Annotated in this window: 42 protein-coding genes, 1 rRNA gene and 1 pseudogene; 6 read left to right on the top strand and 38 right to left on the bottom strand. The window is 40.4% G+C overall.

Translation table 11 applies throughout. The features are described from left to right. The 25 genes and pseudogenes from AC1TO8_RS16185 to AC1TO8_RS16065 all read right to left on the bottom strand — a co-directional run. A 16S ribosomal RNA gene (locus tag AC1TO8_RS16185) occupies window positions 1–107 on the bottom strand; the annotation flags it as partial. Window positions 108–715: 608 nt separating this feature from the next. Then, the gene (gene ligA / locus AC1TO8_RS16180; protein ID WP_482056653.1) at window positions 716–2,743 is read right to left on the bottom strand and encodes an NAD-dependent DNA ligase LigA; all 2,028 of its coding nucleotides are present in this window, start codon (window positions 2,741–2,743) and stop codon (window positions 716–718) included. A 64-nt stretch (window positions 2,744–2,807) separates the two neighbouring features. After that, the gene (gene pcrA / locus AC1TO8_RS16175; RefSeq protein WP_482056652.1) at window positions 2,808–5,123 is read right to left on the bottom strand and encodes a DNA helicase PcrA; all 2,316 of its coding nucleotides are present in this window, start codon (window positions 5,121–5,123) and stop codon (window positions 2,808–2,810) included. A gap of 302 nt (window positions 5,124–5,425) precedes the next feature. Further along, a complete protein-coding gene (gene pcrB / locus AC1TO8_RS16170; RefSeq protein WP_482056669.1) occupies window positions 5,426–6,103 on the bottom strand; it encodes a heptaprenylglyceryl phosphate synthase in 678 nt (225 codons plus the stop codon). A 502-nt stretch (window positions 6,104–6,605) separates the two neighbouring features. Continuing rightward, window positions 6,606–6,830: pseudogene (locus AC1TO8_RS16165) on the bottom strand (VOC family protein); the annotation flags it as partial. Window positions 6,831–6,854: 24 nt separating this feature from the next. Beyond that, window positions 6,855–7,040, bottom strand: a complete 186-nt coding sequence (locus AC1TO8_RS16160) for a hypothetical protein (protein WP_482056651.1) — start codon at window positions 7,038–7,040, stop codon at window positions 6,855–6,857. A gap of 6 nt (window positions 7,041–7,046) precedes the next feature. Then, window positions 7,047–7,397 carry a hypothetical protein gene (locus AC1TO8_RS16155; protein WP_482056650.1) on the bottom strand — a complete coding sequence of 117 codons (351 nt, stop codon included), beginning with the start codon at window positions 7,395–7,397 and terminating at the stop codon, window positions 7,047–7,049. Between the two features lie 219 nt (window positions 7,398–7,616). Further along, entirely contained in the window at window positions 7,617–9,023 is a 1,407-nt protein-coding gene (locus AC1TO8_RS16150; RefSeq protein WP_482056649.1) for an undecaprenyl-phosphate glucose phosphotransferase, read from the bottom strand. Further along, on the bottom strand, window positions 9,020–9,928 hold the full coding sequence (locus AC1TO8_RS16145; protein ID WP_482056648.1) for a glycosyltransferase family 2 protein: 909 nt from the start codon (window positions 9,926–9,928) through the stop codon (window positions 9,020–9,022). The genes AC1TO8_RS16150 and AC1TO8_RS16145 overlap by 4 nt, the downstream gene beginning before the upstream one ends. A 75-nt stretch (window positions 9,929–10,003) precedes the next feature. Further along, complete coding sequence (locus tag AC1TO8_RS16140) at window positions 10,004–10,945, bottom strand: glycosyltransferase family 2 protein (protein ID WP_482056647.1); 942 nt, start codon at window positions 10,943–10,945, stop codon at window positions 10,004–10,006. 91 nt (window positions 10,946–11,036) lie between these two features. Further along, complete coding sequence (gene rfbD, locus AC1TO8_RS16135; RefSeq protein WP_482056646.1) at window positions 11,037–11,909, bottom strand: dTDP-4-dehydrorhamnose reductase; 873 nt, start codon at window positions 11,907–11,909, stop codon at window positions 11,037–11,039. After that, window positions 11,906–12,928 carry a dTDP-glucose 4,6-dehydratase gene (rfbB, locus tag AC1TO8_RS16130; protein ID WP_482056645.1) on the bottom strand — a complete coding sequence of 341 codons (1,023 nt, stop codon included), beginning with the start codon at window positions 12,926–12,928 and terminating at the stop codon, window positions 11,906–11,908. Before rfbB ends, rfbD begins: the two co-directional genes overlap by 4 nt. Window positions 12,929–12,943: 15 nt before the next feature. Beyond that, on the bottom strand, window positions 12,944–13,492 hold the full coding sequence (gene rfbC, locus AC1TO8_RS16125) for a dTDP-4-dehydrorhamnose 3,5-epimerase (protein WP_482056644.1): 549 nt from the start codon (window positions 13,490–13,492) through the stop codon (window positions 12,944–12,946). Between the two features lie 22 nt (window positions 13,493–13,514). Then, a complete protein-coding gene (locus tag AC1TO8_RS16120) occupies window positions 13,515–14,258 on the bottom strand; it encodes a sugar phosphate nucleotidyltransferase (protein ID WP_482056643.1) in 744 nt (247 codons plus the stop codon). A gap of 284 nt (window positions 14,259–14,542) precedes the next feature. Further along, complete coding sequence (locus AC1TO8_RS16115; RefSeq protein WP_482056642.1) at window positions 14,543–15,853, bottom strand: UDP-glucose dehydrogenase family protein; 1,311 nt, start codon at window positions 15,851–15,853, stop codon at window positions 14,543–14,545. Window positions 15,854–15,913: 60 nt separating this feature from the next. Further along, on the bottom strand, window positions 15,914–16,882 hold the full coding sequence (locus tag AC1TO8_RS16110) for a GDP-mannose 4,6-dehydratase (protein WP_482056641.1): 969 nt from the start codon (window positions 16,880–16,882) through the stop codon (window positions 15,914–15,916). Next, complete coding sequence (locus AC1TO8_RS16105) at window positions 16,879–17,946, bottom strand: hypothetical protein (protein WP_482056640.1); 1,068 nt, start codon at window positions 17,944–17,946, stop codon at window positions 16,879–16,881. The genes AC1TO8_RS16110 and AC1TO8_RS16105 overlap by 4 nt, the downstream gene beginning before the upstream one ends. Further along, window positions 17,943–19,229, bottom strand: coding sequence for a hypothetical protein (locus tag AC1TO8_RS16100; RefSeq protein ID WP_482056639.1), 1,287 nt, complete (start codon window positions 19,227–19,229; stop codon window positions 17,943–17,945). Before AC1TO8_RS16100 ends, AC1TO8_RS16105 begins: the two co-directional genes overlap by 4 nt. Before the next feature lie 4 nt (window positions 19,230–19,233). Next, entirely contained in the window at window positions 19,234–20,199 is a 966-nt protein-coding gene (locus AC1TO8_RS16095; RefSeq protein ID WP_482056638.1) for a lysylphosphatidylglycerol synthase transmembrane domain-containing protein, read from the bottom strand. A gap of 18 nt (window positions 20,200–20,217) precedes the next feature. Beyond that, window positions 20,218–21,426, bottom strand: coding sequence for a glycosyltransferase family 4 protein (locus AC1TO8_RS16090; RefSeq protein ID WP_482056637.1), 1,209 nt, complete (start codon window positions 21,424–21,426; stop codon window positions 20,218–20,220). 7 nt (window positions 21,427–21,433) lie between these two features. After that, a complete protein-coding gene (locus tag AC1TO8_RS16085; protein ID WP_482056636.1) occupies window positions 21,434–22,453 on the bottom strand; it encodes a glycosyltransferase family 2 protein in 1,020 nt (339 codons plus the stop codon). Between the two features lie 153 nt (window positions 22,454–22,606). Next, window positions 22,607–24,877: a glycosyltransferase family 2 protein gene (locus tag AC1TO8_RS16080; RefSeq protein ID WP_482056635.1), complete on the bottom strand. Its 2,271-nt coding sequence runs from the start codon at window positions 24,875–24,877 to the stop codon at window positions 22,607–22,609. A 34-nt stretch (window positions 24,878–24,911) separates the two neighbouring features. Then, the gene (locus AC1TO8_RS16075; RefSeq protein ID WP_482056634.1) at window positions 24,912–26,459 is read right to left on the bottom strand and encodes a class I SAM-dependent methyltransferase; all 1,548 of its coding nucleotides are present in this window, start codon (window positions 26,457–26,459) and stop codon (window positions 24,912–24,914) included. A 29-nt stretch (window positions 26,460–26,488) separates the two neighbouring features. Beyond that, window positions 26,489–27,712 (bottom strand): ABC transporter ATP-binding protein, encoded by a 1,224-nt coding sequence (locus AC1TO8_RS16070; RefSeq protein WP_482056633.1) that lies wholly within the window; start codon window positions 27,710–27,712, stop codon window positions 26,489–26,491. 21 nt (window positions 27,713–27,733) lie between these two features. Next, window positions 27,734–29,098: an ABC transporter permease gene (locus AC1TO8_RS16065; protein WP_482056632.1), complete on the bottom strand. Its 1,365-nt coding sequence runs from the start codon at window positions 29,096–29,098 to the stop codon at window positions 27,734–27,736. A 128-nt stretch (window positions 29,099–29,226) separates the two neighbouring features. Here AC1TO8_RS16065 and AC1TO8_RS16060 point away from each other — a divergent pair, with 128 nt between their 5' ends. Further along, window positions 29,227–31,692 (top strand): O-antigen ligase family protein, encoded by a 2,466-nt coding sequence (locus AC1TO8_RS16060; protein WP_482056631.1) that lies wholly within the window; start codon window positions 29,227–29,229, stop codon window positions 31,690–31,692. 149 nt (window positions 31,693–31,841) lie between these two features. Here AC1TO8_RS16060 and AC1TO8_RS16055 read toward each other — a convergent pair whose 3' ends face one another. Then, entirely contained in the window at window positions 31,842–32,426 is a 585-nt protein-coding gene (locus tag AC1TO8_RS16055; RefSeq protein ID WP_482056630.1) for a TetR/AcrR family transcriptional regulator, read from the bottom strand. Window positions 32,427–32,585: 159 nt separating this feature from the next. Between AC1TO8_RS16055 and AC1TO8_RS16050 the strand changes: the two genes are divergently transcribed. After that, window positions 32,586–33,560, top strand: coding sequence for an NAD(P)H-dependent flavin oxidoreductase (locus AC1TO8_RS16050; RefSeq protein WP_482056629.1), 975 nt, complete (start codon window positions 32,586–32,588; stop codon window positions 33,558–33,560). Window positions 33,561–33,710: 150 nt separating this feature from the next. Here the strand turns inward: AC1TO8_RS16050 and galU are convergent, their stop codons facing one another. From galU to uvrB, 9 genes are all read right to left on the bottom strand, one after another. Beyond that, the gene (gene galU / locus AC1TO8_RS16045; RefSeq protein WP_482056628.1) at window positions 33,711–34,589 is read right to left on the bottom strand and encodes a UTP--glucose-1-phosphate uridylyltransferase GalU; all 879 of its coding nucleotides are present in this window, start codon (window positions 34,587–34,589) and stop codon (window positions 33,711–33,713) included. Between the two features lie 387 nt (window positions 34,590–34,976). Then, on the bottom strand, window positions 34,977–37,493 hold the full coding sequence (locus AC1TO8_RS16040; protein ID WP_482056627.1) for a U32 family peptidase: 2,517 nt from the start codon (window positions 37,491–37,493) through the stop codon (window positions 34,977–34,979). A gap of 196 nt (window positions 37,494–37,689) precedes the next feature. Then, entirely contained in the window at window positions 37,690–37,857 is a 168-nt protein-coding gene (locus AC1TO8_RS16035; RefSeq protein ID WP_482056626.1) for a hypothetical protein, read from the bottom strand. After that, on the bottom strand, window positions 37,857–39,794 hold the full coding sequence (locus AC1TO8_RS16030) for a stalk domain-containing protein (protein WP_482056625.1): 1,938 nt from the start codon (window positions 39,792–39,794) through the stop codon (window positions 37,857–37,859). Before AC1TO8_RS16030 ends, AC1TO8_RS16035 begins: the two co-directional genes overlap by 1 nt. Then, a complete protein-coding gene (locus AC1TO8_RS16025; RefSeq protein WP_482056624.1) occupies window positions 39,791–40,864 on the bottom strand; it encodes a S1C family serine protease in 1,074 nt (357 codons plus the stop codon). Before AC1TO8_RS16025 ends, AC1TO8_RS16030 begins: the two co-directional genes overlap by 4 nt. 367 nt (window positions 40,865–41,231) lie before the next feature. Continuing rightward, on the bottom strand, window positions 41,232–41,438 hold the full coding sequence (locus AC1TO8_RS16020) for a DUF2759 family protein (RefSeq protein ID WP_482056623.1): 207 nt from the start codon (window positions 41,436–41,438) through the stop codon (window positions 41,232–41,234). 305 nt (window positions 41,439–41,743) lie between these two features. Beyond that, the gene (locus tag AC1TO8_RS16015) at window positions 41,744–41,932 is read right to left on the bottom strand and encodes a hypothetical protein (protein WP_482056622.1); all 189 of its coding nucleotides are present in this window, start codon (window positions 41,930–41,932) and stop codon (window positions 41,744–41,746) included. A 152-nt stretch (window positions 41,933–42,084) separates the two neighbouring features. Next, on the bottom strand, window positions 42,085–44,946 hold the full coding sequence (gene uvrA / locus AC1TO8_RS16010) for an excinuclease ABC subunit UvrA (protein ID WP_482056621.1): 2,862 nt from the start codon (window positions 44,944–44,946) through the stop codon (window positions 42,085–42,087). Window positions 44,947–45,004: 58 nt separating this feature from the next. Continuing rightward, window positions 45,005–46,996 (bottom strand): excinuclease ABC subunit UvrB, encoded by a 1,992-nt coding sequence (uvrB, locus tag AC1TO8_RS16005; protein WP_482056620.1) that lies wholly within the window; start codon window positions 46,994–46,996, stop codon window positions 45,005–45,007. A 168-nt stretch (window positions 46,997–47,164) separates the two neighbouring features. On the opposite strand from uvrB, the gene AC1TO8_RS16000 reads away from it, so the two are divergent. Then, window positions 47,165–47,950, top strand: a complete 786-nt coding sequence (locus tag AC1TO8_RS16000) for a flagellar motor protein (protein WP_482056619.1) — start codon at window positions 47,165–47,167, stop codon at window positions 47,948–47,950. Continuing rightward, the gene (locus AC1TO8_RS15995) at window positions 47,947–48,825 is read left to right on the top strand and encodes a flagellar motor protein MotB (protein WP_482056618.1); all 879 of its coding nucleotides are present in this window, start codon (window positions 47,947–47,949) and stop codon (window positions 48,823–48,825) included. Before AC1TO8_RS16000 ends, AC1TO8_RS15995 begins: the two co-directional genes overlap by 4 nt. A gap of 1,785 nt (window positions 48,826–50,610) precedes the next feature. Here AC1TO8_RS15995 and AC1TO8_RS15990 read toward each other — a convergent pair. From AC1TO8_RS15990 to AC1TO8_RS15980, 3 genes are read right to left on the bottom strand one after another with little or no spacing between them, the layout of a single operon-like run. Continuing rightward, window positions 50,611–51,768, bottom strand: coding sequence for an ABC transporter permease (locus AC1TO8_RS15990; RefSeq protein ID WP_482056617.1), 1,158 nt, complete (start codon window positions 51,766–51,768; stop codon window positions 50,611–50,613). Continuing rightward, window positions 51,761–52,981: an ABC transporter permease gene (locus AC1TO8_RS15985; protein ID WP_482056616.1), complete on the bottom strand. Its 1,221-nt coding sequence runs from the start codon at window positions 52,979–52,981 to the stop codon at window positions 51,761–51,763. Before AC1TO8_RS15985 ends, AC1TO8_RS15990 begins: the two co-directional genes overlap by 8 nt. Before the next feature lie 12 nt (window positions 52,982–52,993). Further along, on the bottom strand, window positions 52,994–53,929 hold the full coding sequence (locus tag AC1TO8_RS15980; RefSeq protein WP_482056615.1) for an ABC transporter ATP-binding protein: 936 nt from the start codon (window positions 53,927–53,929) through the stop codon (window positions 52,994–52,996). A 181-nt stretch (window positions 53,930–54,110) separates the two neighbouring features. On the opposite strand from AC1TO8_RS15980, the gene AC1TO8_RS15975 reads away from it, so the two are divergent. Together AC1TO8_RS15975 and AC1TO8_RS15970 are read left to right on the top strand one after the other, a co-directional pair. Then, window positions 54,111–55,268, top strand: a complete 1,158-nt coding sequence (locus tag AC1TO8_RS15975; RefSeq protein ID WP_482056614.1) for a sensor histidine kinase — start codon at window positions 54,111–54,113, stop codon at window positions 55,266–55,268. A gap of 109 nt (window positions 55,269–55,377) precedes the next feature. Then, a complete protein-coding gene (locus AC1TO8_RS15970) occupies window positions 55,378–56,121 on the top strand; it encodes a response regulator (protein WP_482056613.1) in 744 nt (247 codons plus the stop codon). The last annotated feature ends 51 nt before the right edge of the window (window positions 56,122–56,172 follow it).

The following is a 56,172-nucleotide window of genomic DNA, read 5'->3' as shown; positions in this document are numbered from 1 at the left end:
CCGCTGAAATCCCAGAAGTGCAAGCACTTCTGAAATCTCCGCTCGACTTGCATGTATTAGGCACGCCGCCAGCGTTCGTCCTGAGCCAGGATCAAACTCTCCAATTAAGATCAAACAAAGTTTGATCGATCGCCATGTAAATCGTCCATCTCCTTGCGGAGAGGATGAATTACATGACGAATAATGAAAAGAGCGATTATGCTCATTTTGAAACAAACTGACAAGAACATAAATGTTCTTTTTTTAAAAATTCACATCATCCATTTGTTCAGTTTTCAAAGAACTTATTTACGTCTGCTGTCAAACAATGTCGTTTGCGGCAGAAATATAATATATCATGTTCTCACTATCAATGTCAACTCTTTTTTATTTCTTTTTACTAGATTGTGAGAAGCTTGGTTTGTCACTTGTTTGAAGCGACAGTTGATAATATACCATGGCATTCGACAAGATGCAAGCTTTTTCGTAAAGTTATTTTTATCGAAATAACTACCACTTCCTGATCACTTCATGAGTGAGACGTCCTTGCGAGCATATAGGCTTATCGCGACCATGCCCTCTGGGTTAAACTATCACAACTTTGCTAATTCTGGTTGGGTGATTCTAGCAGTTGTGGTGCCCGTGGGATTTTCTTTTAGTTCAGGAAGATTTCCTAAAAAAAATGCAGCAGCCCCTTATATAGAGGCCACTGCATTTCCTATCTATTTCAGAGGTATCACTCCAACTTCGCATCTAGTCCCAATAACCGAATAAACTCATCTTCGTCCTCGATCACTTGAATGCCAAGCTTTTGTGCCTTCGCAAGCTTACTGCCTGCTTTCTCACCAGCAATAACGAGATCAGTCTTCGCAGACACACTACCTGTTACTTTCGCACCTAATGCTTCCAAACGTTTGGCTGCCTCATCACGAGTCAGTTTATGCAGCGTTCCTGTCAGCACAACCGTCTTCCCGTTGAAAAAGGAGTCTGTACTCACTACTCGAGCTTCTTCCGGCGCTTTCGCTTGCACACCTAAAGTCAGCATCACATCAATACCTGCGCGCATACGCGGATCTGCAAAGAAGTTCACGATACTTTCTGCGACAATCCCGCCGACATCTGGTAGAACGATTAACTCATCGATCGTCGCTGCCATCACAAGAGATAGATCACGGTAATGTTCTGCTAACATTCGAGTGGTTGCTTTACCCGTGTTCGGAATTCCTAAGCCGAAGAGGAACGACGCCAGATCACGTCCTTTGCTATTCTCCAACGCTTGCAGAAGGTTATTGGCCTTCTTGTCCCCGAAACGATCCAGATTAACTAGGTCATCATAAGCTAACGTGTACAAATCTGCCGGTTCACGCACTCCGCGCTCATTATATAGAAGCTCTGCAGTCATCACACTGAACGTATCAATATCCATCGCATCACGTGAGGCGAAATGAGTAATCCGTCCAATCAATTGTGGTTTGCAGTCAAGACGATTATTGCAGAATAGATGTGCACCTTTTTGCTCCAATGGGAACTCGCATGATGGACAATTTGTAGGGAATACGATTTCCTCCCCATCAGCCTCTTCTGGCACTTTGCCGAGAATCTCAGGAATAACGTCATTGGATCTACGAATGAACACCCGCGCACCCAAAGCGTACTTCAAGTTCTTCCGTTCAATATCGCCGATATTGTTCAACGTGCAGTTCTGAACCGTTACTCCAGCAAGCTCAACAGCTTCTACCCGAGCGACAGGAGTTATTTTACCCGTACGGCCAACTTCCCAAGACACAGACTCCAGAACAGTTGTTGTCTCTTCCGCTTCGAACTTATAGGCAACTGCCCAACGTGGAAATCTATCTGTGTAGCCCAGTACCTCTCTCGTGCGCATATCTACAAGTTTGATAACAGCTCCATCGATCAGATAGTCTAGAGAAGAGCGACGTTCCACTATTTTCACTAACTCCTCCATCACATCTTCGAAGTCTTCGAAATAAGCAATGAACGGGTTGACCTTAAATCGATTATCCTGCAGGAAGCCCATCATCTCACGATGATCCTTAAATTCAACAGCATCGCTATAACCCACATTGTAGAAAAAAGCATTCAATCGACGTTCCGCCGTTGCCTTCGGGTTCAAGTTACGAAGCGCCCCTGCCGCAGCATTACGCGCATTCTTCAGTGGCTCCGCAGCTTGCAGATTGTAATCACTAAGAACAGACAGATTCATGATCCCTTCGCCTTGAACTTCAATCGTGCCCTCAGTATAAGGTATCGTAAGTGGAACGGACTTAATCGTCTTCACCTGCGCAAGAATCCCCTCACCCGTCGCCCCATTTCCCCGAGTTGCTGCCTGTACTAATCTCCCGTTACTGTAAGTCAGATTCAGCGTTAACCCATCGAACTTCAATTCAACGGCATAGCACAGATCCGGCAAAAGATCATCCGGGTTATTGTTGTTATACTCTGTCACAAGCTTAATCGCTCGATTATTCCAATTGCGAAGCTGATCCATATTTTGCGCTTTATCCAGACTCCAGAGCGGTGCCAAATGACGATGAGGTTCGAAACCCTTGAGTAATTCCGCTCCTACTCTTTGCGTTGGAGAATCGGGGAGGACGATTCCAGTATCTTTTTCAAGCTGAACCAACTGATCATATAAAGCATCATATTCTTTGTCACTCAAAAGAGGTGTATCCATCGTGTAGTAATGATAATTATGCTTATTAATCTCGGCTACGAGCAGATCCATCGGTTGAATCGAATCCATGACAGCGTATCTCCCCTTCAATATATACTTCGTGATCAAAAGATAGTCTTTTGAATATCCTCTATTACTCTACCTTCGTAATGGGTGCAAATCCTGCCAACAAACGCTTCACTCCAACAGGTGCTGGAAAAGCAATCTGCAGCTCCGTGTCATCCCCGCTACCTTTGACAGCGACGACAACGCCAATTCCCCATTTACCATGGGAGACTTTCTCGCCTGCTTTTAGAGCAGACAGATCAGATGAACTTCCTGCTTCCGTATTCGCCTTCATGGATGTCGTTACAGTCACGCGATTAGCCGCCGATGCGGTAGAACCACTAAGAGATGAGTTAGATCCGAAGTTACTTCCTCCACCACCCAAGCTACGTCCTCCATAGGCACCACCTGTACTGCCACCCCGCTGATAGCGATCACGATCTCGAGCCATCACCGTATCTTCTTTCAGTTCATCTGGAATCTCTTCTAGGAAACGAGACGGTTGATTCGCTGTTGTCCGCCCAAACAAAGTTCGCATCTGTGCACAAGATAGAAACAACTGTTTCTCCGCGCGTGTAATACCAACGTAGGCAAGACGGCGCTCCTCCTCCAACTCCTCATTATCACTGAAAGCACGGCTGTGTGGGAATACTCCCTCTTCCATTCCAACAATGAACACAACGGGGTACTCCAAACCCTTAGCGCTATGCATCGTCATGAGAGTAACGGTGTTGACGTCCTTTTGCTCCTCAGGATCATCATTCATCGTATCGATGTCAGCGATTAGAGCTAGATCTGTTAGAAAAGCTACCAATGATCTATCTTCATTATTCTTCTCAAATTCCATCGTTACAGACAAGAACTCTTCAATATTCTCCAAGCGAGAGCGTGATTCCAGCGTCTTCTCCTTGTCCAACTCCTCGCGATATAGCGACAACTCTAGAATCTTCTCCGTCAACTCCGTAACAGACGATTCCTCCACCATCTGATGTAAGGATGCGATCATATCATAGAAGCCTACAAGTGCGTCGCGTGTTCGTCCGGCGAATCCAAGATCATCTACGAATTGCAACACTCGGAAAATAGAACTCCCCCGCTCCGATGCCGCCGCCGCTAATTTCGCGACTGTCGTGTCACCAATGGCTCTCTTCGGCACATTAATAATTCTCGTTAAACTAATATCATCATCTGGATTGGACAAAAGCTTCAAATATCCGAGTAGGTCTTTGATTTCTTTGCGATCATAGAACTTGATGCCGCCGACAATCTGATAGGGAATATCTGATTTGATCAGAATTTCCTCGATTACCCGTGACTGAGCGTTCGTACGATATAGAATGGCATGATTCTGATAGGATTGCCCTGAATTCACGTTCTTAGTAATCTCAGATGCGACGAAATATCCTTCATCATGTTCCGAATTGGCACGATACACCTTTATTTTGGCGCCTTCGCCCTGATCGGTCCACAGCTTCTTCGGTTTGCGTCCTGTATTCAGGTTAATGACTTCGTTCGCTGCATTCAGAATGTTCGAGGTAGATCGGTAGTTCTGCTCCAGGTAGATCGTCTGTGCTTCTGGATAGTCCTTCTCGAAATTAAGAATGTTCGTAATATCCGCTCCACGCCAGCGATAGATGGATTGGTCACTATCTCCTACGACACAGATGCGGTGATGCCCCTCAGCTAACATACGGCACAGCATATACTGCGCACGGTTCGTATCCTGATATTCATCGACGTGAATGTATTGGAATTTCTTTTGGTAGAAATCGAGAACTTCTGGAACTTCTCTAAATAATTCAATGGTCTTCATGATCAGATCATCGAAATCTAGTGAGTTATTGTTCTTCAGTCGTCTTTGGTACATCTTATATATTTTGGCCGCAAGCTCTTCGATATAATCCGTAGCCTTCTGTTCGAATTGATCAGGTAGTATTAACTCATTCTTAGCAGCACTAATAATAGCCTGAATGGCCTTCGGTTCGAATTTCTTCGTATCAATGTTAAGTTCCTTCATACAATTGCGGATGACGGAGAGTTGATCGGTTGAATCCAGAATCGAGAAGCTCGAGCCGAATCCAATTCTTTCAATATCTTTACGCAAAATACGTACGCACATGGAGTGGAAAGTAGATACCCAAATATCTCGACCTTCTCTTCCCACAAGCTTCGATACGCGATCTTGCATTTCACGTGCTGCCTTGTTCGTAAAAGTAATGGCCAGAATAGCCCAAGGTGGAGCTTTACGTGTGGCAATCAGATACGCGATTCGATGCGTAAGCACCCGCGTCTTTCCACTCCCGGCACCTGCCATAATTAATAGAGGTTTGTCTACAGCTTCAACCGCTTGCTGCTGTGGTGGGTTGAGTTTCTTTATCGCTTCATGTATGTCAATAGGTTGCATGCGCACATGCTCCTTCCGAATATAAATTATAATAATTCCTTGCAAATAGTGGTGTGAGATGACCGCTGCGGTAACGGATTGTCCTTACGATCGCTGTTGCCCTCGGATTTCCTGAATGGATACAACCTATGGTAGTAGAAATCCAATGTCAAAGCATATGCTTTCGAGGTAGCTTTCCTACGGAAAACTTGTAGGCGACCACTAACGTTTCTTCAGGACAATTCCGTTCCCTGCGCTAGGTTTGCTCGCTGTCCCATATTTTCAATGAATAGTGATTATGGTGCAGTTTATTTCTACAACGGCTACTTCACAGCCCCTACGGTCTGCAATGCTTGCGCTAAATCCTCATAAATAATGTTACCGACTACGATAGTGTCACTTACCTCTGCTGCTTGTTTGGCCGAATGAAGATCTCGGATACCACCGCCATATATAAGTTGAGCTCCTGTTAGTTCTTGTTGCACCGCTCTAACGATCTCCATATCTCCAAAGATACCACTGTATTCCAAGTACACTACGGGCAATGACATCAACTTATCTGCCACTTGGGCGTAAGCGACAATCCCTGATCGTTCAAGCTTAGTATCTGCTTCCGTTAATTGTGCAACGGTGGAATCTGGATTCAGGACAATATATCCTTCTGTCACGAGTAGTTCCCAAGGGATCATATATCCGAACCGATCAATGGCTTGCTGTTGATGTCCCACGATCCAAGATGGATCACAACTATTCAACACCATCGGGATCAAATAGAGATCGAACCCTGGCACAATGGCTTCCATATCCGACACCTCTTGTACACATGGCAATTCGTACCGACGTACCCGTGACATCAGCTCGACGGTATTCTCATAAGTTACCCCTGATGACCCTCCAACCATTATAGCATCTGTACCGGACATGCATACTGCATCCAGACTCCGTTCATCCATCTCCCGGTCAGGATCTAGCTTAAATACATGTCTCCAAGACTTCATCATTTGCTTCAACCTTCATACCCCCACGGATCATCGTAAGACTCTAAATCTAGTCTATGTTAGCGAGGGGACACTGTCAATCTGTTCGCGTTGAATAGGAACGGAATATATAACCATCGTCGGTCTCGCAGTTGCACAAAGAACACTTAAATTCGCTCCTTCTCCATTAGCTCTGGGTTTAGCTGCAAAACATACATCTAATTACTCCCAAAACCCCATTTTCCACCGTTTCCCCAATTTTAGATGTATCTTTGCATCTGTTTCTCTCTATTCCACCTTTCCCAACTAATTAACTGCATTTTCTGCAATTGCTCGACTTTGCGGCGACGTAGCGATAAAACGACCGTCGCGCAACTTGGTGCGAGGCCTGAAGAAAGTTACACAACCGACTAAATGAACACTATTCAGCTTCATAGTGACCACTCGATCTCATACGTAACTTTTCCGCAATTCACGATCAAATAAATAGAACGCCCAAGTGGACGTTCCATTGTGTAATATCAATTCAGCTTTTCTCCATCACGGCAAAGTAATTATTGTCATGATCAGCAAAGTTAAATACTCTACCTCCAGGCATAGTTACCATTTCTCCGAGTGTGATGTTTTTATCTGAAAAGTCTTTATACAGAATATCTAGATTGTCTGATTAAAAGATTAACGAAGGTGTACCCAGATTTAATTCGGGCTGCATTAGCGCAATGAACTCCTTATTGTGGAGAACGAAGCTAGTCAATATTGGTACGCTTGATAATGTCTACTTCGAGGGCGAGACGTTCACTAGTTTCGCTTGATCAGACAACACCTTCTCTACAAGATGAACAGCTGAATAGAAATATACTATAATAATCCAATCATTTGGAGCAATTTCAGAATTGCTCATCGTATTCGCTACTTCCAGATTAGAAATATAATTCAACTGGTGTTGATCACACGTTGGCATGAAATATTACTCCCTTTCTGAAATACGCTTTGCATTACGCGGGAGTAAATTCAGGTTGAAATGATCTGAAATCGAATAACGGACATCAAAATATTCATCAGGATAAAGATCGTATGCCTCGACTTGAACCGCTGCAATCTGATTACTCAAATCATCTTGATCTTGATCAAAAATCACAGTGTAAAAGTGATCTTCCCCCACTGCATAATAGTAAACCTCTTTAACGTTAGGAAGATCAAGAAGTTTATTACCTATTATATCTACCATTCTAACCTCACCACACACAGTATCCTTATGCGAGTTAGCATTGGCTAATTCCAGCAAATCTAAACGAACGTCTTTTGAATCACTCCGCACTATGTAGTTACCACCACCGAAGGTTTTGAATAGATCATACTATCTATTAATAGAAAAGCAAAGGTATACTAGGTTCTATTGATTTCTCCAATGAGACCGTCGGAGTGATCTTGGCCTTCACCTTGTCACTCCGGGGTACGAGTCTGTCTTACCTAACGATCAATATACAAAAAAACTGCCCCTCAAGCATATCGCCCAAGGAACAGTCTCATAATCTACTTAATAAGCATTGTGATTCTTAAATCCATTCGTAATGGTCTTCATAATAATCCTAATATCAAATAAAATAGACCAGTTCTCAATATAGAAAATATCGTGGTTAATCCGATCTTCTATGGAGGTGTCCCCACGCAAGCCATTCGTCTGTGCCCAACCGGTAATGCCGGGGCGAACGTGATGCTTCACCATATACTTTGGAATCTCATCGCGGAATTGCTCCACATAATAAGGTCGTTCCGGTCGTGGTCCTACGACACTCATATGTCCCATCAACACATTGAAGAATTGGGGAAGCTCATCTAGGCTTGTAGATCGTATGAATGTACCGAACCGAGTCCGACGAGGATCATTCTCGACCGTCCACCCCGTGTCTACTCCATCTTCCAGCTGCTGCTTCATCGAACGGAACTTATACATCATGAAATTACGACGATTCAATCCAACACGCTCTTGCTTAAATATAATGGGACCCGATGAAGTACATTTGACGCCCACTGCCACTGCGAGCATCACAGGTGAAATCAATATAATCGTGGTCAAAGAAAATACAATATCGAATAATCTCTTAAATATTCGGTTACCTGCTACATCAAGGGGTATGTCTCTAACGTTAATCATAGGCATACCCGCGAAATTATCGAAGTAAGGGCGAGCCGGTAAGTAATCGAAGAAGTCCGGTATGATCAGAGTTCGTACACCCGCCTTCTCACAAAGGACAATAATATTCTTATATTTCGAATGCGCATCTAGTGGTAACGCAAGGACAACTTCATCAATGAGTTCTCGACTGAGCACTTCCTCAAGATCATCCAAATTTCCGAGAATTGGACTGAAATGCTTCGCCTCAATATTATCCCAGACTTGATTATCATCTAAGAATCCAACGACCTCATAACCTAATTCGGGATACTGCCTCAAATTATTGAAGAATCGTTTACCTAGACTACCTGCTCCCACAATTAATACAAATTGTCGGTTGTAGCCTTTCTCACGGAAATGCTTAAGAGAGACTTTAAGGAAATAGCGATAAAATATAATAAAGAAAATATTCAAACTTAGATAGATCGCTAGATACACCCGTGAAATATCAATCTCTTTAATAACAAACATGACACTAATCAGGACGAATATACTAACCAAATGTGCCTGAATAACTTTGAGGAATTCATCTGCGAATCTCTTTTTTCTCTTGGGTGAATAGAGTGTCAATACGACACCTATAACAACCGCGATCCCACCGTAGACAAGACTCCACAACGCATACTTCTCTATAGGCATCGGAGTTTCATATGGAATCAAGCCGCTTTCGAATTTAATCCACCAAGCGAGCAGGAATGACATCTGAACGACGAGAAAATCTGATAAAATATATAACTTGGTAAGTATACCCTGACTTCTACGAATCATAATCTCACCTCCACCTGATTATCTGCTGGTTTCGAAGCAGGCTTCGATCGGGTCAATTTGTTCTTGAGTAACGCCATTGTAAATTTTAAACCTATCCCCATATAGATAACGCTATTAGTCAACCAATGGTAACGGTCTTTATAATGTTTGTGATGGAATATCACCATCGCGCGATGGAATTCATAGATAATCCGTGTGGGTCTGCGACGAGCACTCCCCCCTTTAAGATGGATGATGGTCGTACGAGGATAATAATGAATGCCCCAACCCGCCTGCTTGATGCGATAGCACCAATCAATATCCTCACCATACATGAAGAAGGTCTCATCCAGTCTACCCACCTGATCAATCGTTTCCTGGCGAACCATCATGAATGCACCTACCAGACAATCCACAGGATACTCCTCATCGGGATCCAAATGGCCTAGTTGGTACTGATTGAACTTTGGATTATCAGGGAATAATCTAGATATGCCGAATGCATAATAAAAAGACGCCGATGGTGTCGGAAAACCTCGACGACACGCCTTATCAAGACTTCCATCAGGCAGAATAACTTTGCACCCTGATGCTCCTACGGTTGGATTCTCATCCATGAAGGAGATCATCGTCTGCAACGTATCCTCTTGTACAATCGTATCTGAATTGAGGAGAAGAACATATCGCCCAGTCGCGATGTCCATTCCTTGGTTATTTCCACGGGCGAACCCGATATTGTCATCGTTTGCGATAAGTGTCACTTGTGGATACTCTACGGCAATACTCTCAACAAATGAATCACTAGAATGGTTGTCTATGGCAATCACTTCAAAGGTATAACTTGTAGTCGAAGCAAATACCGATTGTAGGCAATCCATCGTTAGCTTGCATGTATTATAATTAAGAATAAGAATACTTAAATCCATGTATGTAGCACTTCCTGACAAATATAGTAATCTCTCGACAATATTATACCATACCGATGGTAGTTCAGGAGAGTTTTACTTAGGGAGTCTATTCCTTCTGTCCATAATCTCTTTGCGCTTTTCCCTTAGATGTGGCAATTGCTCTAAGAATGCCCTCCATGCGCCTAGCACTTTAGGTTCTCTTAATAGAAAATATCCATTGCTAGCGATCTCATAAGGTAATAATCGGAGGATCGATCTAAATACACCTGAGCGCTCCATGTTTTTATACATCATTTTATAACGGTTAATGTATGATGCCCTTCGTATGAAGAGTGGCTGACTGGTTCGCCCCCCTTGCTTCCATCCTCTAGCATGATACCCAATCGCTTCTGCTAGATAATAAGACTTCCATCCTAGCAGTTGCGCACGCCATGCAACATCTACATCTTCTTTATATGCAAAAAAGTCACTGTCGAAAAACTCATCATTTATGCTAATATTCTCAATCATTCTCCGAGAGTAGAGTGCTGCCGCTCCGGACACGCCAAATACTTCTTCAGACTGATCCCACTGCGATGATAGCTCCCCAGCTCCACGGTCAAAGGCTCGACAATGGTTATTCATTATTAAGCCTGTACTATCTACCAACTCTGGGTTAGAACTTAACAGTAGCTTTCCAGTTGCGCTTCCGATATCCGGTCGATGCTCCATTTGCTCAACCAGTAACTTGATGTAATCCGGTTGTAATGTTACATCTGGGTTCAGCACCAATACGTAATCAGTCGAAGATAAAAGAATAGCTTGATTATGAGCTGGAGCAAAGCCAACATTGGCTAGGTTCTCCACGATATAAATGGCGTCATTAAACCGTTTGGAATATGAGTTAACTTGTTGTACTGTATCATCAGATGATGCATTATCAACCACGATAACTTGCTGTATAGGATACGTTTGAGCTTGTAGCGCTTCTAAACATGTTGAAATGTCTTCCGCACTATTATAAGTTACGATATGTACGCTAACAGAATTTTTCATAAGAAGATTTTCCTTTACGATTTAGATTTACTCTCTATTATAGAGTAATCCCTCGATCAGTGGGATAAGATCGAGGGATTCGTTGAAAAAACTATTTGGATTCAGTTGCATTCCATTGCTGTAAGAAGTCTCTAAGCCCTTCTCGCCATGAGCGTAGATCCTGAAAACCATTCGTTCGAATCGATAAATGCTCCATGACCGAATTAGCTGGACGATGAGCCGGACGTGGGAATTCATCTGTCGAGCAAGGCTCCGGCTGAGCAATAATGTTGATTCCCAACTGACGAGCTTCCTCAAATATGGCCTGAGTAAACTCATACCATGTACATACACCACTATTAGAAGCATGGTAGACACCGTACTTTTCTGTCTCCATAAGCTCTAACAAGAAGTTGGCGAGATCAACCGTATAGGTTGGAGATCCCTTCTGGTCATGCACAACTTTTAGCGAGGGCTTCTCTTGACCGAGACGCAACATCGTTTTGACAAAGTTATTCCCATACATACCATATACCCAAGATGTTCTAACGATAAAGTATCGTGATGATAGGCTTTGCACTAACGCCTCTCCTGCACGTTTGGACTTTCCGTAAATACTCTGGGGATTCGTATTATCATACTCTTGATATGGTTCAGTGCTAGTACCATCAAACACATAATCTGTACTGATATAGATCAGCTTGGATCCAATACCTTCCGTAGCCACCGCTATATTCCTCGTACCTACAGTATTAACAGCATAAGCACCATCTATATCTGTCTCAGCAGCATCAACCGCTGTATATGCCGCACAGTGGATGACAACATCTGGCTGATATTGACCGATCACTTGTTGGCATTGTGCCAAATCGGTAATATCCAACTCATTCCGATCACATGCAAACACATTATGACCGCTGTTCCGCAAGTTAGTAACGACATCCGTCCCTAACTGACCGGCTGCTCCTGTCACCAGTGCTCTCATAGAGAATCTCCTAGACGCTCACCATATTGTTTTACCTGATATTGTTGGTACTCACCCGATTGAATACGAGTCCACCAATCTTTATTATTCAAGTACCATTGAATCGTCTCTTTGATTCCGGTCTCGAAGTTATGCTTCGGCTTCCAACCCAACTCTTGTGTAATCTTCGTTGGATCTATTCCATAACGACGGTCATGGCCCAGACGATCCTCCACATATGTGATTAGAGATTCTGGTTTATTCAACTCTTGTAAAATAGTCTTCACAATATGGAGATTATTCCGTTCATTGTTACCCCCGATATTGTATACTTCACCTACACGTCCCTGATGAATGATAAGATCAATGGCACTACAATGATCCTCAACATACAACCAGTCACGAATATTCAGCCCATCACCGTATATCGGTAACGCTTGATCACTCAATGCACGAGATATAATCAATGGAATAAGCTTCTCTGGGAATTGGTAAGGTCCATAGTTATTAGAACAACGCGTGATGTTCACAGGCAATCCGAACGTCTCGTGATAAGCACGAACCAACAGATCCCCTCCCGCCTTACTAGCGGAATATGGACTATTCGGTTCTAATGGCGTACTCTCCATGAATAGACCCGTCTCACCAAGCGAACCATACACTTCATCCGTAGATACCTGTACATACTTCGTCACACCATACTTCTTAGATGCATCAAGTAGCACCTGAGTACCCAATACATTCGTCTTCACAAACACTTCCGGCTCTAGAATACTCCGATCCACATGCGACTCCGCTGCAAAGTTAACAACGACATCAATACCTTGCTGGAATATTTGATCAATGGCCTGACCATCCGTAATATCCGCTTTAACAAAAGAATAATTCGGATGATTCTCAATAGACTTCAGATTCTCTAGATTTCCTGCGTATGTCAACGCATCCACGTTCACAATTTGATAATTTGGATGCTGTTGCAACATGTATATAACAAAGTTACTACCGATAAATCCGGCACCACCGGTAACAAGAAGTTTCATTTGAAAATATTCCCCCTACTCAAAATTAAGTTCCGCATCTTGAAGTAGCGGATGACGTTGATCTTTATCCGAAAGAATCGGATTGGATGTAGGCCAATCAATCCCTAAAGCAGGATCGTTCCATAGTATGCCACGATCGTGCTCCGGCGAATAATATTCGTCCACTTTATAGAATACTTGCGTATTCGGAACAAGCGTGCAGAACCCATGGGCGAATCCCTTGGGAACTAAAAGTTGACGATGATTATGTTCACTTAAGATAACTCCCACCCACTGACCGAACGTTGGTGAGTTACGACGGATATCAACGATCACATCGTAAATGGCACCAGATAGTACCCGGAGTAGCTTCGTTTGAGCCTTGGGATTAAGCTGATAGTGAAGCCCCCGCAGAACCCCTGATTCTGCGGAAAGAGATTGATTATCTTGGATAAAAGTATGACTAATCCCCTGCTGCTGTAGTATAGCGTCGTTATAGCTTTCCATGAAATATCCACGACTATCTCCGTGGACGTTTGGTTCTATTATACTTGCACCCTGTAATTTAAGAGGAGTGACTTTCATAACCTCGAATTCCTCCCTATATTTATAATTTCAATTTGCCAAATGCTTCCCCAAAGTTCAAGTTCTGTGATAACTCGTTAGCCCGAGCCAATGAAGCATGCGTCCCAGCATCCGTCCACCAACCTTGGAGAATATCGAAAGTAAGCTCATTACGATTAATATATGCATTATTCACATCTGTTATTTCTAATTCGCCTCTGTTAGAAGGCTTTAAGGTCTTCACAATATCAAACACATTATTATCGAACATATAAATCCCTGTTACCGCATAATTAGATTTAGGTTGTTCTGGTTTTTCCTCAATAGAAGTAATTCGTTCTCCTTGAAGTTCAGGCACTCCAAATCGTTTGGGATCTTGAACTTCTTGAATTAGGATCTTCGCGCCACTCTTCTGCTGTTGGAAGTTTTGCACATAAGGAGTTATATCATCTTCAAATACATTGTCACCTAGAATTACGACCATTTGGTCATCTCCAACAAAATGTTCAGCTAGATCAAGTGCTTGTGCAATACCCCCAGCTTCATCTTGTACTTTGTATGTGAAGGTGACACCCATTTCCGTGCCACTACCAAGAAGATTAACTACATCTCCCATGTGGTCTTTACCTGTCACAATGAGAATGTCACTAATACCAGCTTGCTTTAGTTTATATACAGAGTGAAAGATCATAGGATATTTACCTACGGGAAGAAGATGTTTGTTGGTGACCTTAGTTAACGGGTAAAGCCGCGAGCCTGTACCACCTGCTAGGATTATACCTTTCATTATGTTACCTCCGTTCTTTTACTTTTAGTAATAAGCTTAGACAGTGTTTTGGTAATTAGAATCGTCACTATAATAACGATTAAATGTGCAATTTAAGTAGATAAGTGTACTCAATACCGGTTGGGGGGAGAATTCACAGATCAGATTGGTCTAATCCTAGGTGGAATAAGTTAATCAGTGACTTTTGTTATAAGATATAAGTGTGAACCAAATCACCAGTAATATTAATAACTTTCACATTAATCCTCCAACTAGTATTTAATTTAACACTAGTATATTTTACCTTACATGCCTCGACCAAGTCCAATGCCAACCCCAATATACTCAACACCTTCAAGAGTTTCCCTCTTTAAGCAATTCCTACCATCAATAATAACAGGAGAATTCATAGATTTAACTTTTGAATGCCATTCGTATTCGACGATTTGTTCCCATTCTGTTACTATAACAGCTACATCAGACTTATATATAGTCTGATCAATATTATCGTAGTATTGGACTGGATGTTTAATCTGTTCTTTAGCTTCCTCAGTACATATTGGATCATAAGCTTTAATTATTATATTATTATTTGTCAAATCAAACAAATCATTGATAATCTTTACGGAAGGTGCTTCCCTCATATCATTTGTATTAGGTTTAAATGATAACCCTAATATCGAAATTGTTTTTCCTTGAATATCTGGAAATAGTTTGATTATCTTCTGAATGATAATATGGTATTGTGTTTCATTCACTTTAATTACTTCTTTCAATATACCGAATTCAAGACCGTTATTCTCATATATTTTCATTAAACCTAACGTGTCCTTAGGAAAGCATGCACCTCCAAATCCTATACCCGCATTTAAAAACTTATTTCCAATCCGGCTATCTGTACCTATACCTTTGGCAACTTGTGTAATATCAGCTCCGACATTTTCAGCTAATTTAGCCAACTCATTAATGTAAGATATTTTCATGGCTAAAAAGGAATTTGCTGCATATTTAATCAGCTCTGCACTTCTAATATCAGTCACTTGAATTGGTATATTAAAAGGTGCGTGTAAATCCACAAGTATTTCTCGAGCCAATTCAGAATCAACTCCGATGATAACACGTTCACCATTCAAAATATCATTAACAGCCGATCCTTCCCTCAAAAATTCTGGGACAGAAGCAACATAAATATCATTTCCTTCATCCACTTGCTTAATTAAGGAATAGACTCTTTCAGCGGATCCAATCGGAACCGTACTTTTATTCACAATAATTTTGGTTGAATTAACTGCTTCACCAATCTGCTTTGCTACTTGATCAATAAAAGACATATCTACGTTTCCATCAGGTAATGAAGGCGTTCCTACAGCAATCATTATTACTAAGGATTCATTTACTGCTTCTTCTAGATTTGTTGTAAAAAAAAGTCTTCCCTCTGAATTGTTCTTTATCATCAATTCTTCAAGGCCAGGTTCATAAATAGGACTGATCCCCTTGTTAAGGAGATCTATCTTCTCTTGATTATTATCAACGCATATAACTTTATGACCTATTTCAGCATAACAGACTCCCGTTGCCAAACCGACATACCCTGTTCCAATAATAGTAATATTCATAGTTCGCTCCTAATCTTCTAGCTTAAACTCATTAAATGAACCATCTTTATTCTCAATTTATTACGTATATTTTGTAAGTAGTTGACCATTATCCTTATACCACTTTATAAACATCTCAATTCCAGTTTCTATAGATGTTTTAGCTTGAAAACCACATAATTTATGGATCTTATTAGTATCAGAGAAGGTGATTGGAACATCTCCTTGTTGTTCAGGTAATACCTCAATATCAGCCTTCTTGTTTAAACCACCTTCAATAAGTTGAATTAAATATCTGAGTTCTACCGTTGTTGAATTACCTATATTATAAATTTCAAATGGTCTAGGATTATTTAAGACCCCAATTATTCCATCCACAATATCCTCTATAAATGTATAGTCACGTTTAGTACTCCCATCCCCAAACATTGTCAGCTTTTCACCACGATCAATCATTCTCGTGAATTTATGAATAGCCATCTCTGGCCGTTGTCTTGGTCCATATACGGTAAAGAATCGAAGACAAGAAATTGGAATTCCAAACAAATGTGAATATGTATAACAATGTAATTCCCCCGCCCGTTTTGTAACCGCGTATGGAGAAATCATTTGATTAACCGGATCTTCTTCTGAGAATGGAATCTTTGCATTAATTCCATATACCGATGATGAAGATGCAAATACAAAGTTTTTAATATTAAGTTCTTTGCATATTTCCAATAAATTAAGAGTACCCATGACGTTTACTGATTCATATAAGAGCGGTTGTTGAATAGATGGGCGAACTCCCGCCCATGCAGCAAGATGAACTACTTTTCTAGGTTTCTCTTTAAGAAAGACTTCTTTTAAGAATACAACATCTGTAATATCACCTTCATAGTAATTAAATAATGGGTTTCTCATAAATCCAGAAATATTATCTCTTTTCAGACTAGAGTTATAAAAATCATTGAAATTATCAATAACCACTACTCTCTCGTTATTTTTCAATAACTTATTAACAAGATGTGATCCTATAAATCCTGCGCCACCAGTTATTAAAGTTGTCATTTCGTTTCCTCTTTTCGCTCTTTAACAGAGAAATAAACTAAGCCTACTAAAACCAAAAATATCAACATACTGTATAAACCTGTAAATATCTTATCCTCTTTTAAATGCTTAATAAATGGACTAAACCAATAGTTCAAAAAATTGTCTACCTTGTCTTTCAATCTATAATCTATATTAATTCTATAATTATCACCTTCAGTTAGTCTAATATTATCAATTAAAAAAACTAGATCATTATCATTATCTAATGAAGGAGAATCGTTTGCCATTAGAAACAATTCACTAAGAGTTTGATTATCAAATTCGGATAGTGGAGTCCTCACGTGAATCCACTCATTCACTTTAGACTTGATAATATCATTGTCCCAGGTGATTTTAGACCAAGTAGGGTTTCCATCGACTATTCCTTGAACAGTTAGCCTCATATTGGTCTGTTCAGCACTTAATATATCGTATTCGAGAAAAGTAGTATCTTCTATGTTATATTCCAATTCTCCACTAATTGGAATATAGTTAACGAAATGGTCATCTGTAGAATCTGTTAATAGAGGACTTAAACTGACTTTTAACATCGATCCACCCAATAAGGGTTTAATTCCCAAATAACTATCGACAGTCTCGACGCCCCAATACTCAATATTCTGTTCACCACTACCACTTATATTAATATTTTGTTCTACTATGGATTTCAAAGCTAGATCAGGAGTTTGCTCTACATAATCACCTTGACCTTCTTGTATTATATAATTTCTGCTCTCATTAGCTTGTAGCATTAACGGGATAGTAAATATAATCTGATCATTTAATATCTCTTTACTGAAATTTACTTTTTCATCCCCCACACCCTTTACTATTAACTTCTGTGGAGTGTAACTAGAAAAGGGACGTTTGTGTATATCAATTCTGATTTGGGTTAAATCGGACTTTTCAAAACTATTTTTATTTTCTATAACTACTGAAGTATAACTTTCTTCCTTCCCTTCAGAATAATAATAAATAAATAGAGTTCCAGTTAACAAGAGCAGTGATAGAGTCACATATATAATCTTATGATTCTTATTCATAGTTCAACCTCATTGTTTGCTCGCATTTTTTTGACAATAAAAATAATTGGATAGATCAATGATGCAGCTAGTGCACTACGCAATAAACTTATTAGTAACTCTGAGGATATATATGAATCGGTAAATTCATATACAGAAGATACTTCTGTTGTATTTACAACGAATTTTGTAAGTAAAAGGAATAGATCATTATTCCAAAACATAGAATAAACTAGAAAAACTAAACCTTGAATAATATAAAAGGTAAACCATTTATATTTTTCTTCATATAGAAAGAAAAAAGGAATGAAAATTACAAACCACGAGAAATATTGTGGATGGAAAAAGCTAATAGAAAGCATGAAAGATATTATAATAAACATGTATTTCCAAGAATCGTTGTAAACATTTATTACCTTATCGTTAAAAAACAAAATCAATAACACAATAAGATAAAAGACAACAAACCAATAAATATTATGGCCACCTAATAAATTTGATTTGAATGCAAAAATAAAACTACCATGATCAGATCCAGCCACTGATGCCAAAGGAATATTAGTGCTCCCCATTAAACTAAATAAAACTGTAAGAATAATTGAGGGGATTATAGTAATCATTACTAATTTGATCTTATCCTTCGCCGTTTGAGGTACTATTAAAAGTAAGGGTATTAAGAAAAAGAAAAGATAAAGTCTTATTGTAATTCCAATTCCAAGTAATAAAAATACTGATTTGTATTTCTCTTTTTTCAAACAAACTAATAGTAATACAAGAAAAAATAGGGGTATGCTTTCATATCTCCCAAAAATATAAACTGAGTATATTAATACAATGTTGACCATCCAGAATTTATAGGCTAATATTGCAGCCTTCTTATTATCTTGAAATAAATACAATAAGACGACTGGGATAATTAGATCAAATATAAGATATGGAATTTTAAGAATAAATATAACCCCATACAGATGGTTAAATGACTCGGTAATGTATTGATAAGTAACATTTGTATAATCAGTGAATGACGTGATTTGCGATGGCATAATAAATATTTGCTTTATATTTACGAATATGTTGATAACCCTCAAAAATAATGCATGTAACACAGTGCTGCCTTGCTCATTAGAAAAAACTGCATTATAATTAAATGCTAAATCATACCCTCTCCAGTATACCGATATTATATCTCCATGAAAAAAAAATGGCATACATAAAAACCTTAACAACAAGCCCAACATCGTCCACTTTAATAGTGAATATTTCGTTTTAGAATCATTATAATAAAGCTCTCTAAATCTAGACATAATCTCACCTTCTCAACGACCCCGATTTTAAACTTAATAACCCACCTAGAATGACTACAATAAATCCAGATGAAAAAACTAAAAGAGATAATGATAGCGCAGTTAGACTGTCTCCATTCATACTAGCTAACAGCATCACATATACAGACTCTCTAACGCCTATACCTGAAATCGATATTGGTAGTGCAGTAACTAAAGTAGATACTGAAAATACTACTAATAAACTCATATACCCAACATTAAAGTCTAGTGCTAACGCACATAAGTATACGATAAAGGATGAAGTTATTTGAAATATTAATGAATATAATAATATAATTACATTATGTTTTATAAACAGTTGATCCCTCAGTAGTTTAACTACAGACAGAACCGCCTCTTTTGCTTCCTTTTTTTTGAATTTACTTAATACTATTTTCTCTAACAGAACAGACATTTTTTTATGGAAAAGTAAAAATAACAAATACGCTATAATTAGAGCTATCAATAGCAGACTAACTAGATAATTATCAATAACTTGGATATCGGCAAAATTTAGAGATATCCCACCTATAATTAATACTAAAAAAAGCGTTGATACTTTCTCAATTAATGTTGAACTTAAGGCTAGAGCTTTAATGTTTACTGCGGATTCCTTATTAATGCTAATATATCTGTAGACATCTCCACCTATCTTCCCTGGAGTTAAATAGCCATAGAAGTTACTAATCCAATTATTATATTGTGTTTTCCTATAATCCATTTGCACCCCGAGGCTTTTATTTATATAATGCCATTTATGCCCTTGAATAAAGATTGTAAGAACATTAATAAATAAGGCAAATACATAAATCCATAAATTCGTATTTTTCAAAGTAGCATATACCTCTGAGATAGGAAATCTACTTAACAACCATATTATCAGTATTACAGACACTGCCCACTTCAATATAGTTTTATATTTTTTCTTATTACCATTAGAATTAAGCATCTTATTCCAGCCTTCATATTAATTATCGCAAACCTTGTTATAAACACGTACCAGTTCCATGGAGATATCTTTCATATCAAACTCACTAAACACCCTCTCCTTTAGAGCCACTCCAACATCATTACGCTCCTCCTTGCTTAGATTAATCATTTTTAATAGCATATCAGTAAATGATGAATGGTTATTAATATCAGCATAATACTGATACTTATCACCTAAATATTGCTTATTTACAGGAGTGCCGAATGCTACTATGGGTAATCCCATTGCCATGTAATTAATCAATTTACCATTGGCTTCGGTTAAAGAGATTTTAGGTGTAACAGCTATGTCCAATAGAGATAAATAGCCTCCAATATCTTCATAATCAATTTTACCGGTAAATGACACCAACTGCTGAATTCCTAAATCTATGGATCTTTGCTTATATTTTTCTACATTAGGATATCCCATAATTAAAAAGTGCAATTCCTTAGAAATTGATTGCTCACTAATCGTTTTTATTGAATCCAACAAAATATCCATACCTTGATATTCATTTAAAGCACCTAAGAATCCAATTATAGTTTTATCATCAGGAATATCTAAATTTTTAATTAGTAAATGTTTGCTATCTACATCCAAATAATAGGTATTTAGACGATTTGTATTAATCCCATCATTAATTACGGTTATTTTCTGATTCGATATTCCAAAATGTTTGATAATAGATTGTGCTGTGTTTTCTGATGAAATAATTAGATGATCAGACCTTTTATATATGAATGATTCCAACAATCGAAAACACTTGTATATAATGCCTTTGGGTTTCATAAACTTATGACTAACCAATTCATCAACTAAGCTCCCTTGAACATCAAATATTACTGGAATTTTAAACAACCATTTCAAGATTATCGCTACAAAGGCACCCTCATGTAAGTGCCCATGTAGAACAACTGGCTTTTCTTTCCGAATGCATATCCAACACTTTATAAGTAAAAGTATGTCCACATAAAATTTATGATACGAAGGACCTGGTGATTGTTTCTTATACCAAGGTATATTCATCGTTCTTATAATATCTATCCCATCAATATCTCTACCTAAATGATATGTAATCAATTTAGTACTATACCCCTGAGCCTTAATGGCCTCTATTTCTTCAAGAATCCTCACATGACATCCTCTATCTGAGAAAAAGGGAGTTGGAGCAATCATCAGAATGTTTCTATTTTCCTTTATCATTTTATCCTCACTTTTCTTTTGTTGTCGCTATAAAAGTACTGTATTCAGTCATTTCATTCATACTAGTCAAGAACTCATCAACTACATAAATAGACTTCTTTTGTCCTTCATAGTATGTTCTCGTCTGAATTTCAGCAAGTAGTCCTGTAACAATCATTTGTATACCAGCTAAGAACAAAAAGATAGAACTAAGAAAAAAGGGGTTTCCTGTTATATTTAACGAACCATTATACTTCATAAGTATTGTAAGAATAAAAAATATAAACCCACCGCCTATTGAGTAAACTCCCATCTTACCAAATAATTGTATTGGTCTAGTTAGATATGACTGTAAAAATCTAACCGTTACTAAGTCCAATACAACCCTTATCGTTCTGGATATACCATACTTCGATTGACCAAACTTCCTTGCATGATGTTTAACAGGAATTTCAACAATTTTCGCACCGACCATACTACAAATTGCTGGAATAAATCTATGCATCTCTCCATACAAATAAATATTTTTTATAACCTCTGAACGATAAGCCTTCAGTGAACAACCGTAATCATGAAGTTTGACACCAGTCATTGTAGAAATGATCTTATTTGCAATTTTAGAAGGTATTTTACGACTTATAGTTTTGTCTTTACGATCTTTACGCCAACCACTTACTACATCAAAACCCTCATTAATTTTATTAAGCAACAACGGAATATCATCAGGATCGTTTTGAAGGTCCGAGTCCATACTTATTATGATCCTTCCCATTGCATAATCAAAGCCTGCCGCCATTGCGGCAGTCTGTCCGAAGTTTCTTCTAAATTTAATCACCTTAACTCTCGAATCCTTTTCCTGTAATTGTTTTAATACATTATAACTTCCATCTTTGCTTCCATCATCAACTAAGATAATTTCAAAATTCATATTCAATCTTTGAAGTGACGAATTGATAGATTCATATAATAAAGGAATACTTTCTTCTTCATTATAGATCGGGCAAACAACAGATAAATCAATGAATGTATCTTGTTTTTTTAATATCATCGTATGAACATCCCCCTAAAACTTCTGAATCAATTGATAATCCATATAAAATTTATTCTAAAAAGAAGAGTTCTATTACACATGTCACCAATAGATCTTCGTTATCTTATCACAAGACTTAATATGTCTTAGATATAAATTGTAATATCGCAACTAAACCTTAAATGAATAAGACTTATCACTTTCTAGCGAAAGATTTATATTATAGAATGGGTCTGCCTCTATAAATTCAGGCCATTTAGTTACCATGTACTCAATTTCTTTCATAAATCTCTCTTTCTTCTCTACTGTATCTTCAGCACCTCTGGTTTTTGACTCATGATGATACAAACTCACACTATTTAAGCAAACATTATAATAACCCTTTTCGATTAATTTCAGACAAAAGTCCACATCATTAAATGCCACAGAAAGTCCCTCTTCAAGACCTCCAACTTCAATAAACACTTCTTTTCTTATCATTAAGCAAGCAGCCGTTACGACTGAACAGTTCCGATTTGTAACTAACATCCCGAAATACCCTGGATCTAGTTCATTACGCGTTCTAAAGGCATGTCCAGCAACCCCACCTAATCCCATGATCACACCTGAATGTTGAATTGTTCGATCTGGATAATAAAGTTTGGCTCCAACTGCACCGGTATTATCACGTAGAGAATGACTGACCATTTCATTCAACCAATTAGGACTTATAATTTCTATATCGTTATTCAGTAATAATATTAGAGTCCCCTTTGATTCTTCGACAGCAATATTATTAATTCTTGAATAATTAAAAGGAATGTCTAATGTGATTATTCTGATCTTCTCACCCAAGAACTGCTCCCACTTATGGAACACAGAGAATGTTTTCTCTTCCTTACTTCCATTATCAACAATAATTATTTCGAAATTACTATAAGCTGTTTTGCTAACAATAGACTCTAAACATATATCTAGAATTTCTCCCATATCTTTAGTTGGGATAATAATGGAAACCAGTGATTCTTCCTTTAAATTATAATGTACTCGATACATGTTTTGATACCCTTCTATCTCTTCCACACGTCCGTCGATCCCTCGTCTATCTAAAGTATCTTCTAATGACCTTATTCCAGCATAGTGGGTGTAATTCTTAGCACCTGATCCTGAGGCAGTCGATTCAGGTATGCTTCTCCAATGATATAGAATTTGGGGTATATGGTATATCTGAGCAGTCAATTCAGTAAACCTTAGTACTAGATCGTAATCCTGACTCCCTTCGAACCCTTTCCGAAATCCTCCTAGTTGATCCACAATTTTTTTGCGATATATGCCTAAATGACAAGTATACATATTAGAAAGAATAAGATCAGGAGACCAATCTGGTTTAAAATATGGAGAGTGTCTCTCGCCATTAACTCCAATCTTATCTTCATCAGTGTAAATCATGTCAGCATCTGGGTGTGTATTTAATAGTTTTACTACCTCATACAACGCCGCAGGAGCTAATTCATCATCATGGTCTAGTAATGCAATGAACTCTCCAGTTGCTAATTCAATCGCAGTGTTTGAGTTCTCAGAGATATGTCCGTTCTTTTCTCTAAATATAACCTTTATTCGTGCATCTTTCGCTTTATACTCTGTTAATACCTTTTTAATATGGGGCTTAGTTGAGGCATCATCAGATATACATAGCTCCCAATTGGAATAAATCTGACCTACGACTGAATCAATACACTTCCTCAACCATATTTCATCAACATTATAAACGGGAAGAATTACTGATATTAAAGGATTATACTCAAATAGTCTCATACTCTCCTTAGCTTCCTTTATAGTATTAGCATTGATTGCATTTCGAATTAGCCACATTTCATAGCTATTATTAATGCTAGATGTCTCCCCCTGAACTGACTTTACTTTTTGTTTCAGGCCTTTTAATCCATGAGATTTATAAACAATAATAGCTTTGTGTATAAGTGTTCTTATTGTTCGGGCGTTAAACCCACGTTGTTTCATTAACTTAACGATAGATCCTATTAAAATGTAGTGTTTTAGAGTTTTCTTAATTTTTATTTTTTCAAGTTTAAATTCAGCCTCCTGTTCACCTGGATCTAATCGAAGCCGCTTAACACCTAGTGGAATATGAAATATTGTTTTATATTTACTTGCTCCTGCAGAAATCGATGCTAGATATATGCTTCTATCTTCAGAGAAACCAGCACCATCATCCCAATATAATTTAACCGGAATATTATCTGCACTTGCTGAATCCCAAGTCATAACATTCCAGCCACTAAAAAAACGTCCGTCCAAAATAAACGCTGGATCTACTCCTGTTGAAATCCATTTACCATTTAATTTCGCCAAATCTGAAACTGGGATAGCGTTCAATGTTGATTTAAAACCAATAAAACCAGCGATCGCTGAAATAATTCGAATAAGTATGCCTATACTCTTCAATACAATCCTCCTCATCAGGCTTATCTTGTTAGAGTTACTTACGTAGTATCTTCCTCATTCTAACAACTAATTTCCAAGCTTTTGAATTATAAACCTCTTTTAACTCAAGTTCTTTTGATAACAACACAGTAGTTAACTCTTTCTGAACATTTTCATTACTTTTTATTATCCCAGTTAAAGTCTCTACTCTAGCTTCCGTTTCATAATTCATTGCTCTTAAAAATTCCATCTCATTATGCAAGTCTTCTAATATTTGTTTGTTATTAGCTAGAGTTTCATTAAGAGTCCCATTCTTCGTTAACTGGTTCTTATAATCTGCGTCAATCGAAACAATCTCTTTTTGCTTACTTGATAACTTACTCACAAACAATTTAACAATTTCATCTTTAGATAATTTAGAAACATCAAATTCTACCTTCGATATATTCATTTCAGACCCCAATTTCAAAATAATATTAGGATCGTCCTTTTCAAACCAAAAAACATTAGATGCTTCAAGATCAAAATTCCCTACTATTTCGAAATTAATTAACTCATCACTAGTAGTTTCGGTAAGTTTAATGTTTTCCACTTTATAGATCCCACTATAATTCGAAGGATCTATTCTTATACTTTGAATCCCCTCAGCATAATGAAGATCAACTGAAACTTGCTTTGTTAACTCTTTATCATTATTGAATGGAAAACTCTCGCTCTGAGATTCAGAAAATCCCTGTCCAGAATCTATAAATATTTGGATTTTATCCTCACTTATTAGAGCTGCCCCATCCTTCTTATCCATCATTGAAAATAGACTATAAAATGTCCTTTCCATCATACCGAGCTTGTTCAAAGTTGTCAGGGGGACTTCTGAAGATGTTCTTTCCAAGAGATTACACTCTCTATTCTTTTCTAAAACAACAACTTTTCTATAAGATTCTTCCGTGTAATCATAATCAAATAGATTAGAATTATAGAATATGTCTATTTCTTGACGGTAAAGTCCCAGTTCATGATGTTTGGCTGCAAAAAAGTGAATTCCCATTAACCTTTCCCAAATATCGATATTCCCATGACCGATCATCTTGTAGTTTATATCTTTCGACTTGAGATAATCTTTAAGAATATCTTTATCTGGTAGGCCATTATCCATATGCTCTTCAAGCCATATATAGTTTTCATTAAAGATACTCTTGTACACTGAGTTCACTCTAGATTCCGCATCTACCGTTTGTTGAGAATAGAAGGGTGCGGTGATAATACAAAATTGGGAACTGACACGGTATAACTCATCAATAAACTGATTTCTCTTCTCCATTGGAATATGTTCAAACACATCCAATGCAACAATCACATCATACTCATGATCTGGAAAACTCATGCTAGTAGCGTCGCCTAAAATATAATTTGGATCATTCATTAACTCTTCTGGTAGTTGAATATCTAAATAGGTTATCTTATCCTTAGGTAGGAACTGTTCTAAATTCCGATGCTCATTTGCACCTACCTCTAGAATACGAAATGTTTCATCATCCACTCTTAAATCATTAATAATGTTCCGAACATTGTTATATCTTTGATACTGGTCAAATGCCACACCCATTCTGTAACCTCCATACTCAATTATCTTTCCTATTTAATGACTTCCCATCTATGCTTCATATATACTAAGCCTTCCGAAATATATTTATTCGTTATATTAAAGTCCACAACATTCTCTTTGTAGTGTAGACATACTATGCCTTCATTATTAAATATCCCTACATCAATATGAAAGGTTCCCCCAAGTAATGGTAGGCTAGATATAATATATTTCACTTTATGTCTGCCTAATCTATTCGGAATATCAATCTTTTCTAGATGGGTATTTGGTCCAAAAATATATTTGCGATCTGGCGTATAAATAGCTACACCCAATAATAACCCTTCTATAGCGTCTTCGTAGACTTCATATTCCACTTCCACTTCTAGTTCATCAAACGTTTTAAAACTATTCTTATTTAGTTTCACTTTTGTAATTGCCGATAATATATCCGAGTCGCTCGGCTTGACGAAATCCTCTGGTTGTGAACTTTCGGTTTGGTCCTGTCCAGTTGTAATCTCACCATTAGGACTATGCTCAGTGTTGTACTTCATGAAATCTTCGTATAAATCAGCTATTTCAGAAGATTCTCCTGAAGCTTGCACTATCCCATCCTTAAGCCATACCGCTTTATTACAGAACCTTTTCACTTGTTCAGTGGCGTGGGATACAAATAATATTGTTGTCCCTTTGTTCTTTAGCTCTTTCATTTTCTCAATACATTTCGTTTGAAAACGTACGTCTCCCACAGCAAGCGCTTCATCTACAATCAGTATATCCGGATCTACATTAATAGAAACAGCGAAAGCCAATCTGGCAAACATACCACTAGAGTATATCTTGACAGGTTGATCAATAAATTCACCGATATCCGCGAATTCAATAATATCATCCATTTTATTATCGATTTCTTCACGGGTAAATCCCATCATCAGACCATTTAAGTATACATTCTCTTTGCCACTATACTCTGGATTGAAGCCCGCACCTAGTTCCAATATCGCTGATATCTTACCTTTTACTTGTATAGTTCCACTTGAGGGAGATAAGACTCCTGTTATCATTTTCAATAAGGTTGATTTCCCAGATCCATTCTTTCCGAGAATCCCAAGTGCATCACCCTTCTCAACCTTAAATGATATACCATTAAGAGCTTTGAACTCCTTATGATACATTTTATGAGTCGGCGAGATCGCTTCTTTTAGACGGTCTAAGGGCTTATCGTATAATTTATAAGATTTAACAACATCTTGAATTTCGATTATATGGTTCAAACTATATTCCACCTTTACACCTTATATTACATCTGCAAAATGAGGTTTTAACTTTTTAAAACTTTTAATTCCAATCACAAGTGAAGTTGCACAAAACATCCAAAAGTAAAACGTATAATATGGATGATCAATAAAGGCAACCTGCCTAATGAAGGTATCCCTATATCCTTCCACAATGTAGAACATTGGATTTAACTTGAAAATTTTGATCCAAAAGTCAGAGATCATGGTATATGGCCATCCAATCGGAGTGAACCAAAATCCAATTTGCAAAACGATAATTATAATTTGATTTAAATCCTTAAAGAATAATACAATAGAAGATGTAAGTAATGATACCGAGAAGGCAAGTGCAATGGTGCAAATCAGATAATAGATCAATTGAACATTATAAATGTTCGGATAGTATCCATATCCAGTGTACATTAGAAATATAAATAAGATGAAAAATAAATGTACGAATAAGACAGATATAATCTTAACTACCGGTAGCAATTCAATCTTAAATACAACTTTTTTCACAAGATAACTATATTCTGAATACACGTTTGTAGCACTTGATAGGGCTTCCGAGAAGAAAAACCATGGAATTATAGCGACTATAAACCAAAGTATAAATGGGACGTCCGATACACTACCACTTCGCAAACCCACTTGGAATACAAACCAGTAGGTAATAATAGTAAGCAACGGCTGTATGAATCCCCATACTATCCCTAAGTAGGATGATGCATATTTAGTTTTAAAATCATTTTTGGCTAGGCTGATAATTAACCGTCTTCCTTTATATATCTCTTTCAGAAATCTATATACATCTTTGACGGAATTTATAATATACAAGCTAACTAGAGTAGTTATAATGCTAGCCAATGAAGCGAAAATGACTTTGAGAACGCTACTACCATTTAATGCAGCATCAATCCGTGGTTTTATATCCAGTACTAAATATGGATCCAATTCAGCTACTTGTAGTTTCGTTTGTTGATCCTTCTGGCTTATTACCTTCACTTCGTTTTGCTGATTGATGATTTCATTAAGAGAGATGCTTACTTTGGAGTTTCCTATTAATTGAACATCTTTAATACTAACTAAAGCCTTCTGATTACCCAAATCTAATCTAAGGGAATACACATCCTTGGATAAATTATATTTCATGGTTTGCCAGGTTCCTGAGTGTTCATAAGCCTGATGATGAGATTGCTCCTCAGCCCACCCTTCGCCCTCTTTAGTAATATAGAATAGCTGGTAATCATCTGGTTGATCAGAATTCAACTGAAATTGAAAACTTAATTTAGAGTCACTATGTTGATAGGAAGTAAACATATTAAAAAAAAGAAACAGTAGCACGAGTCCTATGACAGTAAGTATTGTTTTTTTAAATTTCATTCACGTACTCCTTCGATCCAATAGCAAATTTGGGAATTCCACCTACAGTAATTCTTGGTGTTCTGTTTTATTTCCAGGCCCTATGTTAAAATATTGTTCATATCTACATATAAAGGAGATTGAAAACTTTGTCTAAACAAGTATACGGTAAACAGGCTAAAAGGTCGAGAGATGTCGCCAAATTACCATTATTATCATGGGTATTATTAGCATCTATCATTCTATATTTAGCGTGGACGCCATTTCAAGTGGCATTATTTAATGGGCAGACGCTGAACTTTGAGGCGCCTATATTCTGGGCAGCAGCTATGGCTTGTGTGATTCTATTGATTTGGATTGCTAATTATTACAAGTCTATTCAATTGGAAGATCAACGAGATTGGATGGCTATTTGGGTATTATTACTTCCTATTACTTTTGTGTTGGCACTCTTCGGTGCTGCCTCTCATTCCATGGCAATGAATATGGTGATCATTCAATGTACGTATGCGATCATGTTCATCGTTGGATTATTCTTGTTGCGAGATAAGTTCGCTAATAAAGTGATCCAGACGACGATTATGGTGGTTTCCTATGTTATTGTAGGATTCGGTATGCTCAATTGGTTCGGACAAGGGACGTTCGCTGGAAAGTTAGTAGCGTGGTTCTCTAATGCTGTGCTGGACGGTAAATATACGGATGCTGTTATGACGGACTCTAACGGATTACGTCTGACATCAGTGTTCCAGTACGCTAACACTTACGCTGCTTTTCTGATGGCTTTTCTATTCGCTGCTGTATTTTTCCTAATTCGCTCCAAAACATGGTATGGACAAGCGATTCATGGCTTCATGTTAGTACCTATTATCGTATCCATTCTATTAACGCTCTCACGCGGTGGTTTAGTTATGCTTCCAGTCGTGTTTGTTCTACTACTCTTATTCTTGAAGCCAGCTAAGCAAATTCTGTGGGTTGTATACATAGGTGTCGCTGGAGTAGCATCCTTGCTGATCTCGAAGACGGTAACGGATTTGGGATTGCAATTGAATACGACGTATGAAGGCGGTGTGGCTGCTAAAGCATGGGGAACCTTACTAGCTGCTTCGGTTGTTGTTGCCTTATTAACATGGGTAATTCAGAGGTGGATAAATCCACTTCTAGAACGTGGCCTGCAATCTTGGTCGGATCGTAAATCTGCGAATTTATGGATTCCTGTAGGATCGGTCATTGTTGTAGGCGCTCTTGCTTTTCTCTTCATCGGGACAGGTGCACGGAACATCCTTCCTGACAATATGAGTACTCGTCTAGATAATATTAACTTCCAACAGCATAGTGTTCTAGAACGGTTAACATTTTATAAAGATGCCATAAAGGTTGTTGAGGATTATCCTGTACTAGGTGCAGGGGGTGGCGCTTGGGGTTCATTGTATGAGAAATATCAGAATAACCCTTACACGAGCCGTCAGGCGCATAACTTTTTCCTTCAATATCTAGTAGAAGTCGGCATCCTTGGTTTTATCGTATTTATGTCATTCCTGATCTTTATATTCTATAAATATATTCGTGGTTACATGAAGGAGGATGAAGAAGGCCGTGAATCTCACTTCCTCTACCTCATCCTCGTATTGTCTATTCTATTGCATAGTATTCTAGACTTTAATATGAGTTACATGTTCATCGGCATTCTCGTATACCTCGGACTTGGTGGTATGGCTTCCGTTATGGAGAATAAACCAATGCGCTTCCCACAATTACGCTTCAGTGGTAGTGGAGTTAGCATCCTATACAGTCTAGTCGTCGGGATATGTGCCGTGATCGTACTATTCACTTCATTCCGCTATGCTCAAGCAAGTAACGCTGGAATGGAAGCTAGGATCCTAGCACAGACCAGTACATCTTTCGAAGAGATTAAGGCACCACTTGATAAAGATCTCAGCTTACGTAAGAATCACCCAGATTCGGTACTCTTGCTAGCTAATCTCTATCAGCAAGTCTACTCGCAACAGCAGAACGAAGATTTCTACAATGCCGCGTATAGTATGATTGCTGAGGCACTTAAAGATGAGCCGTACAACAAGAATATGATTAATCAACTCATTACTTTGCATCAACTAAAGGGTGAACAAGAGCAAGCCTTCGATCTCTTAGTAACTCATTCTGAGAGCTTCAATTGGGATATTGAGTGGTATGAACGGATTATCTCACAAGGATATGAACTTGGTTACGATGCCTTAAACAGACAAGACATGGATTCTAAAGATAAATACTTCAATGCTGCTATTGAAGCATTCGATAAGGTACAAACTGGGCTGGTGCATCTCGCTACTCTCCCTGAGGGACAATTGGCTGGACGTCCATTCGCCAATACGCCTTCTATGATCTTGAACACGGGTAAAATACACTTCCTACTTAATCAACCATTATTGGCTTCAGAAGCATTGAAGATTGGACTGGTTGAAGACTTAAGTGACCCAATCAACCGTGAAATTGCACGTTGGTATGTGGCTGCGTTAATGAAGCAGGAATTAAATGATCCGGCGGTATTAGATCGTTTGATCCAGATTGATCCTACGGAGAAAGAGCAGATCGACTCTATTGTGGGAGCGACTTTTTAAAAAGAATATAGATTTAGAAACGGCACCCATCCTGTGAAAAGGATAGGTGCCGTTTGTCAATGATATTGACGTAGATTCGAGATCTCGGCAAATTGAAGTCACATGAAACTTTATTACTCAAAAAAAGTTCAAGATAGGAGTGTTTGAAATTATCCTTTAAAATCATTTGTTTCTGTCACTATAAATGGTAAGGCTTTTTTTATATATTGTTCTGCCGAAAGAGAACTATTATTGTGCCAATCTACAGATGCTCCGTAAACTCCGCAACTTAACACAGCAGCACCAATTTTTAAGGCTTCCGAATCCAACTTAGGTAGTTGTTTTAAATGTAGAGAATAAAACAATTTCCCCAGTTCCGTTTTTACTTTTAATTCAATTATTGAACTAAAGGATTCATAACTCCTTCTACATTGTGAGCTTAATTCCGTGAATGTTTTCGTATGAAATCGAGTTAATGTTAAAAAGATGTTTACAATGGTCTCTTCATTTAACCTTTTGTGATGATTCAATTCTTTTACAATGCTTTCAAATATATCTTCTGTAAGAACCGCACCCAACAAATCATATTTGTCATTAAAATGAGCATAAAAGGTGGCACGATTAACGGTTGCTTCATCCGTAATATCCTTTATGGTAATATCTTTGAAATCTTTTTTTATAGTTAATTTTATAAAAGCATCTATTAATAATTTTCTTGTCCGTATAATACGTGGATCTACTTTTGTAACTACCATATTTATCCCCCTATATAAACAACATTTCTATTCGCTTGTTGTTTAAGCAATAAAACACCAAACTTGATGATTGATAATAAGTGAATTCTAGTATAAAGTCAATTGTACAACAGTTGTTGTTTAAGCAAAAGTTGTATTTTAAAATTCGAGGTGAAAGTAATGAATATAAAAACAAACAAAAGAGTAGAAGACATCTTAGGAATTAAATATCCAATTATTCAAGCACCATTAAATTGGCTTACAAATGCTAAATTTGTAGCTGCGGTTTCTGAAGCTGGTGGATTAGGTGTCTTAGGATTTAATGCAGGTCGACATGCGAAAGATGAAACGCTATCTGTAGAAGATGGACTTAGAAGTGAGATTAGAGAAATTAAAAAGTTAACGGATAAACCATTCGGTCTTAATATGTATTCTCCGTCAGATGGTATGGAGCAAGATAACATTTATGTTAGAAGATCACTTGATGTTGCTTTTGAAGAAGATGTAAAAATCTTTGTAGTGGTAGGAGAAGTAAATAGAAATATTTTCAAAGAAATAAAAGAACGTGGTGGTATTATAATCTTTAGAGAGTTAACGCCATCCGTTGCTTCTGCAAAAATTGCAGAAGAGAGCGGCGTTGATATAATTGTCGCTACAGGATACGACGAGGGAGGACATATCCCACAACGCCAAATTGGAACTTTCTCTATCGTACCAACTATTGTAGATGTGGTTGACATCCCCGTTATTGCTGCAGGTGGAATTAATGATATTCGTGGTGTACGAGCCGCTTTCGCACTTGGAGCTGAAGCAGTCTATGTAGGAACTCGCTTTATTGTATCTGAAGAGAATCCTGCTTCTGAAGAAGCTAAACAAGATATTATCAATTCTAAAGCAGAGGACTTACTACTTGTTTCAGGGGTACAACGTTCTACTCCTACGAAATCAGCGGTGGAGTTAGCAGAAATGTATAACAGTGGAAAATCTAGTGACGAGGTTGAACAAGAAATTAATAAGCGTGGCGGTCTTCGTACAGGAATGCTTGATGGGCGAATTGCAGAAGGTATTGTATCTGTAAATACAGCGATTGATCTGATTAAAGAAAAGAAAACAGTTAAAGGAATTGTAGATGAATTAATGGCTGATTTTCAATAAACAAAGTAGACCCTATAGATACTATAGGGTCTACTTTTATATTATAGTACTTATAAGAGGTGACACTTCAACCATCGGGGCCATAGAGTTTCTAATAAGGAACTTATAATAATGTCTTCTTTGCATATCTGAATTGTAAGATAACTTTACTTATGATTGCTCTATCTGATGGATCATTTGCTTCATATACTTAAGCAGGTCTTCTCTTAACTCACCGTGTTGTAATGCATAATGAATCGTTGTCTTAATAAATCCTAGCTTCTCTCCTACATCATGTCTCTGCCCCTCGAAGTGGTATGCGAGGATTCTCTCTAGCTCACCCAGTCTAGAAATAGCGTCTGTTAGTTGAATTTCACCATTCACGCCGGCATGTTGTTCTCCAAGTATCTCAAAAATCTGTGGTGTAAGTATGTAGCGTCCCATAATCGCTAGGTTGGATGGAGCGATTTCTTGTCTCGGTTTCTCCACCAAACGATTAGCTTGATATACCCGTTCATCCAATAATGAACCATCCACAATTCCGTACCTAGATACTTCGTTCCATGGGACCGGCTGCACACCGACAACGGAGGATTGGTAATGTTCATATATATTGATCATCTGCTTAAGACAAGGTTCATCCGCTTCTACGATATCATCCCCCAGCAAGACAGCAAAAGGCTCATTGCCAATAAACTTCCGTGCACACCAGATCGCATGCCCTAGTCCCTTCGGCTCCTTCTGACGGATATAGTGTATATCTGCCATTTCTGATGACTTGCGGACTTCGTTGAGTAGATCCCACTTTTCCTTAGATTCAAGATTATGCTCCAGTTCAAATGAGTAGTCAAAATGATCCTCGATCGCACGTTTGCCTTTCCCTGTGACGATAATAATGTCTTCAATTCCTGACGCAACGGCCTCTTCAACAATATACTGAATTGTGGGCTTATCTACGATAGGTAGCATTTCCTTCGGCATCGCCTTCGTGGCGGGTAAGAATCGAGTTCCTAATCCCGCCGCCGGGATGATCGCTTTACGAATCTTCATCTACATGAGTCTCCTTATATAGCATTTTTCAAAGAATTAATTCCTAGTTTCCTATCCAATGATTGTAACAAAAAAAACACTAAAGGGCTATTTGGTAGACTCCTCTTCCAGCTCGATCTCGAAGCTCTCTATGAGAACGGATGGTTTAACTACTTCTCATCAATCCTTTCAAAAATTTCGATTAGTACGTTCTTTGCCCGGGATCAGAATATTATTGATTGGGATACGGAATTATTCTTAGGTGAACTATGTTTCTTAACAAATCATACATATATAGCCGCTACAACCCAAACAAGTCTACTCACAGCATAACAAAAAGGATGATTCGCCCTCATTGTGAGGATGAATCATCCTTTATTCATATATAAGCTATACTTGTTATTCCTATTACTTCACCAACTGCCCCCGTGTAACTCCAAGCTGGTTGGTTGCTTTCAGCGTACGCCATACTTGTGAACCGCTGATCTCTCCGCGCAATGCTCGTGTGTAAAGATCTATGACCTCGGCCACTTGGTCTGGTGTTTCTTCCAAGAATTCGATGCGGTAAGTCGATACACCAAGATCCATAAAGTTAGCGAGATATTCTGCCCCGGATTGCTCGATGGCGTTATAGACAGTATTGCGGCAACCTTCATCTACACGAACAGGATGAGACATGCCGATGCGATCTTGGAGCGAAATGTTATGCTCTTCACACGGACGTCCACAGTTCGTAAAGTCTGTGCCTTCACTTAGGAAGGTACAGTAGACGCAATGCTCCGTATGGAACATCGGTAGATGCTGGTGGATAACGATCTCCATCTTGGACGTATCGGCACGTCCAAGCATATCCACCATTTGCTGAATGTTCAGATCATATGACGGTGTGATCATATCACAACCGGATTGGATGAACAGGTCAGCCGCTTTGTGGTTGGCGATATTCAATGAGAAGTCGCCAATCAGTTGCGGATGCTGGGCATCCGGATGTTCTTGACGATGGCGCAGATAGAAATACAGCGCCCCTGTGTTACGCACCAGCACAGCATCAGGCTGCAGACGCAGGATGTTGTTGTGGTAGCCGTTCTCTCCAGGCATATGAATGCGCGGCGTTGCCAGCGCAATCTTAGCTCCAGCCGTACGCACAGCTTCCACCGCTGCCGGGAACTGCTTAATGAACTCGAAGTCAGCGTAGATCATCCCTACGCCTGCTTCGAGAGCAGCCTGCACCTGCGGCAGGCTGCGGCACAGCGCGGTGAGCTCCGCTCCACCACGCGCCACAGGCTGCGATGCGCTATGCGCCGCCGCATCGCCGTACACCTCAATCGCCCGTTTCACGTATACGGGCGGCTTCGGACGCTCGCCAGCGAGCAATTCCACCGCACGGCGGCGGATGCTGTTCAGCTCGCGCATAGGCACGATGACGTCTCCTTGCAACTCGACGTCAAGCTTCTCCAGCTGGAACACCGTCCCGCCAAGGCGGCCGAATTGTTCTTCCAGCAATGCATAGTCCATCGGACGCTTCTGCGCCGCTTCCAATTCCATCTCGGAATCCACTTGAACCGTTGTACCCTTTTGCACATCCGTCCACCATGTTGTAAGTAGTCCACCTACGTGACCTACAACTTTCACGTGAACTGGGAATACCCGATATGGTTTCTCCGTCTCGAACGTCTGGCGCAGGCGCTTGTCGAGTGCGGGATCATTCGTCTTCCAAATACGATCGCCCACATTTAATCTCTGTAGATTGACATCGTTACGACCGGGAACAATGTCGATAATCCAGCCTTCTCCCGCTTCGCCTTCAATCTTCACGCCTTTACGGCGTATGTCGTAGACGCGTCCGCCCTCTTCCTTCTTCGTAGGATCCCCAGCGTCGAATACGATGCCGTCGCCCCGCTTCAGCGGTGCATCAATTCGGCAGACTACACCGTCACGTAAAATTTGTTCCACTCGACCCATATATACGCCACGGCTCTTAGGATAAGTCCCTTCCACAAGCTTCTTATTGTTCGTCCCATCTAAGAAACCATGTGTTAGACCGCGTGAGAAACTCTGCTCAAGCTCCCGAATCTCTTCCTTGCTCGGTGGCGTTGAATCCCCTTCGAAATAACGATCAATGGCTTTGCGATACTTGCTCACTACGTTAGCTACATATTCTGGCGTCTTGAGACGTCCTTCTATCTTAAAAGAAGTCACTCCCGCTTCGATCAATTCCGGCATAATATCGATTGCTGCGAGATCTTTAGGTGATAACAAGTAAGATATATCCCCCATTGGCTTCTGAACTCCGTCAACCATCAGGTCATACGGCAGACGACAAGCCTGCGCACATTCCCCACGGTTCGCTGAGCGTCCGCCCCACATCTCAGAAGTCAGACATTGCCCCGAGTAAGAGACACAAAGCGCACCATGCACGAATACTTCCATCGGCAATTTCGCCTGATCCCCGATCTTCTTGATCTGCTTCAGATTATTCTCACGACCGAGTACAACTCTTTCAAGATCCCAAGGCTTCGTAAATTCAACCGCTTCTGGTGACGTAATCGTCATCTGTGTTGATCCATGAATCGGGAAATCTGACGAGATCTCACGAATCATCTTCACTAGACCTAAATCTTGTACGATCACTGCATCTACACCCGCATCCACGCAAGCATCAATAAGCTCCCGCGCATCTTCCAACTCATTCTCAAACACGAGAATATTAAACGTCAGAAAGCCTTTAACCCCGTAACTATGCAGAAACGCCATAATCTCCGGTAATTCCATCATGCGGAAATTGTTCGCACGTGCGCGTGCATTAAACTTTTCTACTCCGAAAAAGATAGCATCCGCCCCGTTCGCTACCGCTGCTCTCATACAATCCCAATCACCTGCTGGCGCCAGTAACTCGACGTCTCCTCTGTGTAAACCTTGTTTCATTATCTATATCCTCCCAAATCAGCCTATCGGCCAATGAACTTCTTGTATATCACATTAGCTCTATAACTTATCTATTGTAGCAAATATCACATCAACCTTCTACCTTTCCCATTCATTTCCCCTATCATTATCGCCAATATTCAGCAACACCACCACTATCAACCAAAATATCTCCCTACTCCGCCCACAGTTAGCTTTAATTGCAAATTTGTCCTCTAAATCCACCACTATTCCATTCCACATCGCACATTCCATTGCCTAGTGGGTCTGCCGTAGTTTCGTTTTTCTCCTCCTTATATTTCAAACAAAAGGCCCGCTCATGTTGAGCGGACCTCTTCACCTGATATGTTGTTAATGAATTCATCAATTCAATTTCGTAAACGCAAAAGACTTCAGCATCTTATCCAACGAATCCTTATGGATCTGCGTAGCATTCGCATCGTTTAGTGAGGTCGTTATCGTATAAGTAATTCCGTTATGACTGAATACGTATAGCGTTCCCTCGTAAGAGATTCCATCGAGCACATGATGTAACTTGAATACTTTTGCAGGCACACCCGCGAAGGTTGTATCCTCAATGCCGCGAATGACAGTTCCCTTCGTATTCTTAACTGCTTCATTGTAAAACGAGCTAAACTGTTTAACCGTCTCTTCGAAGGTCGCATCCTTATTCGCCGATATTAACAATCGTCCGCCTGTAAATTGATAATCTATTAATGAGCGTTCAAATTTATCTTGATTAGGAATCCAGAACTGCGGAATATTTACTTTATATTGATATGCCTTCGAGGACTTCGTAACGACCTTCGATTTATCAATCAGATACGTAGCTTCCTCCATTCTTCCGAATGTCTCTGAGACTACCTCATATTCAATATCGATGGAATCCATAATATCCTTGAACTTTGCAAGTATATCCTTCTGTTCTTCAGGTACGGAGTATTCGAAATAATAGCGGAATCCATCCTTCTCTAGCATGACGTCATATTCTCTAATCCAGCCATATCCATAGTTGTACTTCACTTCAAGAACTAGCGCCTTATTGCCCGAGATCTCCATCGGATACGTATCTATAATTTTATATGACTCTGCGACAAATGATTCACCTAGCCATTTCTTCAACTGTTCACTCCAACCCTCGAGACTGGAACCTTTCGGAGCTGTCGTCACATCGATTGAAAGATAGCTTTCATCTTCACCTTCATAGTACATGTTCTCATCATCCATATACCATCCAGCAGGTACATCCAGGGAAATACCATAATCTCCGTTATAAGTATTCCACATACCATTAACGACACTAGACAAATCCTTGATTGATTGGTCACGTTCATTATAACTTGTTCTGAATGAATTCAGAAAAGATCCGTATTTACTCAAATCTTTATAATTTACAGCATGCCAATCAGCAAAGTATATTTCATATAGCTGTTCATGATCGTAGTACGCGCGAGCCTCCCAGATCGTACCCTCTAAGTCTTTCGTAACAATACGAGCGTACGGTACAGTAGTTTTCGGGAACGATTCACGATCCAATATAACTTCACCAGATGTCTTCGCATCTGCAACTAATAGGTCTAAGAGGTCATCTACCTGTAACTCCACTTCTTGCGGGGTAGCATGAACTTCTAAATAATACGCATCCTCTGCATCATTAAATGTAGCCATACTCTCATAACTTCCATCCATCCCAACCACTAGACCCGACGGGTAATTCATCGTCCATTGATAGTAACTGTTTCCGATCTTTGTTTTTCCCATATCACTATCAATACTTAGTATCTCTGAATCTATTACTTCCACTTGGGATAGAAGCTTAATGATAGATTCCCCCGAAGATCCCGACGTAATCGTTGCCCCTAGACCTTGAGCTACGAAACGAAGAGGTACCATTAACGTGTCCGATTTCATAGTAGGAGCTACATCAAGCTTTACTTTAACTCCATCTAACCAAGCCTCATGGCTGTCGATCGTCATCGTTATCTTATGTGAGCCATAAGTCACTTTGACCAAGTTACTCTTTTCCAGTGCGACTTTGCTTCCAAAAGCCTTCTTAAACACTCCTAATGGAACCATCGTCGTTGAACGATCTATGTAAGGCTTAACAATAGCGACTTGTTGTCCATTAATAACAGCTATCGTACTCCCAACTTTAATCCTCAATTCTAGCTTATCCCCATTATCCGCGAAGACGGGAAGTGATGCCGTTAAAAATAAACATAAGCACATTACACTACATACCCACTGTCTCAGCAACCTTCGCTTCATTAGAGCATCGTCTTTGTTCCCCAGTGTCATCATATCTTGACCTCACTTTCCTCATCTAACATCAGACCCTGGCGACTCAGCTTCATTGAACGAATTACAATGTCCCCGTCGCTTTGCATTAACAGTTTCACCGTCTGTCCCGGTACATACTTCTTGAATAACTCATTAATATCCACGATATTCGTGACCGTAATTCCATTAATGCTATAAAGGACGTCATCCTCCTGTATTCCAGCCGCTTGAGCTTCTGATGAAAGCACCTTCGTGACCGTCAATGGATCATCCGTAGGAAGACCCACGATAGCTGACCAACTTTCCTCTAATGCTAGACCGAGGCTCGGACGCTTCACTTCACCATATTTCATTAATTGATCAATCACATATTGAACCGTATCCGAAGGAATGGAGAAGCCCATATTCTCAACGCCATTAGCGGCGAATTTCATCGTATTGATACCCAGCACCTCACCCTTCATATTCACCAGCGGCCCACCGCTGTTCCCAGGATTGATAGCTGTATCTGTCTGGATCAATCGATAGGCGGCATTCACACCACGATTCATGCCACTCACCACACCCACCGTTGCCGAGTTACGTAATGAGAATGATACGGGAGTACCAATCGCAATAACCTTCTCACCCACTTCTGTATCCAAAATAGACTTAGTAAATTTAGCCGGCGTTAACCCACTTGCCGTAACCTTCACAAGCGCAATATCACTTGTCACATCTTTGAATACCTTCTTGATCGTATAACTCTTGCCATCCGAAGTAACTACCATAGCATTCGCCAGTCCACTAACGACATGCGCATTCGTCACAATCCATCCATCTGCTCGTATAATCACACCCGTACCATGTACTAGATTATATCGATCTGAATTGCTATTACTCTGTCCTAGCGCATCTTTACCGATAATTCCGACGACTGAAGCTGAAACATCTCTCACAATTTGCGGAACCGGGTCTGTACTTACTTTCGTAGAACTTGTTGTCACGCTCGAGGTTGTCCCCTTCTGTTGCGCCTCGACAGTTCCCACACCGCTCATGAGCATAAAGCTACATAACAGCATAATAGCACTGCTCTTCCCCCACCTATTCATCGTTCCCTCACCCAACCCTCTCTCATTTCCCTCTAGCCGTTCTATATCTAAGTTGTTCTCTAAGTTGCTCTATCATTATATTCATGCATATGAGGATTAACCCCAATGTATCACACTAATTCAGCTTGAACAATTGCTATAAGTTCTATATCGGTTCGCATTATATATACCGTGAGAGTAAGGATAGTCTTTATATATATATGGAAAAAAAAGATCCATTAAACGCATTGAGCTGGCCAAGACACAGCTATGCTCACACCGGTAGCTACACTTGAGCCATAGCAAACAATGCGCGCAAAAAGACACCCCCGCATCCGCAGTCAGGTGTCTTCTTCGTTGATACTCTTCATTGTTGTTTCTTATGGCCTTAACTAAGCCATCCTAATACCATGGCATAATCTGAATACAGAAATACCAATAAACTAACTACACTAAATCCGATAGCGAAAAGATTCTTATTAGGTTGGGTTACTAAGCGTACGACCCCTATAAATATAAGTATCGTAAACAAAATCATAAATATATCAAACACATGGAATTTGGATACAGTCTCAGCAGCCTCTGCCAATAGCATACATTAGTACCTCCTCTATGTAAGTTCACACATTTAACTTTTTTACATCTATTTATATGTTATCCTCCCAACTAATCTTATGCAAGCCCTGATCACAAAAAAAATTTATTCCATGTGGTTATCTATGATATATTTCATTGAAATTATTCAATGCCCCCCCATCATGACTAGGTGCACCTGTTCCAGTTCCAGTCCAAGTCGTTTACTCACGCGCAGTTGCAAAAAGTACACTTAAATTCGATCAAATGGCTCATACGCAAACTTTAGTTGCAGAAATGGCATTTAATTATGAGATATTGTCCATTTTACGCCGTTTCTTCTATTTTAGATGCCCTTTTTACAACTATTTCTCTCCCACGCACCTTTCTTCCCAGATTAAGTGCCTTTTTACAACTAAAAGTCCAGCTCTCTACAAATTGACGACAAAGTAGATATTTCGAACAAGTAGCAGCCAATGCCGTGTCCACCCCACCATTGTCTAAATTAACATTCATACTCCGGGCTCCCAATTAACACCAATAGAACACCAATAGAACACCAAAAGACCAGCTACAAGAGCTGGCCCAATGATCCATCTTTATCCTAACTATAATCCGTCCAGATCTCAGCAATAATCTGCTATACTCTCGCTACGATCCGCTTCAATCTAGCTAACAACTACCATATCCTTACTACGCGCTGTATCCCGTTCAAGGACAGGCTTCAAATACTTGCCCGTATAAGATTTCTCTACCTTCACAATTTGTTCTGGTGTACCTGTCGTTAAGATCGTTCCTCCACCACTACCACCTTCTGGACCAAGATCAATGACGTAATCCGCTGTCTTAATGACATCGAGATTATGTTCAATCACAAGTACAGTCTCTCCCGAATCGACTAAGCGATGGAGAACAGTCAACAATCGCCCAATATCGTCCACATGAAGCCCCGTAGTAGGTTCGTCGAGAATATACATCGTCTTACCCGTACTGCGTCGGTATAGTTCCGAAGCTAGCTTCACGCGCTGTGCCTCACCACCAGAGAGTGTCGTTGCAGGCTGTCCCATATGCACATACCCAAGACCTACATCAAGTAGCGTTTGTAATTTGCGATGAATACGAGGGACATTCTTAAAGAATTCGGTCGCATCCTCAATCGTCATCTCTAATACTTCGGCAATGCTCTTGCTCTTATATTTAACTTCCAAGGTTTCGCGGTTATAGCGTTTGCCCTTACAAATTTCACAAGGGACATAGACATCCGGTAGGAAATGCATCTCAATCTTGATAATCCCGTCCCCACGACATGCTTCACACCGGCCGCCCTTCACGTTAAAGCTGAATCGGCCTTTCTTATAGCCACGAATCTTCGCTTCATTCGTCTGTGCATAAATATCACGAATGTCATCAAACACACCTGTATACGTGGCTGGATTAGACCGCGGCGTGCGTCCGATCGGAGATTGATCAATATCAATGACTTTATCCAGATGCTCTAGTCCATTGATCTCTTTATGTTTACCAGGACGTGCCTTCGTGGCACCGTTTAATTCCCGGGCAAGCTTTTTATATAAAATTTCATTAATAAGCGTAGACTTACCAGAACCTGATACACCCGTTACTGCGGTGAATACACCCAACGGGATCTTTACATTAATATTCTTAAGGTTATTCTCCTTGGCACCCTTAATCTCTAACCAACGATCCTCAGGCTTCCGTCGCTCCGTATTCACTGGAATGAACTTACGCCCACTCAGATATTGTCCGGTTAAGGAGTCGGGATGATCCATAATCTCTTGTGGGGTACCTTGGGCAATCACCTGCCCCCCATGAATACCAGCGCCCGGACCAATATCAATAATATAATCAGCAGCCATCATCGTATCTTCATCATGTTCAACCACGATCAGTGTATTCCCCAAATCGCGCATATGCCCAAGCGTAGCTATCAACCGATCATTATCGCGCTGATGCAGGCCTATGCTTGGTTCATCTAGAATATAGAGGACGCCCATTAAGCTTGATCCTATCTGTGTCGCTAGACGAATCCGTTGTGCTTCACCACCTGATAATGTTCCTGCTGCACGGCTTAAGGACAGATAGTCCAGTCCTACATTGATTAGGAAGCCCAATCTGCTATTAATCTCCTTCAAGATCATCGTAGCAATCGCCGTCTCCTTCTCACTTAATACCAAGCTATTAAACAGAGTCACTGCCTCCCCGATCGAAAGGCTGGTCACGTCTGCGATATTGTGATTGTCCACAGTCACAGCCAAGATTTCCTTCTTCAATCGATGCCCCTTACATACCTCACATGGCTTGGCACTCATGAAGCCTTCGATGAACTCGCGAATCCCTTCTGAAGCTGTCTCACGATAACGACGTTCAAGATTGGGGATAACTCCTTCGAAAGTCACTAGCGCTTCTTTGCGCTGACCGAAGTCATTCTCATATTTGAAGCGTATCTTCTCTTCTCCTGTTCCGTACAACAGCTTATTCATTTGGTCTGGCGTAAATTCACTTACTGGAACATCTTGAGGAATCTTAAAATGCTCACTTACTGATTTGAGAAACTGTGGGTAATAATTCGATGTACTTCCAGTCCATGCTAGGAATGCACCATCATCGATCGATTTACTCCAATCAGGAATGAGTAAATCCTGATCAACAATCATCTTCACACCTAACCCATCACACGTTACACAAGCTCCGAATGGACTGTTGAAGGAGAACATCCTTGGCGATAACTCTTCCATACTGAATCCACAAATAGGACACGCAAAGTTCGAACTGAATCGCAGTTCTTCTTCTCCCATGACATCTACTAATAGCTGTCCACCTGAAATTTTCAATGCTGTCTCAATTGAATCTGCAAGTCGGGCTTCTACATCAGCCTTCACCACAATTCGGTCCACAACCACTTCAATCGTATGCTTCTTATTCTTCTCAAGTTCGATATCCTCGGATAGTTCTCGAAGTTCACCATCTACTCTAACGCGCACAAATCCCTGCTTACTAATATCGGTAAAAACACTCTTGTGCTCTCCCTTTCGTCCAGAAATGACAGGAGCTAGTAGCTGTATCTTCGTCTTCTCAGGATATTGAATAATCCGATCAACCATCTGTTCCACCGTCTGAGATGTAATCTCTACGCCGTGAGTTGGGCAATGTGGATGCCCCACCCGTGCAAATAACAAACGTAAGTAGTCATAAATCTCCGTTACTGTTCCCACCGTAGAGCGAGGGTTCCGACTCGTTGTCTTCTGATCAATAGATATAGCTGGTGACAATCCTTCTATTGAATCTACATCCGGCTTCTCCATCTGACCTAGAAATTGACGTGCGTAAGCTGAGAGGGATTCGACGTAACGTCGCTGACCCTCTGCATAAATCGTATCAAACGCAAGCGAAGACTTACCCGAACCACTAAGCCCTGTTAGTACAACAAAGCGGTCCCGCGGAATCGTGATATCTATATTCTTCAAATTATGTGCTCTCGCACCCTTAATCACTATATTATCAATTGCCATCGATCATCATCATCTCCTAAAAAGATTTACACTTACATTGGGATTATTCTCATTGAGTTTAATCTGCTCTTAGCTCTAATAAGGCGTCACGCAACTCTGCAGCTCGTTCGAACTGTAGGTTCTTAGCTGCTTCCTTCATCTCCTGCTCAAGTCTTTGCATAACATTCTGACGGTCTTTCTTCGTCAACTTCGCTAGGTCGCCTGTGAGATAGTCCGATTTAGATTCAGCTACCTTCGTAGCTTCAATGACATCTCGTACTTTTTTGCGAATCGTCTGAGGTGTAATGCCATGTTTCTCATTATGAGCGATCTGAATCGTGCGTCGACGTGTTGTTTCGTCGATCGCCTTGCGCATGGAGTCTGTTATTTTGTCACCGTACATAATGACATACCCTTCAGAGTTACGAGCCGCTCGTCCACTCGTCTGAATAAGGGAGCGTTCAGAACGAAGGAAACCTTCCTTATCTGCATCCAGAATAGCCACTAGTGATACCTCTGGGAGATCGAGACCTTCCCGCAACAAGTTAATACCAATTAATACATGGAATACACCGAGGCGTAAATCACGGAGAATAGCTAAGCGCTCTAACGTCTTGATATCAGAGTGCAGATATCTGACCTTGATGCCAATTTCCTTCAAATAATCCGTGAGGTCCTCGGACATCTTCTTCGTAAGCGTCGTTACAAGCACTCTCTCCTCACGTGCAATGCGCAGATGAATCTCTTCGATTAGATTATCAATCTGCCCTTTGGTTGGGCGAACTTCAATAATAGGATCCACAAGACCCGTTGGACGAATAATCTGTTGCACCATCGTCTCACAACGTTCAAGTTCCAAAGGTCCTGGTGTTGCCGACACATAGACAATCTGATTGACTTTCTCCTCGAACTCTTCGAACCTTAATGGTCGATTATCTAGAGCCGATGGGAGCCTGAATCCATGATCTACCAACATCGTCTTACGGGCTCGGTCCCCATTATACATCCCACGAATCTGTGGTAATGTGACGTGGGACTCATCAACAACGACTAACATATCTTCAGGGAAATAATCCATTAGCGTATAAGGAGTAGCCCCTGATTCACGAAATGTTAACGGTCCTGAATAGTTCTCAATTCCCGAACAGAATCCGACCTCATTCATCATTTCGATATCATATCTCGTGCGTTGTTCTAGTCGCTGTGCCTCCAATAGCTTGCCTTGCTCTTTCAGTACAGTCAATCGTTCTTCCAGTTCCCGCTCAATATTGACCAACGCAACCTTCATCGTCTCTTCTTTCGTAACAAAGTGAGATGCTGGGAAGATCGCAATGTGATCCCGAACGCCAACTAATTCGCCAGTCAATACATCGATCTCCGTAATCTTCTCAATCTCATCGCCGAACATTTCGACACGAATCGCACGCTCCCCGTTCGAAGCAGGGAAGATCTCTACGACATCACCACGCACCCGAAATGTTCCACGCACAAAATTCAGATCATTACGTTGATATTGAATATCGACAAGCCGACTCAGAATATCGTTACGCGATTTCTCCATACCCACCCGCAATGAGAGCAACAGGTCGGAATACTCACGGGGCGATCCGAGACCATAGATGCAAGAGACACTCGCAACGATGATAACATCTCGCCGTTCAAACAACGAGCTTGTCGCTGAATGTCGAAGTTTATCGATTTCTTCATTGATACTCGAATCCTTCTCAATGTAGGTATCCGTCGAAGGAATATAGGCTTCTGGCTGGAAATAATCGTAATAACTCACGAAATAATCTACGGAGTTATGTGGAAAGAATTCCTTGAACTCAGCCGCAAGCTGTGCAGCCAAGGTCTTATTATGTGCAATAACTAGTGTAGGTCGATTTACTTTGGAGATCACTTGAGCAATCGTGAATGTCTTCCCTGTGCCTGTTGCACCAAGCAATGTTTGCTCTCTTGTACCATTTCTGAGCCCTTCCACCAGTTCCTCTATCGCTGTAGGCTGATCACCTTGCGGAGTGTATTCCGATTCAAGCTCAAACGGCTTGTTACTGATCACAATATCGCTCATTGCCCAATCACCCCTTATCATCTAAAATAGTAAAGTATATGTCGAGATTTCCCGATAAATATATTACCAGGAAATTGATTTTTAATAAGAATATTTGTTCCCATTTATTATACTCGGATCAGATAAGCTATGCAAACCCTAACTATAAGATCGGAGTGGTTCGTAATCATGGATATCGTTACAGTATTAGGTGTTCTAGCCGGCCTTGCCGCACTCATTGGAGGTTTCCTCTGGGAAGGAGGGCAATTTACAGGATTATTCCATCCGACTGCAGCCTTGATTGTATTTGGCGGAACCTTTGCAGCGGTTGTCATTAGTTTTCCAGCAGCAAAGCTTAAAGCGATTCCTACAGCTCTTCGCTATGCGTTCATTCGATCAGAGAACAATAACGAGCAGCTCATAGAGGATATTGTTGAGCTTGCCACAACTTCAAGACGAAATGGTATATTGGACCTCGAATTGCAATCGCAAGATCACCCTAATTCATTCCTTCGTGAAGGTATACAGATGGTTGTAGATGGGAATGATTCTGCTCTTATCAGACAAATTCTAGAGATTGAGATGGATCGAACAGAATTGAAATATGCCAGCTACGCCAAAATATTCGAATCCGCTGGGGGCTATGCTCCTACTATGGGTATTATCGGTACGGTCATGGGTCTTATTCATGTCCTCGGTAATCTATCTGAGCCTACTCAATTAGGGCCTTCCATTGCTGTCGCTTTTATTGCAACACTGTACGGAGTCGTAAGTGCTAATCTTATCTTTTTACCCATTGCTTCGAAGATTAAATCGCAGAGTACTGATGAAATTCAGAATATGGAGCTTATTCTTCAAGGAATTCTTGCCATTCGTGACGGCGAACATCCCCAAACTGTACGTAAAAAGATCAGTTCCTTTGAGCCAACGAATTATATCCTTTCCCCTAAATTCCCAAAGGGGGGCTTTGAATGAGGCAACTGAGTAGACGAGCTCAACGAAAGCAAGATCACGCTGAGCATAGTAGTCGTGATCGTTGGCTCATCACTTATGCTGATTTGATTACATTGTTGCTTATCTTTTTCGTGATGATGTTTGCCATGAGCTCTCTCGATGAAAGTAAATACGAAGGAATGACTCAGTCGCTTCATCTTACTTTCAATTCGGGCGATTCCATTCTCGAACTAGGTTCTGGACTAACTGGTACTGCAAATAAATATACGCACAGAAATCCAGATTCTACAACATCACCCGTGACTGATGCTGAACAAGAACCATCAAAGGAACAACAGGGGAATCAGATAATTGACGAAGAGCCCGAACAAGAAGGTGATCAAGAACCTCAAGCGTTGTCTAAACGTGAGTTAGCCTTCAGAGCGCAGGAAGAAGAACTGCACGGATTAATGTCTGTTATCTCAAATTACGTATCTGATAACGATCTTCAGGATCAGATCTTTGTGGCTGATAATCCTCAGGGAATCTCCATTACACTTAGTGATCAGTTCGTGTTCGATACAGGTAAGGCCGATCTCAAGCAAGTCTCAACTCCTACATTATCTAAGCTTGCCAGCCTTTTTAGAAATATTGATACTATTGTTAGCATCGAAGGTCACACAGATAACTTACCAATCAAGTACTCTTCCCAATATCAAGATAACTGGGAACTATCTGGAGCACGTGGTTTGTCCATTCTTAGGTTCTTCCTCGAGCAAGAGAAGCTACCTGCTAATAGATTTCAATACGCTGGATATGCCGATACTCGTCCTGTTGGAGACAATGCAACGGAACTAGGTCGCCAGAGTAATCGACGGGTAGAACTCATCGTTCTGCGCCAGCTTCAGGAGGAATAACGGTAGATTTGTTTACTGTGACTGATGATGGACGATAGCTTGGCCGATCCGCCATTCGCGTCATGCATGATGTTACAGGTTCTTATCATATAAAAAACAAGAAGGACAGCCGCTAAGTGGCTGTCCTTCTTATGTCCATCGTCACCTTATTTATCATTACCTTATCCATCATTACCTTATCCATCGTTACTTACACCTTCGTCTGAACTCGTAAAATCGTCGTCTCCCTAGCTCCATAGTAGCAACAGTTACACAACAAGGTACTCTCAGAGTCGAATGACACAAACCAGTCTCTTTTGTCTCTATCTTTTTCCTTTATTCCTCAATGAGCCCACCTGTGGGTTCACTTGTGGCTCTACTTGTGAGTTCACTTGTGACTCTACTTGTGGGGTCACTTGTGACTCTACTTGTGGGGTCACCACTTGAGGGCTCGCACAGTTGCATTAAGTACATCTAAATCCAGCCATATTCCTCTTTAGCCAACTTTAGTTGCAGATAGTACATCTAAATTACTGTAAATTCCACTTTTCATCGTTATCGCCACTTTTAACTGTAGTTATGCAACTATTTCCTATGATTCTAACTTTTCTTGATTATTAAGTGTAGTTTATGCAACTAAATGGCTGTGTCGTGGCTGCTTGGTGGCTGTTCGCGGCTAATTTGGCAGATGTTTGACCTCGTGTAGCCGAACAGCGGCCGCATTTGGTGCTTTCGAGTGGCTACTTGGCGGCTAGTCAGTGGTTGTTGGCAGATAACCAGTCTCTTTTGTCTCTATCTTTTTCCTTTATTCCTCAATGAGCCCACTTGTGGCTCTACTTCTGGGTTCACTTGTGGCTCTACTTGTGAGTTCACTTGTGACTCTACTTGTGGGTTCACCACTTGAGGGCTCGCACAGTTGCATTAAGTACATCTAAATCCAGCCATATTCCTCTTTAGCCAACTTTAGTTGCAGATAGTACATCTAAATTACTGTAAATTCCACTTTTCATCGTTATCGCCACTTTTAACTGTAGTTATGCAACTATTTCCTATGATTCTAACTTTTCTTGATTATTAAGTGTAGTTTATGCAACTAAATGGCTGTTTCTTGGCTGCTTGGTGGCTGTTGGCGGCTAATTTGGCAGATGTTTGACCTCGTGTAGCCGAACAGCAGTCGCATTTGGTGCTTTCGAGTGGCTACTTGGCGGCTAGTCAGTGGTTGTTGGCAGATAACCAGTCTCTTTTGTCTCTATCTTTTTCCTTTATTCCTCAATGAGCCCACTTGTGGCTCTACTTGTGAGTTCACTTGTGACTCTACTTGTGGGTTCACCACTTGAGGGCTCGCGCAGTTGCATTAAGTACATCTAAATCCAGCCATATTCCTCTTTAGCCAACTTTAGTTGCAGATAGTACATCTAAATTACTGTAAATTCCACTTTTCATCGTTATCGCCACTTTTAACTGTAGTTATGCAACTATTTCCTATGATTCTAACTTTTCTTGATTATTAAGTGTAGTTTATGCAACTAAATGGCTGTGTCGTGGCTGCTTGGTCGCTGTTCGCGGCTAATTTGGCAGATGTTTGACCTCGTGTAGCCGAACAGCGGCCGCATTTGGTGCTTTCGAGCGGCTACTTGGCGGCTAGTCAGTGGTTGTTGGCAGCTGATTTAGCAGATATTTGACCTCGTGTAGCCGAACAGCGGCCGCATATGTTCCACTATTCGACTATGTGGTTGTTGCACCGAAGACAACTGAATCACACCACCGAGACCACCTTCTTCTGGGGCTCAGTTCTTAACTTGCTCCCTACGCATTAACCCCCGTATCACTAGGTCGAAGGATCACAGATCCAATGGCGAGCAAGATGATTGCCATCAGTCCTAGAATAAAGAGCGGAAGCCAAATGTCGATCAAATGCCCTCCTGAGGCAATTCGATTAACTGCCTCGATGGCCCATTTCTGCGGAATGAAATTAGCTGCCTTTTGCAAATAATCCGGCATGATGGACAAGGGCCAGAAGCAACCTCCCAGCATACAGGTTGGTGTGATGATGATGGAGTTCAACATGCCTGCATTATTCGGATTACGTACCAGACCCGCTACTGTGCTTGCGATACCCATGGCCACTAACATGAAGAATCCAAGAATCAATATATGCATGAAGAACGGAATACCATAGTCAACTTGTAGTACCCAACGACTAAGAATTAGAACAACAACGATTTGTATAAGACCAACCAATAAGCTCCCTAGCATAAGGCCAAGTGAGATCTCATAAGATCTTACTGGAGTGCTAAAGATACGCGCAATGGTTCTGCTCCTGCGATCATCCATGATCAACTTAACAGTACTTGTCACTAATCCCATCATGAACATAAGGGTGAATCCTGTTGCATTATTGATCCACGGATTGGCATACAGCTGATAGTCTGTCTTGTCCGATTGAATACGATGTTCACTGATTTCCTCTAGAGTTTTGGCGAACACATCCAATGAAACACCGTTAAGCCGATCGAGGCTGCTGACCATCCCTGCTGCTTGTATCATTCCCCCAATTAAGCGATTCAGGCTCATCTTGGTTATATACGTTGCTTCACTAGTTGTAAGCTCAAGCATCGTTATCTGAGGTTCTAGTCCTAGAAGTATCTGTTCTGTGAATCCAGCGGGTATCGAAAGACCAAGTGTCCCTTTTTTTCCAAGAATGATGTCTCTAACTTCCTCTTCACTATCTTTCAATTCCAGCACATAGTTACTATTCCTAGATAACTCATCAATCACATGTTGTCCTGCTGGTCCAGAGTCCTGATTCGAGTATGGAATTATTACCGTCGAACCATTCGCCCCGCCCAAAAATGCCACGGCTAGGGAAACAACAATACAAGGAAGAATAACATACATTAGGATGCCTTTGCGGCTTCCGATAATTCTCCTGATCATGTTCCAAGCAATCGTTAGGCTATTCATGGTATCCCACCTTTCGATATAGACCAACTGTCACTACGATTAGAATCAGGCACATACTTGCCAACATACCGATGCTTTTCATCGTTTCCATGGTATTGGCCTGTAACATAATTTGTAGCAAACTTTCCATTCCCCAATGGCTAACGTTCAACACTCCGATATAGTTAATGATATCCACGGGCAGAGGCATAAACCCACCACTCAGAAAAGTCATCGCTATAATAATAACTTGCATAATCGTATCGGCACTTGAACTGGTTCTGACCATCAGCGTCACAGACGCGGCAATCGCCATTGAAGCTATAATTAGCAAGATACAGACCCCAGCGAGCAATATTGGCTGGTTGCCCCAATCCACACCATATAATAGAGAAGATACCGTAATAATAACCGTTGCTTGAAATATGGCTACAATACTATTCCCAATAATTTTACCAATAAAAATTTGGGCAGATGAAATAGGTAGCGACTGAAGACGGTACAGGGTATGATTACTTTTTTCATTAAACAGGCTCGTACTGGCCGTACTACCCGCATATAGCAGGAACATGATCATCATCGCGCCCGCATAATACTGGGAAGCTGTGTATGCGACTCCTGAATCGCTCAATTTACCCACGGTAACATAGGATGGAGGAGCCTCAGGCGTATTCGAGCTTTGACTCGAATTTGAACTTATGTTTGCGGCCTCAGTATCGCTTAATGACTTCTCTCCGATATTTCCTATGACAGACGACACCGCTAGACTCTGATTCATCTCATCCAAAATAGTATCAAATACCGTACCCGCAACTAGATTATCACTTTGGTTATGTCCAAGGATCAACTCAAGTCTTGCTTCGTTACCACTTATCACTTGAGTATCGAAATCAGGAGGAACGATAACGGCATAATCTACTTCTCGTGCACGTACACTTCGCTCTGCTTCTTCTCTAGAATCCGCTTGGTGTAGCTCTATCCTTTCCGCAACTTCTGGACTTCTCAAATACGCCTCTAATGGAGAACTCTCACCATCCTTCGTCCCCGCGCCCCCTACCATAGCAACTTTCACGACTTCGGGTGTAAACTCCTGATTACCATTGTTAAATGTACTAGAGAAAACAGTACCTAGTATGAAAATAAGTATCAAAGGTAGTAAGAACAAGTTGATTATTACCGACTTCGAACGAAACATCCTCCTTAACTCGTACCAGGCAATCGTCCATGTACTCAAGTCGACCACCCCCTAATCACGCAGCTTACGTCCCGTAAGATTTAGAAAAAGTGTCTCTAAATTCGGCTCTTCGCAAGCAAGCGATTGTATAATGACATTGTGTTTAGCACAGATGAATAAGATATCTTGCAAATCTTGCTGAGAGGAACCTACATACAGCTCAATCATATTTTCATTGACCGATACTTTAGAAATTCGTGGATGGAGCTTCAGCTCGTCTATGACAGCTGCTGGGACCTGCGTCGTCTTGATCACAACTCTCTCTTCACTTGAGACACGCTCGCGCAGCTCCTGTTGTGTACCACATGCGATGATATGCCCTTGCTCCATGATGGCGACCCGATCGCAGATCGCTGCTACTTCTTCCATGTAATGACTTGTATAAATAATCGTAGATCCCATCGCATTCAAGGTGCGTACAGATTCAAGGATATGATTACGTGATTGTGGATCAATACCTACCGTTGGCTCATCCATAATAATTAACTTCGGACGATGCATGATCGCACACGCAATATTCAGCCTTCTTTTCATCCCCCCAGAAAATGTAGCTGGTGTTTCTTTCGCACGATCTTGTAGGCCGACGAACTCTAACGCCTCATCCACTCGTTCCTTCCGCAGTTTACCCCGCAGTCCATATAATTTAGCGAAGAACGTAACATTGTCTGCTGCCGTCATCGTCTCATACAACGCTAGATCCTGCGGGACTAGACCAATACGTCTCTTCACATCAAGCGGCCGCTCATCTACAGATATACCGTCGACTATAATACTTCCTTGATCTAATTTCATTAACCCACTCATCATATTAATGGTTGTACTCTTCCCTGCTCCATTCGGGCCCAATAGACCAAATATTTCACCTTCATGAATGCTTAAATTCAAATGATCCACCGATATCTTATTCTCATAGCGCTTCACAACATCTTTCATTTCTACAAATGCCATGTTCATCGCTCCCTTGATCCTTTTTGACTCTTGCAACTTATTATACTGCCATTTTATTTATAAAAGAGGTCCTAAAGGTCATGAGCTATTGGTGACGAAAGTCATCTCCTTCCTCATTCCTGTCCTATGCTATAATGAAGCCATCTTGGACTATTTCGATTTATAAAGGATGTCGATCACCTTGTCCTATTCTCTCTCAGCGATTCGCTACAGCATCATTATCTTAAGTGCATTTATCTCGATGTATATCTATCCGTATGACAATTACGGGAAATTCACTTTAGTCATGCTGCTCTTTCTGAGCCTCACAGTATTAGAAAGATCTCTACATAACCTCTCTGTCAAAAGACTCATTCTCTGCGTGGAAGTCATATTTTCTGCTTGGCTATGTACTACATATGGTCATCTGATGTTGTTTGTATCGCTATCCGCCTTACTCTCCTATGCTTTCTTGCCGGCTGTTTCATTGCTCCGCTTGATGGCATTGGGTAGTCATCTTGCGCTACTTAATCTAGCTTTTCAATACGAAGAGCGTTTATGGATCATCTGTGCAAATTTCATTTTTATAATCGTGGCTATCTTAGTATCCTTATTAAAGCGTGCTACCACGGGCCGTGAAGAGATCATTGGTCTCTATGATGAACTACGCAAGAAGCACTACGAGCTGGATGAAACACGTAAACGACTAGTAGAGTTCAATCATCAAGTGGAGGGTGCGGCTCAATCCAGTGAGCGCGAGCGGATAGCTAGACAACTGCATGACGATATCGGTCACCGACTCATTCGTGTCAAAATGATGATGGAGGCAGCCATTCAGATCATGCCAAACGATGCTCCCCATGGATACGATATGATGCTTCAAATACGAGACCAAGTATCCGATAGCATGGATAACATGCGTAATACTGTAAAAAGAATGCGTCCCATCACTTCTTTGAAGGATGAGTATGCTATCGACCGACTTCTTGAGAATATAGGTCGAGAAACAGGGGTTCACACTAGCCTCACCACCAAAGGCACTCCCTTCCCTTTGTACCCAAGCATACAAATTATATTGTACAAGAATGCCCAAGAAGCGCTTACGAATGCTCTCAGGCATGGCCAAGCTACATCCATTGAAGTCCTTCTTGATTATCAAGATAACGAAATACGTATGTCTGTCAGCAATAACGGGATCGTTGGTGAATCTCCAGGTCAGGGTAAAAGACAACTAGGAATGGGCCTCAGCGGGATGCAGGAAAGGACACAACTCGTTAGTGGGAGCGTTGATATTCAGTGGGCCTATCCATTTACGGTTGTAACACGACTGCCTGTATACAGGAGCAACGAGATTATATGAATAAAGGCCGGTAACACTGAGTTCCTCTGTCAAGTTGCAAGAGTAACTCGATCATACAAACACAGCGTATTCCAACACCAAGTTCATGTAGATATAGGGAGGATTCGAGATGATTTCTTTATTGATCGTAGATGATGATGAATTTATTCGTGAGAGTTTAAAAGTATTAATGGCTGTGGATGCTGAAATTAAGGTCGTAGGTTGTGCAGCAAATGGAGTGGATGCCGTAGAGTTGATGGTATCGGGGCTACATGTAGATGTCGTGCTCATGGATATTCGAATGCCGATATGTGATGGTGTCGAGGGAACGAAGCGGGTAAAGGAGCTATTTCCTGACACTCGGGTACTCATGCTCACTACTTTTGATGATGACGAGTATATTATTCAAGCACTGGAGAACGGTGCGAGTGGATATTTACTTAAGAACATCGCACCCGATCGCATCATCCATGGCATTAAAACGGTACATGAAGGAGATTTCCTAATTCATCCCGACATTGCCCGTAAACTCACGACTTTCTTGCGTCCCCCAGCTACTGCAGCAAATTTACAGGTAACTCCGGCTGTAAATGCAATTGCAACTGCAACTGCAACTGCAACAAATTTACAGTCAGCGGCAAGTACAACTTCAACTCCTCATGCTGATGGGAAAATGGTATCCCAGTACGGCCTATCGCCCATGGAACTCACAATCATCCGCCACATTTCAGAAGGACTATCCAATAAAGAAATCGCCCAGGAATGTTTCCTCAGCGAAGGCACGGTAAAGAATTATATTACAGACATCCTTAGCAAACTACAGCTACGAGACCGCACCCAGATTGCCATCCTTTATCTCAAGGCTCAGATATGAGGGTCATGAGGAAGATGTGAGGGGCATACGAGGATGTGAGGAGCTTGCGAG

Source organism: Paenibacillus sp. Y859, from assembly GCF_056786405.1.
This window is presented reverse-complemented; position numbering and strand designations above follow the sequence as displayed.

Excerpts from the sequence above, each read along its gene's own strand:
- ligA (WP_482056653.1), bottom strand. The coding sequence starts at position 2,743 with ATGGATTCGATTCAACCGATGGATCTGCTCGTAGCCGAGATTAATAAG.
- pcrA (WP_482056652.1), bottom strand. The coding sequence starts at position 5,123 with ATGCAACCTATTGACATACATGAAGCGATAAAGAAACTCAACCCACCA.
- pcrB (WP_482056669.1), bottom strand. The coding sequence starts at position 6,103 with ATGATGAAGTCTTGGAGACATGTATTTAAGCTAGATCCTGACCGGGAG.
- AC1TO8_RS16160 (WP_482056651.1), bottom strand. The coding sequence starts at position 7,040 with ATGCCAACGTGTGATCAACACCAGTTGAATTATATTTCTAATCTGGAA.
- AC1TO8_RS16150 (WP_482056649.1), bottom strand. The coding sequence starts at position 9,023 with ATGATTCGTAGAAGTCAGGGTATACTTACCAAGTTATATATTTTATCA.
- AC1TO8_RS16145 (WP_482056648.1), bottom strand. The coding sequence starts at position 9,928 with ATGGATTTAAGTATTCTTATTCTTAATTATAATACATGCAAGCTAACG.
- AC1TO8_RS16140 (WP_482056647.1), bottom strand. The coding sequence starts at position 10,945 with ATGAAAAATTCTGTTAGCGTACATATCGTAACTTATAATAGTGCGGAA.
- rfbD (WP_482056646.1), bottom strand. The coding sequence starts at position 11,909 with ATGAGAGCACTGGTGACAGGAGCAGCCGGTCAGTTAGGGACGGATGTC.
- rfbB (WP_482056645.1), bottom strand. The coding sequence starts at position 12,928 with ATGAAACTTCTTGTTACCGGTGGTGCCGGATTTATCGGTAGTAACTTT.
- rfbC (WP_482056644.1), bottom strand. The coding sequence starts at position 13,492 with ATGAAAGTCACTCCTCTTAAATTACAGGGTGCAAGTATAATAGAACCA.
- AC1TO8_RS16120 (WP_482056643.1), bottom strand. The coding sequence starts at position 14,258 with ATGAAAGGTATAATCCTAGCAGGTGGTACAGGCTCGCGGCTTTACCCG.
- AC1TO8_RS16115 (WP_482056642.1), bottom strand. The coding sequence starts at position 15,853 with ATGAATATTACTATTATTGGAACAGGGTATGTCGGTTTGGCAACGGGA.
- AC1TO8_RS16110 (WP_482056641.1), bottom strand. The coding sequence starts at position 16,882 with ATGACAACTTTAATAACTGGTGGCGCAGGATTTATAGGATCACATCTT.
- AC1TO8_RS16105 (WP_482056640.1), bottom strand. The coding sequence starts at position 17,946 with ATGAATAAGAATCATAAGATTATATATGTGACTCTATCACTGCTCTTG.
- AC1TO8_RS16100 (WP_482056639.1), bottom strand. The coding sequence starts at position 19,229 with ATGTCTAGATTTAGAGAGCTTTATTATAATGATTCTAAAACGAAATAT.
- AC1TO8_RS16095 (WP_482056638.1), bottom strand. The coding sequence starts at position 20,199 with ATGCTTAATTCTAATGGTAATAAGAAAAAATATAAAACTATATTGAAG.
- AC1TO8_RS16090 (WP_482056637.1), bottom strand. The coding sequence starts at position 21,426 with ATGATAAAGGAAAATAGAAACATTCTGATGATTGCTCCAACTCCCTTT.
- AC1TO8_RS16085 (WP_482056636.1), bottom strand. The coding sequence starts at position 22,453 with ATGATATTAAAAAAACAAGATACATTCATTGATTTATCTGTTGTTTGC.
- AC1TO8_RS16075 (WP_482056634.1), bottom strand. The coding sequence starts at position 26,459 with ATGGGTGTGGCATTTGACCAGTATCAAAGATATAACAATGTTCGGAAC.
- AC1TO8_RS16065 (WP_482056632.1), bottom strand. The coding sequence starts at position 29,098 with ATGAAATTTAAAAAAACAATACTTACTGTCATAGGACTCGTGCTACTG.
- AC1TO8_RS16055 (WP_482056630.1), bottom strand. The coding sequence starts at position 32,426 with ATGGTAGTTACAAAAGTAGATCCACGTATTATACGGACAAGAAAATTA.
- AC1TO8_RS16050 (WP_482056629.1), top strand. The coding sequence starts at position 32,586 with ATGAATATAAAAACAAACAAAAGAGTAGAAGACATCTTAGGAATTAAA.
- galU (WP_482056628.1), bottom strand. The coding sequence starts at position 34,589 with ATGAAGATTCGTAAAGCGATCATCCCGGCGGCGGGATTAGGAACTCGA.
- AC1TO8_RS16040 (WP_482056627.1), bottom strand. The coding sequence starts at position 37,493 with ATGAAACAAGGTTTACACAGAGGAGACGTCGAGTTACTGGCGCCAGCA.
- AC1TO8_RS16035 (WP_482056626.1), bottom strand. The coding sequence starts at position 37,857 with ATGAATTCATTAACAACATATCAGGTGAAGAGGTCCGCTCAACATGAG.
- AC1TO8_RS16030 (WP_482056625.1), bottom strand. The coding sequence starts at position 39,794 with ATGATGACACTGGGGAACAAAGACGATGCTCTAATGAAGCGAAGGTTG.
- AC1TO8_RS16025 (WP_482056624.1), bottom strand. The coding sequence starts at position 40,864 with ATGAATAGGTGGGGGAAGAGCAGTGCTATTATGCTGTTATGTAGCTTT.
- AC1TO8_RS16020 (WP_482056623.1), bottom strand. The coding sequence starts at position 41,438 with ATGCTATTGGCAGAGGCTGCTGAGACTGTATCCAAATTCCATGTGTTT.
- AC1TO8_RS16015 (WP_482056622.1), bottom strand. The coding sequence starts at position 41,932 with ATGAATGTTAATTTAGACAATGGTGGGGTGGACACGGCATTGGCTGCT.
- uvrA (WP_482056621.1), bottom strand. The coding sequence starts at position 44,946 with ATGGCAATTGATAATATAGTGATTAAGGGTGCGAGAGCACATAATTTG.
- uvrB (WP_482056620.1), bottom strand. The coding sequence starts at position 46,996 with ATGAGCGATATTGTGATCAGTAACAAGCCGTTTGAGCTTGAATCGGAA.
- AC1TO8_RS16000 (WP_482056619.1), top strand. The coding sequence starts at position 47,165 with ATGGATATCGTTACAGTATTAGGTGTTCTAGCCGGCCTTGCCGCACTC.
- AC1TO8_RS15995 (WP_482056618.1), top strand. The coding sequence starts at position 47,947 with ATGAGGCAACTGAGTAGACGAGCTCAACGAAAGCAAGATCACGCTGAG.
- AC1TO8_RS15990 (WP_482056617.1), bottom strand. The coding sequence starts at position 51,768 with ATGAATAGCCTAACGATTGCTTGGAACATGATCAGGAGAATTATCGGA.
- AC1TO8_RS15980 (WP_482056615.1), bottom strand. The coding sequence starts at position 53,929 with ATGGCATTTGTAGAAATGAAAGATGTTGTGAAGCGCTATGAGAATAAG.
- AC1TO8_RS15970 (WP_482056613.1), top strand. The coding sequence starts at position 55,378 with ATGATTTCTTTATTGATCGTAGATGATGATGAATTTATTCGTGAGAGT.